Origin of the sequence: Paraburkholderia sp. SG-MS1 (genome assembly GCF_012275575.1) — a bacterium.
Lineage (GTDB): Bacteria > Pseudomonadota > Gammaproteobacteria > Burkholderiales > Burkholderiaceae > Paraburkholderia.
This window is the reverse complement of the sequence record NZ_NPIH01000109.1, coordinates 1-57671: the sequence shown is the minus strand read 5'-3', so window position 1 is coordinate 57671 and position 57671 is coordinate 1. Positions and strand designations below refer to the sequence as shown.

Annotated in this window: 47 protein-coding genes, 1 other RNA gene and 1 pseudogene (1 of these 49 running past the window's edge); 35 read left to right on the top strand and 14 right to left on the bottom strand. The window is 63.7% G+C overall.

Annotated features, from left to right (window positions below):
- From CIC12_RS08220 to CIC12_RS08210, 3 genes are all read left to right on the top strand, one after another.
- A protein-coding gene (locus CIC12_RS08220) for a cation:proton antiporter (RefSeq protein WP_168663647.1) crosses the window boundary here: on the top strand, nt 1–877 show its end. Its footprint begins 884 nt before the window's first position; 877 of the gene's 1761 nt are visible here — the last part of the coding sequence; its start codon lies off the left edge, out of view; its stop codon occupies nt 875–877.
- A gap of 162 nt (nt 878–1039) precedes the next feature.
- Nucleotides 1040–2551 (top strand): gamma-glutamyl-gamma-aminobutyrate hydrolase family protein, encoded by a 1512-nt coding sequence (locus CIC12_RS08215; RefSeq protein WP_168663646.1) that lies wholly within the window; start codon nt 1040–1042, stop codon nt 2549–2551.
- 587 nt (nt 2552–3138) lie between these two features.
- Complete coding sequence (locus tag CIC12_RS08210; protein ID WP_168663645.1) at nt 3139–3918, top strand: DUF2968 domain-containing protein; 780 nt, start codon at nt 3139–3141, stop codon at nt 3916–3918.
- 109 nt (nt 3919–4027) lie between these two features.
- Here CIC12_RS08210 and CIC12_RS08205 read toward each other — a convergent pair whose 3' ends face one another.
- Both CIC12_RS08205 and CIC12_RS08200 read right to left on the bottom strand, forming a co-directional pair.
- Nucleotides 4028–5131 (bottom strand): hypothetical protein, encoded by a 1104-nt coding sequence (locus CIC12_RS08205; protein WP_168663644.1) that lies wholly within the window; start codon nt 5129–5131, stop codon nt 4028–4030.
- Nucleotides 5132–5433: 302 nt separating this feature from the next.
- Nucleotides 5434–5958, bottom strand: coding sequence for a GNAT family N-acetyltransferase (locus CIC12_RS08200; RefSeq protein ID WP_168663643.1), 525 nt, complete (start codon nt 5956–5958; stop codon nt 5434–5436).
- A 307-nt stretch (nt 5959–6265) separates the two neighbouring features.
- Here CIC12_RS08200 and tcuC point away from each other — a divergent pair, with 307 nt between their 5' ends.
- Nucleotides 6266–7567 carry an MFS transporter gene (gene tcuC / locus CIC12_RS08195; RefSeq protein ID WP_168663642.1) on the top strand — a complete coding sequence of 434 codons (1302 nt, stop codon included), beginning with the start codon at nt 6266–6268 and terminating at the stop codon, nt 7565–7567.
- 213 nt (nt 7568–7780) lie between these two features.
- Here the strand turns inward: tcuC and CIC12_RS08190 are convergent, their stop codons facing one another.
- Nucleotides 7781–9628 carry a tetratricopeptide repeat protein gene (locus tag CIC12_RS08190; RefSeq protein ID WP_168663641.1) on the bottom strand — a complete coding sequence of 616 codons (1848 nt, stop codon included), beginning with the start codon at nt 9626–9628 and terminating at the stop codon, nt 7781–7783.
- A gap of 290 nt (nt 9629–9918) precedes the next feature.
- Between CIC12_RS08190 and CIC12_RS08180 the strand changes: the two genes are divergently transcribed.
- Both CIC12_RS08180 and CIC12_RS08175 read left to right on the top strand, forming a co-directional pair.
- On the top strand, nt 9919–11067 hold the full coding sequence (locus CIC12_RS08180) for a cation diffusion facilitator family transporter (RefSeq protein ID WP_174771960.1): 1149 nt from the start codon (nt 9919–9921) through the stop codon (nt 11065–11067).
- Nucleotides 11068–11259: 192 nt separating this feature from the next.
- Nucleotides 11260–12984, top strand: a complete 1725-nt coding sequence (locus CIC12_RS08175) for an FAD-dependent monooxygenase (RefSeq protein WP_168663640.1) — start codon at nt 11260–11262, stop codon at nt 12982–12984.
- Nucleotides 12985–13158: 174 nt separating this feature from the next.
- On the opposite strand, the gene CIC12_RS08170 is transcribed toward CIC12_RS08175, so the two are convergent.
- Genes CIC12_RS08170 through CIC12_RS08155 form a run of 4 tightly spaced genes read right to left on the bottom strand, consistent with a single transcriptional unit; the run spans nt 13159 to nt 18453 of the window.
- Nucleotides 13159–13413: a formate dehydrogenase subunit delta gene (locus CIC12_RS08170; protein WP_168663639.1), complete on the bottom strand. Its 255-nt coding sequence runs from the start codon at nt 13411–13413 to the stop codon at nt 13159–13161.
- An 8-nt stretch (nt 13414–13421) separates the two neighbouring features.
- Complete coding sequence (gene fdhF / locus CIC12_RS08165) at nt 13422–16367, bottom strand: formate dehydrogenase subunit alpha (protein ID WP_168663638.1); 2946 nt, start codon at nt 16365–16367, stop codon at nt 13422–13424.
- A gap of 14 nt (nt 16368–16381) precedes the next feature.
- A complete protein-coding gene (locus CIC12_RS08160; protein WP_168663637.1) occupies nt 16382–17950 on the bottom strand; it encodes a formate dehydrogenase beta subunit in 1569 nt (522 codons plus the stop codon).
- Entirely contained in the window at nt 17947–18453 is a 507-nt protein-coding gene (locus CIC12_RS08155; RefSeq protein WP_446727994.1) for an NAD(P)H-dependent oxidoreductase subunit E, read from the bottom strand. Before CIC12_RS08155 ends, CIC12_RS08160 begins: the two co-directional genes overlap by 4 nt.
- 112 nt (nt 18454–18565) lie before the next feature.
- Between CIC12_RS08155 and CIC12_RS08150 the strand changes: the two genes are divergently transcribed.
- Both CIC12_RS08150 and CIC12_RS08145 read left to right on the top strand, forming a co-directional pair.
- The gene (locus CIC12_RS08150) at nt 18566–19654 is read left to right on the top strand and encodes a substrate-binding domain-containing protein (protein ID WP_168663635.1); all 1089 of its coding nucleotides are present in this window, start codon (nt 18566–18568) and stop codon (nt 19652–19654) included.
- 109 nt (nt 19655–19763) lie between these two features.
- A complete protein-coding gene (locus CIC12_RS08145; protein WP_168663634.1) occupies nt 19764–20030 on the top strand; it encodes a hypothetical protein in 267 nt (88 codons plus the stop codon).
- Between the two features lie 77 nt (nt 20031–20107).
- On the opposite strand, the gene CIC12_RS08140 is transcribed toward CIC12_RS08145, so the two are convergent.
- Complete coding sequence (locus CIC12_RS08140; protein ID WP_168663633.1) at nt 20108–20476, bottom strand: COG4315 family predicted lipoprotein; 369 nt, start codon at nt 20474–20476, stop codon at nt 20108–20110.
- Between the two features lie 867 nt (nt 20477–21343).
- On the opposite strand from CIC12_RS08140, the gene CIC12_RS08135 reads away from it, so the two are divergent.
- From CIC12_RS08135 to CIC12_RS08120, 4 genes are all read left to right on the top strand, one after another.
- A complete protein-coding gene (locus CIC12_RS08135; RefSeq protein WP_238812449.1) occupies nt 21344–22201 on the top strand; it encodes a hypothetical protein in 858 nt (285 codons plus the stop codon).
- Nucleotides 22202–22306: 105 nt separating this feature from the next.
- Entirely contained in the window at nt 22307–23500 is a 1194-nt protein-coding gene (locus CIC12_RS08130) for an HlyD family secretion protein (protein ID WP_168663631.1), read from the top strand.
- A 2-nt stretch (nt 23501–23502) separates the two neighbouring features.
- Nucleotides 23503–25605, top strand: a complete 2103-nt coding sequence (locus CIC12_RS08125; protein ID WP_168663630.1) for a peptidase domain-containing ABC transporter — start codon at nt 23503–23505, stop codon at nt 25603–25605.
- On the top strand, nt 25598–27073 hold the full coding sequence (locus CIC12_RS08120) for a TolC family outer membrane protein (RefSeq protein ID WP_168663629.1): 1476 nt from the start codon (nt 25598–25600) through the stop codon (nt 27071–27073). Before CIC12_RS08125 ends, CIC12_RS08120 begins: the two co-directional genes overlap by 8 nt.
- A 121-nt stretch (nt 27074–27194) precedes the next feature.
- Here the strand turns inward: CIC12_RS08120 and ssrA are convergent.
- From ssrA to ompA, 4 genes are all read right to left on the bottom strand, one after another.
- Nucleotides 27195–27564: a transfer-messenger RNA gene (ssrA, locus tag CIC12_RS08115) on the bottom strand.
- A 96-nt stretch (nt 27565–27660) separates the two neighbouring features.
- Nucleotides 27661–28374 carry a phosphoglycolate phosphatase gene (gene gph / locus CIC12_RS08110; protein WP_168663628.1) on the bottom strand — a complete coding sequence of 238 codons (714 nt, stop codon included), beginning with the start codon at nt 28372–28374 and terminating at the stop codon, nt 27661–27663.
- A 31-nt stretch (nt 28375–28405) separates the two neighbouring features.
- Nucleotides 28406–29104 (bottom strand): bifunctional 2-polyprenyl-6-hydroxyphenol methylase/3-demethylubiquinol 3-O-methyltransferase UbiG, encoded by a 699-nt coding sequence (ubiG, locus tag CIC12_RS08105; RefSeq protein ID WP_168663627.1) that lies wholly within the window; start codon nt 29102–29104, stop codon nt 28406–28408.
- Nucleotides 29105–29344: 240 nt separating this feature from the next.
- Nucleotides 29345–29992 carry an outer membrane protein OmpA gene (gene ompA / locus CIC12_RS08100; RefSeq protein ID WP_168663626.1) on the bottom strand — a complete coding sequence of 216 codons (648 nt, stop codon included), beginning with the start codon at nt 29990–29992 and terminating at the stop codon, nt 29345–29347.
- 478 nt (nt 29993–30470) lie between these two features.
- Between ompA and gyrA the strand changes: the two genes are divergently transcribed.
- The 17 genes from gyrA (at nt 30471) to cysM (ending at nt 50173) form a co-directional block, all read left to right on the top strand.
- Complete coding sequence (gyrA, locus tag CIC12_RS08095; RefSeq protein WP_168663625.1) at nt 30471–33107, top strand: DNA gyrase subunit A; 2637 nt, start codon at nt 30471–30473, stop codon at nt 33105–33107.
- Nucleotides 33108–33235: 128 nt separating this feature from the next.
- Nucleotides 33236–33838, top strand: coding sequence for a DUF2059 domain-containing protein (locus tag CIC12_RS08090; RefSeq protein ID WP_121315390.1), 603 nt, complete (start codon nt 33236–33238; stop codon nt 33836–33838).
- A gap of 318 nt (nt 33839–34156) precedes the next feature.
- Complete coding sequence (gene serC, locus CIC12_RS08085) at nt 34157–35239, top strand: 3-phosphoserine/phosphohydroxythreonine transaminase (protein WP_168663624.1); 1083 nt, start codon at nt 34157–34159, stop codon at nt 35237–35239.
- A gap of 63 nt (nt 35240–35302) precedes the next feature.
- The gene (gene pheA / locus CIC12_RS08080; protein WP_168663623.1) at nt 35303–36385 is read left to right on the top strand and encodes a prephenate dehydratase; all 1083 of its coding nucleotides are present in this window, start codon (nt 35303–35305) and stop codon (nt 36383–36385) included.
- 95 nt (nt 36386–36480) lie between these two features.
- Nucleotides 36481–37593 carry a histidinol-phosphate transaminase gene (gene hisC, locus CIC12_RS08075; RefSeq protein ID WP_168663622.1) on the top strand — a complete coding sequence of 371 codons (1113 nt, stop codon included), beginning with the start codon at nt 36481–36483 and terminating at the stop codon, nt 37591–37593.
- 65 nt (nt 37594–37658) lie between these two features.
- Nucleotides 37659–38600: a prephenate dehydrogenase/arogenate dehydrogenase family protein gene (locus CIC12_RS08070; RefSeq protein ID WP_168663621.1), complete on the top strand. Its 942-nt coding sequence runs from the start codon at nt 37659–37661 to the stop codon at nt 38598–38600.
- Between the two features lie 19 nt (nt 38601–38619).
- On the top strand, nt 38620–39924 hold the full coding sequence (gene aroA / locus CIC12_RS08065; protein ID WP_168663620.1) for a 3-phosphoshikimate 1-carboxyvinyltransferase: 1305 nt from the start codon (nt 38620–38622) through the stop codon (nt 39922–39924).
- Between the two features lie 35 nt (nt 39925–39959).
- Nucleotides 39960–40646, top strand: coding sequence for a (d)CMP kinase (cmk, locus tag CIC12_RS08060; protein ID WP_168663619.1), 687 nt, complete (start codon nt 39960–39962; stop codon nt 40644–40646).
- A 165-nt stretch (nt 40647–40811) separates the two neighbouring features.
- Nucleotides 40812–42545 carry a 30S ribosomal protein S1 gene (gene rpsA / locus CIC12_RS08055; protein WP_168663618.1) on the top strand — a complete coding sequence of 578 codons (1734 nt, stop codon included), beginning with the start codon at nt 40812–40814 and terminating at the stop codon, nt 42543–42545.
- Nucleotides 42546–42566: 21 nt separating this feature from the next.
- Nucleotides 42567–42890 carry an integration host factor subunit beta gene (locus CIC12_RS08050; protein ID WP_007180889.1) on the top strand — a complete coding sequence of 108 codons (324 nt, stop codon included), beginning with the start codon at nt 42567–42569 and terminating at the stop codon, nt 42888–42890.
- 417 nt (nt 42891–43307) lie between these two features.
- Nucleotides 43308–43601 (top strand): LapA family protein, encoded by a 294-nt coding sequence (locus CIC12_RS08045; protein ID WP_168663617.1) that lies wholly within the window; start codon nt 43308–43310, stop codon nt 43599–43601.
- Between the two features lie 70 nt (nt 43602–43671).
- The gene (lapB, locus tag CIC12_RS08040) at nt 43672–44847 is read left to right on the top strand and encodes a lipopolysaccharide assembly protein LapB (protein ID WP_168663616.1); all 1176 of its coding nucleotides are present in this window, start codon (nt 43672–43674) and stop codon (nt 44845–44847) included.
- Between the two features lie 141 nt (nt 44848–44988).
- Entirely contained in the window at nt 44989–46392 is a 1404-nt protein-coding gene (locus CIC12_RS08035) for a UDP-glucose dehydrogenase family protein (protein WP_168663615.1), read from the top strand.
- Nucleotides 46358–47365, top strand: a complete 1008-nt coding sequence (gene rfaE1 / locus CIC12_RS08030; RefSeq protein ID WP_274597546.1) for a D-glycero-beta-D-manno-heptose-7-phosphate kinase — start codon at nt 46358–46360, stop codon at nt 47363–47365. The genes CIC12_RS08035 and rfaE1 overlap by 35 nt, the downstream gene beginning before the upstream one ends.
- Nucleotides 47366–47517: 152 nt before the next feature.
- Nucleotides 47518–48510 (top strand): ADP-glyceromanno-heptose 6-epimerase, encoded by a 993-nt coding sequence (rfaD, locus tag CIC12_RS08025; protein ID WP_168663614.1) that lies wholly within the window; start codon nt 47518–47520, stop codon nt 48508–48510.
- A gap of 77 nt (nt 48511–48587) precedes the next feature.
- Nucleotides 48588–48953, top strand: a complete 366-nt coding sequence (locus tag CIC12_RS08020; protein ID WP_168663613.1) for a ComEA family DNA-binding protein — start codon at nt 48588–48590, stop codon at nt 48951–48953.
- 317 nt (nt 48954–49270) lie between these two features.
- Nucleotides 49271–50173: a cysteine synthase CysM gene (cysM, locus tag CIC12_RS08015; RefSeq protein ID WP_168663612.1), complete on the top strand. Its 903-nt coding sequence runs from the start codon at nt 49271–49273 to the stop codon at nt 50171–50173.
- Between the two features lie 102 nt (nt 50174–50275).
- Here the strand turns inward: cysM and mltB are convergent, their stop codons facing one another.
- Nucleotides 50276–51424 (bottom strand): lytic murein transglycosylase B, encoded by a 1149-nt coding sequence (gene mltB, locus CIC12_RS08010; protein ID WP_174771959.1) that lies wholly within the window; start codon nt 51422–51424, stop codon nt 50276–50278.
- 282 nt (nt 51425–51706) lie between these two features.
- Between mltB and CIC12_RS08005 the strand changes: the two genes are divergently transcribed.
- Together CIC12_RS08005 and CIC12_RS08000 are read left to right on the top strand one after the other, a co-directional pair.
- Nucleotides 51707–52630, top strand: coding sequence for a histone deacetylase family protein (locus CIC12_RS08005; protein WP_168663611.1), 924 nt, complete (start codon nt 51707–51709; stop codon nt 52628–52630).
- 53 nt (nt 52631–52683) lie between these two features.
- Complete coding sequence (locus CIC12_RS08000) at nt 52684–53484, top strand: enoyl-CoA hydratase (RefSeq protein ID WP_168663610.1); 801 nt, start codon at nt 52684–52686, stop codon at nt 53482–53484.
- A gap of 146 nt (nt 53485–53630) precedes the next feature.
- Here the strand turns inward: CIC12_RS08000 and CIC12_RS07995 are convergent, their stop codons facing one another.
- On the bottom strand, nt 53631–54533 hold the full coding sequence (locus CIC12_RS07995; protein ID WP_168663609.1) for an alpha/beta hydrolase: 903 nt from the start codon (nt 54531–54533) through the stop codon (nt 53631–53633).
- A 242-nt stretch (nt 54534–54775) separates the two neighbouring features.
- Between CIC12_RS07995 and CIC12_RS07990 the strand changes: the two genes are divergently transcribed.
- The 4 genes and pseudogenes from CIC12_RS07990 to CIC12_RS07975 all read left to right on the top strand — a co-directional run.
- Nucleotides 54776–55810 (top strand): methionine ABC transporter ATP-binding protein, encoded by a 1035-nt coding sequence (locus CIC12_RS07990; protein WP_168663608.1) that lies wholly within the window; start codon nt 54776–54778, stop codon nt 55808–55810.
- Entirely contained in the window at nt 55800–56453 is a 654-nt protein-coding gene (locus CIC12_RS07985; RefSeq protein WP_121315372.1) for a methionine ABC transporter permease, read from the top strand. Before CIC12_RS07990 ends, CIC12_RS07985 begins: the two co-directional genes overlap by 11 nt.
- A 44-nt stretch (nt 56454–56497) precedes the next feature.
- Nucleotides 56498–57292, top strand: coding sequence for a MetQ/NlpA family ABC transporter substrate-binding protein (locus CIC12_RS07980; RefSeq protein WP_168663607.1), 795 nt, complete (start codon nt 56498–56500; stop codon nt 57290–57292).
- A gap of 239 nt (nt 57293–57531) precedes the next feature.
- Nucleotides 57532–57671, top strand: a pseudogene (locus CIC12_RS07975) (electron transfer flavoprotein subunit beta/FixA family protein); the annotation flags it as partial.

Below are 57671 nucleotides of genomic sequence, written 5' to 3'. Positions count from 1 at the left end.
CGCGTGGCCGATCGCGGTGATCACGGTCGCGGTGATCGTCGGCAAGATCGTGTCGTGCGGGCTGGGCACTTTCCTCTCGGGGCAGGACGCGCGCACCTCGATGCGCGTGGGCATGACCGTGTCGCAGATCGGCGAGTTCTCGTTCATCATCGCGTCGCTCGGCTTGACGCTGAACGTGACGAGCGCGTTTCTCTATCCGATCGCGGTGGCGGTGTCGGCGCTGACTACGCTCTTCACGCCGTATCTGATCCGAGGCGCCGATCCGCTGACCCGGCGCCTCGGCCAGGCGATGCCGGCCACGCTCGCCAACGCGTTCAGCCTCTATGGCCAGTGGCTGCGCAGCCTGAGCACGCAGAGCGGCGAGCCGACGCTCTTCAGCATGACGCGCAGGATCATCGTGCAGATCGCGGTCAACCTCGCGCTGGTCGCCGCGATTTTTCTGACCGTGTCGTACAGCGCGCCTTATACCGGCATGCTGCTCGCGCACTGGCTGAGTTCGGAGCCGATGCAGCGTGTGGTGCAGTGGAGCGTCGCGCTGGTCGTGTCGCTGCCGTTCCTCGTGGCGGTTTATCGCAAGACCAAGTCGCTCGCGCTGCTGCTCGCCGAAGTCAGCGTGCAGCCGGCGACAGCCGGGCGCTTCACGAGCGCGCTCCGCTACGCGATCTCCGACCTGGTGCCGGTGGTGTCGATGGTCGGCGTGTTTCTGCTCGTCGCGGCGCTCTCGGGCAGCATCCTGCCGCCGACCGGCCTGCTCGCCGTGGTACTGGTCTGCGCGGCGGTGCTGCTCGCGCTCGTGTGGCGCTGGTGCGTGAAGATCCACGCGTCGATGCAGATCGCCTTGCGCGAGACTTTCGAGGAACAGCCGGATCATGAGTGATCGGGATGGGCACTGCGCGCTCTGCGGCTACACCAGCCGCGAGTTCCGCCGCAGCCCTCGCAACAATGTGAGCAATTGTGTGTGCGTTTGCGGGGCGTGCTGGGCTGGCGGATAATCAGGGCATATTCATTCGTTCGCGTGGAAGGCGCCTGTCTGACTGTCATGAGCGAAAATAAACCTGACAACGCCGGCACGCCCGGCAGCCCATCGTCGCCTTCGGCGTCGCCAACGCCGGTGTCGCCGGCAGCAACGCCCGGCGTGTCGAAACCCGGCACCACTCCGCCCGAACCGGCGGCTTCGCTACCTCCCTCGCATGAAGACGCGATCCAGTCGCCGATGAAGGACGTGACGCCGGCTGCCGAAGAGGCGGCCGCGCGCTCGTCCACAGACGACCCCGAGAGCGCCTCGACCGTGACGCCCACCGATCCCCAAACGGCCCGCCAGCGCGACGCGGCCGAGGCGCGCAGTTCGGCCGCTGCATCGACGGCGAAGCAGGAAGCCGAAGTGCATGAGCGCGAGGCGCGCCATGCGGGCGCACCCGCTGCACATCCCGGCATCATGAAAGGCACGAAGAGCGCAGCGGGCGCGACAAGCACCAGGAGCGCGCCGACCTTCGCGAGCGGCGAGCCGCTAGCCGGCGGGTTGACCACGCCGGCCTCGACCGACGACAACGCCGCCGAATCAGCCGAGACTTCCACCTCGCGCCCGGCCGGCGCGCCGCCGCCGGGCTTCGGCGCGGCACCCGATTTCAGCGCGACCCATGCGCCGCCGCCCAATGCGTTGCCGCCGTCGCCGCCGCGCTATCTGAAGCAGAACGATTCGGCGTGGACCGTGTTCGGCCGCATCATCGCGGCGCGCGCGCGTCAGCTGTTCGATCGCGCGGGACAGCGGATCACACAGCGCACGCTGCGCATCGGCGTGTCGGCACGCATCTTCCATCCGGAGCCGGGCGCGAAGGGGCTGCGCGGCAAGACGCTGCAATACCTGGAGGAATCGATCGCGCACTGGGTGATGTCGCGTGACGTCCTCGTGTTCATGATTCCGACCGTCGGTCATCAGGGCATGCTGCATCCGAGCAATATCCGGTTGCGTGACTACGCGAAGCATCTCGACGGCTTGCTGTTGCAAGGCGGCGCCGACGTTTCTCCGCAGACGTACGCGGAAGAGGCGACCAGCCACGAGTGGCCCGGCGACCGCGTGCGCGACATGTATGAGCTGGAGTTGCTGCACGAGTTCGTCGAGTCGGGCAAGCCGGTGCTGGGCGTGTGCCGCGGCTGTCAACTGATCAACGTGGCGTTCGGCGGCACCTTGTATCAGGACATTGCGACCGATGTCCCGACCGCGGCGGCGCACGTCAACGAGAACTACGATCAGCATCGGCACGGGATTCATTTTCCGGACGGTTCGACGCTGGTCAACATGTTCCCTGGCCGGCGCGATGCGATCGTCAACTCGATTCACCATCAGGCGGTGAAAACGCTCGGGCGCGATCTGAATATCGAGGCGGTGTCGGCGACGGACGGCATCATCGAAGCCGTGCGCTACCGGCGTGCGCCGTTCGTGATGGGCGTGCAGTGGCATCCGGAGTTTCATCGCGCGGGCGGCCCGGAGTTGCTCGATTGCACGCCGCTGCTCGATACGTTTTTGCGGGTGGCGCGGGAAACGCGGTTTTGAGGCTTTTTGTGTTTCTCAGGCACGCGTTCTGGTGTGTGACTGGGAGGGGAGCGGGTTGCGGTTGAATGCTGTTTCCCGAAGCTAAATTGTTTGACGCGCCGTCGCGTGATGCGGCGGCGCGCTTCGCGCGGCATTCGGCCCGCGCTATTTCCCTCTGTTTCCATCTTGCAGTTTCCTCTGCACTTTCTTGACGGCTGGTGTTGCGCGAGCTCGCGTGACCGATGCCAGCACTCCGTGGTCGAGTTCGTCAGCCTCTCTTTATCAAGAAAATAAGGAATCCGATCGTAGATAAATTTTGAGATAAAGATCCCGCCGTCTATCGCAATATTAAAACCCGCTCGCTGTTGGATTAGTACAAATCCAAATCCAATAACAAGATGGGAAGCTCGTGCGCGAGGTGGTTTGCTATGGTTTGGTCTATCCCGAAACGTTTATTTCCTGATTGTGCGCTTTGCTTTATCCGGATTCGTTCGCCGTCGATGTATCTCAATTTGAAGTCGTGTCAGGCGGCATTTGAGTGCTTCGCTTCACGGCAAATCCGCGCGATAATCTGCGGCTGTCTTGGGATCTGGATGGAGCAAGCAGGTATGAAGTATCACTTAATAATACGGCGTGCCGTGCTGCTCGCGGTTTCATACGCACTGCTGCCGCATGCCGGTTTGGCGCTTGCGACGCAGGGCGAAGAGGCCGCGCAGATTGGCGGTATGCGGCCGGCAATCAGAGCGTTGACGCCGCAACCCAACGGGGCCGCTCTCGCCGATGTGCGGGCGGACACATTGTCCGCATCGGATGCATCGGACGCAGAGAACTCATCGAGCGACGCGCAAGGCAATGTCGCCGAATTGATGCAAATGATTCACGACGCGAAGCTGAGCGAACTGCGCACCACATACAACGGCAGTTACGGCGCAAGTCTGTTCTTCTACCCGCAAGAAATGACGTACTACGTCGCGTTATTTCAGAACAAACATTTCTGGCGCGTGATCAAGTCCGGGAACGTCGATCGCTCGGAAGTGATCTACGCGGATTTTGCGCAGCAGACGGCGCAACTCGCAGATGTCGAAATTCGCCGCGTGCAGCTACAGGCGCAAAAGGCGTACATCGCGGAGATCATCGCGATGTCGCAGGATCGCGCCAAACGCCTGCAGGCCGATCTGGCCGTCGCACATACGCAGCAGGCCAAGGTCGATGACTACCAGCGGCAAACGCAGGGCGAGGCGGTCACGTTGCGCGCAGAAAAAGAACGTGCGCAGGCGCAATTGCGTGCTGTGCAGAACGAAGTGATGCAACTGCAGCAACAGACGGAATTCGGTCTGCCAATGCAGAGTGGACTGCTGCCGCAAAGCGGGTTGCCGAACCGCAAGTAATGGTCAAATAACGGCGTTGTGTTTGGAGACAAGCCCGGCTAGGAATGAACAGCCGGGTTTTCTTTTGCCGCCCACATTCCGCAGGCGGTGATAGCGGCACGTTTGCGCTTCACTTCCCGAATTGATCTGGGACCTCGGTCACGCGACGCTGCGAAATATGGTTCATCCATTCCGTCCCATTGCCGAGCGGCGAATGGTTGGACGCAGCAGGGCGGGGCGGCGGTGCGATATCGCGCAGGCGCGTAGCGGCGGACATCGTCACGTCGGCGTATTCGTCGATGCCGAGTCGCGCCGGCGCGGGAGGCGAGTACTTTCCCGCAGTGGACGGTGCAGGCGACGTTCGTCGCGCGATCGGCGGGACGGTGATGTGCGGCATACCGTCGGCCATGGAGGCAGCGCGCGATAGCGGATTCGCTGTTGTGCTGCGCGCGAGATGATCGCGTGTTTTTTCTCGCCGGCTGCTGGCCGTTGTGCGAAGCGTGTGGCGGCGTGAGCCAGTATCGCTACTGGCGACACGCGGCGGCGCCGCTTGAGTCGCGCTGGACACGGGCGCATAAGTGGAGCGGGCAGATGAAGATGCACGCTCCGCACGTACCGATGCCGCGCTTGAAGCCCGCGCTTTAACTGCGCCACCGCCAACGGCTTCCCGCCCAATAACCACCTCGGGCACGCGACGCTGCGCCGGCGGCACATCGCCGTTGGCGTTGGCCGTGACCACGGTTTTCTCTACGGCGATCGTCTGGCGATGCGCCGAATGATCGAACGCAATCCATGCGAGTATCGCGGCGCCGCTGAGTGCGCATGCGCCACCTGCAAACGCTTTCCAATGTGGCGGAACATCGCGCGACCTGGACACGAGCACAGGTGCCTCGGCCATCGGCAGCGCACCGGCCTCAGCGCCCCCATGCGGAGTTTCTTCTCGCGCAGGGTGAAACACCGTCGTCGCACGCGTCGCTGTTGCTGCCGAAGCAACTGCGGCAGCAGCACGCCGTGCATTCAACGGCACCCATCTGCAAAACGACAAGATGGCCTTGTCGCTCATGCAGAAGGTGCGCAGCACCGCTGCATAGAGCGCCTTGATGTCGGTGCGCCAGCTTTGGCCGGGCGGAAGAAGCGTCCAGTCACGGCCGAAGGGCGTCGGCAGACGATCGAGCGGACGCAGGCGGGGCATTGCGATCGCGCCTTCGATCAGGGTGAACTGAATAGTGGACATCGGTCTGTTCCGGCGCCTCGTATGGGGCCGCCGTGGGCGGCTGCGGGGATCGATTGGGACGCAGGCTTGCGGTGATGCAGATAGATCACCTTGCATGCATACCGCACATCGACGCGAACATCGGCAAGCGTATTCGCCAGGAACACATGACAGGTGCATGCACGCCCACCAGTGAAGCCTCGACTACTCGCGATGATGACGGACCGCTGTCATACCGGAAATCAGACCGCTCCGAAAAATGAGGACACTCGCCCCGGATTCGACCGGTCCGACCACGGCGACCTCTCGCCGCGCTCGCCGCCTTATCGATTCAGCCGGTACACGTAGCGCAGCGCGGTGATATCCACGCCGCCCATATGATCCGGCTCCGCGCCGACGAACTGCCAGCCCTGCCGCTCATAGAATCCGATCGCCGGCATATTGCCTTCGAGCACGTACAGATACAACTGCGCCTCGCCTTGTGCGCGCGCCCAGTCTTCGGCCGCGCGCATCAGCAGCTTGCCGACACCGATGCCCTGATAGCCCGGCAGCGCATGCAGGTTGTCGAGCAGCACGCCCCACGTGGATTCCGGTTGCCGTTCGGCGCAGACGAAGCCGATCGGCGCGCCCGCCAGTTCGGCAATCAGCACGATGCGGCGCTCGCCGCCCGGCGCGCCGAGCCGTGCTTCCCAATACGCGGCGCGCTCGTGCGTGACTTCGCCATCGAGGAACGCATCGGGCAGCAGGCCACGGTACGTGGCTTGCCAACTGGCGCTGTGAATCGACGCGATCAACGCGGCGTCGTCGACGGTGGCGGGGCGCAACGAAAGGGCGGGGAGGGTTCGCATCAGCTGATGATCAACGCAAGTGCCGGGGCAGAACAGTTTACCGCGATGAATGCTCGCGTCGTCCGTAAGCAAACTGTATGCATTTCGCAACAGCGCCATCAACGGTAACATTACCTGGCGCGGCTTTCCGCATGAGTCTCAAGGTTTGCCCTGATTCCGCGTCACTACGCTCGCCAGGATAATGCTGCGCCCTCCGGCGCGGCCTTTCCTTACCGTTTGCCTGCGGCCTCCGTTTGCACTCATGCAGCGGATCGTTTCAATTGCCCGCCGTCATCGCGTCACGGCGGCGGGCCTATCAGAGAATTTCATGTCCACAGCCTCTCCCACCCTTTCCGTTCAGGAAGAATCCAAGGTCAAGACAGTGTTCCGCGTCGTCAGCGGCAACTTTCTTGAGATGTACGACTTCATGGTCTATGGCTACTACGCCTCGGCGATCGCCAAGACCTACTTTCCCAGCGGCAACGAATTTGCGTCGCTGATGCTGTCGCTGTCGGTGTTCGGCGCGGGCTTCCTGATGCGGCCGATCGGCGCGATCGTGCTGGGCGCCTACATCGACCATCACGGCCGCCGCAAAGGGCTGATCCTCACGCTCGGCCTGATGGCGCTCGGCACGCTCACGGTCGCGGCGATCCCGGGCTACGCGACCATCGGCCTCGTCGCACCGGTGCTCGTGCTGCTCGGCCGGCTATTGCAAGGCTTCTCCGCCGGGGTCGAACTGGGTGGCGTGTCCGTGTATCTGTCGGAGATCGCGACGAAAGGCAACAAGGGCTTCTATTGCTCGTGGCAGTCGGGCAGCCAGCAGGTTGCCGTGGTGTTCGCCGCGCTGATCGGCGTGACGCTGAACAAGCTGCTGCCGGCCGACCAGATGACCGCTTGGGGCTGGCGCGTGCCGTTCCTGATCGGCTGCCTGATCGTGCCGTTCCTGTTCATCATCCGCCGTTCGCTGAAGGAAACCGAGGAGTTCAAGGCGCGCAAGCATCGTCCGAGCATGAGCGAGATCATGAAGTCGATGGCTACCAACTGGGGCGTCGTGCTGGGCGGCATGGGGATGGTCATCATGACCACGGTGTCGTTCTACATGATCACCGCCTACACGCCGACCTTCGGCAAGGAAGTGCTGAAGCTGTCCGCCATCGACACGCTCGTCGTCACCGTCTGCGTGGGTCTGTCGAACCTGGTCTGGCTGCCGGTCGCGGGCGCGCTGTCGGATCGCATCGGCCGCCGTCCGGTGCTGCTCGCGTTCACGATCCTGACGATCGCCACCGCGTATCCGGCGCTGCAATGGCTGGTCGCCGAGCCGTCGTTCGCGCGCCTGCTGGCGGTCCAGTTGTGGCTGTCGTTCCTGTACGGCAGCTATAACGGCGCGATGGTGGTGGCGCTGACCGAGGTGATGCCGGTCGAAGTTCGCACTGCGGGCTTCTCGCTCGCTTACAGCCTCGCGACGACGGTCGGCGGTTTCACGCCGGCGATCGCGACGCTGCTGATTCACGTTACGAGCAACAAGGCGGCGCCGGGTCTGGTCCTCGGCGTGGCGGCGATTTGCGGCTTGATCGCGACGCTGTTTCTGTATCGGACGCCGGAGTCGCGCAATCAGTATCGGGCGGCTTGAGCTTTCGCGACCGCGCTGCGGCTGCACGGGTTAAAGAAAAACCCCGCGTTCTCACGGACGCGGGGTTTTTTTATTGTCGAACGTGACGCGAGCCTGCCATGCAGTGCTGTCGTGCGGGTTGCCTGCTGTCGGTGGCTTGCGGTGCCGCGCTTTGCATCGCGCCGGCGTGCCCGGCGTCCCCAAGCGGCCTGCTTCCAACGCCACGCCGCGCAACTAGCTTGTGCGCAACTCGCTCGCCACCCCGTCGACGACTTCGTCCCACACGCCGGGCCGCGGCTGACGCACGAGCGTCGCGCCCGGATACCACGGGCTGCGCGCGTCGCCCTCGAACCAGCGCCAGTCCGCCGCGAACGGCAGCATCAGCCAGAGCGGCTTGCGCAATGCGCCGGCGAGGTGAGCGATGGACGTGTCGATCGACACCACCGCGTCGAGCCGTTCGATGATCGCGGCGGTGTCCGCGAAGTCGCCGATCCGCGCGTCGAACCGATGGATCGATGCAGCGCGCGGATGCGCGTCGAGCGTCGCGCGTTCGGGGGCGCTCAGGTCGGGTTGCAGCACGATCCAGTCGATGCCGTCGAGCGCGAACAGCGGTTCGAGCGCGGCGAGCGGCATCGAACGCGTTTCGTTCTGCTGGATGCGTCCCGACCACGCGAGGCCGATCTTGCGTTTGGCCTGGCCGCCGAGCGAGCCGCGCCATTTGCGGCCATATGCGGGCGGCACGTTGAGATAAGGCGTGCGGGCAGGGATGGTGTCGAAGCTCGTGCCGAGCGCGAGCGGCAGGCTCAGCAGCGGGCATTGCAGATCGGCGGCGGGGCGCGGCGCGCCCTGGGCGATCAGCGTCACGCGCCAGGCGTGGGCGGCGGGCGCGAGCAGGGGCAACAATTGCGGCTGCACTTCGAGCACCACGCTCGCCGCGCGCTGCGCGGCGAGCGGGACGAAGCGCACGAACTGCAGCGTATCGCCGAAACCCTGCTCGGCGTGGATCAGCAGCGTGCGTTGTGCGATCGGCTCGCCGTGCCAGCGCGGCAGCGTCTGGATGACCGGCTGCGCGACAGTCTGCAGCCGCCATTCGTATTCCGGCAGTCCGCGTGCAAAGTCGCGCAGGGTGAGCCACGCGAGCGCGCGGTTCATGTGCGCGGAGGCGAGGTCGGGGCGCAGGCGCAGCGCCTGATCGAAGGCGCGCACGGCTCGCGCGGGCGCGCCGAGCGCCTGATGCGCGGTGCCGAGACTGAGCCAGGCGAGCGCGAATTGCGGATCGAGGCCGACGGAGCGTTCCAGATACGGCAGCGCCTGCGCGTGGTGTCCCAGTGCCGCGAGCGCGTTGCCCATCCCGTAGATGGCGGGCGGCAGGTTCGGCTGGAAGCTCAGCGCGGCCTCGAACGACGCGACCGCTTCGGCATGGCGGCCGGTGGCGTCGAACGTATTGGCGAGGTTGAAGTGTGCGGCGACGAAGCGCGGCTCGGCGGCGAGCGCCGCCTGGAAGCAGGGGATCGCCTCGTCCGCGCGGCCCAGCGCGTTCAGCGCCATGCCCATGTTGTTCAGCGCGCCGGCATGGCCGGGGCGCAGTTCGAGCGCGCGCCGGAACGACGCGATCGCTTCCGGGTGGCGCCCGAGCGCGTGCAGCGCGTTGCCGAGATTGTTGTGCGACGACGCGTCATCGGGTTGCAGGCGCAGCGACCGTTCGAACGCATCGGCGGCGTCTTCGTGACGACCCAGCGACGCGTACGCGTTGCCGAGGTTGTAGTGCGCCATCGGAAAGGAGGGCGCGAGCGTCAACGCGTTGCGGAACTGTTCGATCGCGTCGTCGATCTGGCCGAGCGCCTTTAGCGCGTTGCCGAGATTCAGTTGCAGCGCGGCGTCTTCCGGACGCAGGTTCACCGCGCGCCGCACGAGTGCGGCGGCTTCGGCGTGCTGGCCTTGCTGATGGCGCAGCACGCCCAGCAGGTGCAGCGCGTCGACGTGCGTGGGATTGCCGTCGAGCGTCGCGCGGTAGCCGCGTTCGGCGTCGTCGAGGCGACCGTCACGATGCGCCGCGAAAGCGCGGTCAAATACTGGTTGCATGACGGGGGATGGCATTCGGGTGAGGCAGAGGCCGCATTTTCCCACACTCGCTGGACCGCGCTCCGGTTTGACCGGTTTGCTTCCTCTCTATAGCATCAGGATACCTGTGCATGGTTTTGCTGCGAGCATCGATTCGAGACATTCGCGGCGGAATTTTCGACCGGGTTCCTGCACGGCTTTCATGCCGGGTTTGTGGCTGCGCCGCCGGCGGCGCGGAGCGGGCCGCTCGCGATGGGTGTGCCGTTGGCCGGGTCGCTTCGCCTGCCTGGCTACTATTCTCTGGATGCGTGATGAAGAAGAAGGATGCAGTGGGTCGCGGGGATGAAGGGCTCGGGGATGTCCGAAGCGGCAATCCGCCCAGCGGTCAGGATGGACGTGGTCACGGCGATAGCCGCAGCGCCCATGGCGGTCACGAGCACAGTGGACACGACCATGGCGGTCACGACCACAACCACAACGCCCACGCCCACGCCGACCACGATCACCGCGACCCCAGCCAGCCCAGCAACACCCACGACCACGCCCACGCCGGCCACCACCATCACCACCACATTCCCGCCGCAGGCCATGGCCGCGCTTTCGCCATCGCCGTCGCGCTGAACATCGCGATCGTCGTCGTTCAGGCGATCTACGGCGTGCTCGCGCATTCCACCGCGCTGCTCGCCGACGCGGGCCACAATCTCTCCGATGTCCTCGGCCTGCTGCTCGCATGGGGCGCAGCCTGGCTCGCCACGCGCCGTCCGTCGGCGCGCTATACGTTCGGCTACGGCAGTTCGTCGATCCTCGCCGCGCTCGTCAACGCGGGGTTGCTGTTGTTCGCGTGCGGCGTGATCGTCGCCGAGGCGATCGGGCGTCTGATGAACCCGGCGCCGGTGGCCGGGCTCGCGGTGTTCGTCGTCGCGACCGTGGGCGTGGTGGTGAACGGCATGTCCGCGTGGCTGTTCATGCGCGGCAAGAAGGAAGACCTCAACATTCGCGGCGCCTTCCTGCACATGGCGGCCGATGCCGGCATTTCGGCGGCGGTCGCGGTGAGCGGCCTCGTGATTCTCTATACCCGTTGGCTCTGGCTCGATCCGCTGATGAGCCTCGTCGTGGTCGCGGTCGTCGTGGCGGGCACGTGGGGGCTGTTGCGCGATTCGCTGCGCCTCGCGCTCGACGCCGTGCCGCCCGGCATCGATCTGCAACGCATCCGCGAATATCTGGCCGCGCAACCCGGCGTGGTCGACGTGCACGACCTGCACGTGTGGGCGCTGTCGACCACCGGCAACGCGCTCAGCGTGCATCTGGTGATGCCGGCGGGCCATCCTGGCGACGAGTCGCTCGACCGCATCGTCGGCGCGTTGCGCGAGCGTTTTTCGATGCAGCATGCGACGCTGCAGCTCGACCTCGGCACCACCGAGCATCGTTGCGCGCTGGACCACGCGCCGCATGCGCATTGATTCAGATAGTGCGCAACTGAGGTGATGCGGCTGGACGCACGTCATGCAGAGCGACCGTGCAATAAGCCGCTCCGGGAACGTCATCGACAGAACGCCGTGTGCTTTCCCACGGTCTGCCGAATGACGCGGCGCACTGCCACCCTCATTATCGGCGGCGTACACTAGAGCGCATTGTTGTCTCCGGAGTGCCGCATGGACGCTGCAGCCTACGACGCGTCGCCGGTGCTGATCGTCGGGGCGGGTCCCACCGGACTTGCCGCAGCGATGAGTCTCGCGCGTGCCCATATTCCCGTGCGTCTGATCGACAAAGCGATGCAGCCGAACCCGTATTCGCGGGCCATCGGCATTCAGGCGCGCACGCTCGAACTGCTCGAACAGCATCGGCTGGTCGAACCGTTTCTGGAACTCGGTCATCGCGCGCGCATCGCCAATCTCTTTTCGAACGGCATGCGCCTCGCGCAACTCGATTTCGATCCGCTGCACACGCGCTATCCGTATCTGCTGTTTCTCGACCAGTCCGTGACCGAGCGCCTGCTCACTGAACATCTCGCCACCTTGGGCGTGACGATCGAGCGGGGCGTCGAACTGACGATGTTCTCGCAGGGCTCCGCAGGCCTGCAGGCGACGCTGCGTCGTGCCGACGGCCACACCGAAACGATGCGCCCGTCATACGTGATCGCCGCCGACGGTGCGCACAGCGCGATCCGTCATCGGCTGGGTCTGAGCTTCGAGGGCAAGACCTTCGAGCAGACCTTCCTGCTCGCCGATCTGCACGCCGAAACCGCGTGGCCCGATGACGAGTTTCACATCTTTGCGTCGGGCGAAGGCCTCGTCGCGCTGTTTCCGATGGGACATGGCCGGCATCGGCTGATCGCGGATCATGCGATCGAACCGGCCGCGGTCGCCTCGCCTCCCACAGCCGCGGTACTCGGCGAGCCGCCGCTCGACCGCGTGCCTGCGCCGTCGCTCGAACAATGCAAGGCGCTGATCGCGCGGCGCGTGCGTGAACGCGTCGACGTGTCGGATCTCGCGTGGTCCTCGTATTTCCATCTGAACAACCGGATGGTGGAGCGGCTGCGCGTCGGCCGCATCTTCCTCGCCGGCGACGCCGCGCATGTACACAGCCCGGCCGGCGCGCAAGGCATGAACACCGGCATCCAGGAAGCGTTCAATCTCGGCTGGAAGCTCGCGCGCGTGCTGAAAGGCGCGGCGCCGGACCGGCTGCTCGATACCTACCACCTCGAACGGCATCCGATCGAGCGCGACGTGCTGCGGCAGACCGGCTTCATCACGCAGATGGCCGAGGCCGATCACGGGCCGCTCAAGCTGCTGCGCGAACGTGCGATGCCGGTGCTCGCCGCGCTCGGTCCGCTGCGCGATGCCGCGCGCCTGACCATCAGCGAGTTGTCGATCCAGTACCGGCGCAGTCCGCTCACGCTCGAACGGGTGCTCGACGGCGGTCCGCGCGCCGGCGAACGCGCGCCCGATGCGCTCGTGCATGTGGTCGATGGGCCGCTTGGCCGCGCGCCGGGTGTCGGCTGCATTTTCGATCTGCACGACCCGGCGTTCTTCTCGCTGTTCCTGCTGGTGCCGCCGCTGCCCGTCGACGAGACGCCGCTCGACCCGGCCGCCAAGCATGCGCCGCCGCCGGACCCGGAACTGGAGCGGCTCGCTGCCGAAGTCGAGCGCCTGCTGCCGGGCGCGGTGCGGATCTGGCGCATCACCGATACGACCGGCGACGGCGGGCCGGCGTTGTCCGAATCGTATGGACGCACGCGGCCGTCGTTCTATCTGGTGAGGCCGGATGGTTATATCGGTGCGCGCGGACGCACCGGCTCAGATTTGCACGGCCTGCTGCGGCATTGCGAAGCGTGGTTTGCGGTAGGAGGCGAGATACCGCAGCAGGCGGCGCTGTGAGCTGAGGCGTTGCTGGTTTTCCACTGTCTTGCCAGGAAGAAGAGGGGAAGCGCCGCGCGACCCGCTGTGCGTGAATGGTGAGAGAGCAGAGACCGATTCGTGAATTCGCCGCTGCCTGAAGCGAAAGGCTAGCCGCTGCCCGATCCATCGAGCAGCGGCCACCGTCTGAACCGCCTAAACGGTCGAAGCCGCCGCGGGCGTCAGCTCTTCACGATGCCTGACGAGCGCCTCCCTGACGAAGCCCGACAACACCATGCCGTTCGCATCCGGTGCCTCGTCGAGCGCCGCCAGCAGCGCGCGCCGCATGCGCGGCTCCCAGAAGCGGCGAATATGATCGGCAACCCCGCTGAGCGCTTCCTCGTGATCCGGCATCGACTCGAAGAAGTCGCCGATCCGGTTCGCCATGTCGATCAGGTTCTGAGTGTCCATCGCTCGCCTCACTTACCCGATGTCGTATTGGCCAGCTCGCGCTGTCTGAGCAGATCGAGCTGCTCGCTGTTAAAGCGCGAGTAGTCCTGCTGCCATTGCGACGGCTGTTCGACCGGCGTCACCTGCACCGCGGTCACCTTGTATTCCGGACAGTTGGTCGCCCAGTCCGAGCTATCGGTGGTGATCACGTTCGCGCCCGATTCGGGGAAGTGGAACGTCGTGTAGACCACGCCCGGTTGCATGCGCTCGGTCACCTTCGCGCGCAACACGGTCTGCCCCGCGCGCGATTCGATGCCGACCCAGTCGGCGTTTTTGATGCCGCGATCTTCGGCGTCCTGTGGATGGATTTCGAGCCGGTCCTCGTCGTGCCAGCGCGAGTTCTCGGTGCGGCGCGTTTGCGCGCCCACGTTGTACTGCGACAGGATGCGGCCGGTCGTGAGCAGCAGCGGAAACTTGCGCGTGACTTTTTCCGGCGACGCGATGAACTTCGTGATCACGAAGCGGCCCTTGCCGCGCACGAAGGCATCGACGTGCATGGTCGGCGTGCCGTCCGGCGCGTTCTCGTTGCACGGCCACTGGATGCTGCCGAGCTCGTCGAGCTTCTGATACGACACCCCGTGGAAAGTCGGCGTGAGACGCGCGATCTCGTCCATGATCTGCGACGGGTGCGTGTAGTCCATTTCATAGCCGAGCGCGCGCGAGAGCAGGATCGTGGCTTCCCAGTCGGCGTAACCCGCGAGCGGCGGCATCACCTTGCGCACGCGCGAAATGCGGCGCTCCGCGTTGGTGAAGGTGCCGTCCTTTTCGAGGAACGACGAGCCGGGCAGCAGCACGTGCGCGTACTTGGCGGTCTCGTTGAGGAAGATGTCCTGTACGACGATGCATTCCATCGACGACAGCGCCGCCGACACATGATGCGTGTTCGGGTCCGACTGCACGATGTCTTCGCCCTGGCAGTAGAGGCCCTTGAAGGTGCCATGCACCGCGGCGTCGAACATGTTCGGAATGCGCAGGCCGGGTTCCGGCTGCAGCGTGACGTTCCAGGCGTCTTCGAACAGCGTGCGCGTGACCGTGTCGCTGATATGGCGGTAGCCCGGCAGTTCGTGCGGGAACGAGCCCATGTCGCATGAACCCTGCACGTTGTTCTGGCCGCGCAGCGGATTCACGCCCACGCCTTCGCGGCCGATGTTGCCGGTCGCCATCGCGAGGTTGGCGATGCCCATGACCATCGTCGAACCTTGCGCGTGTTCGGTGACGCCGAGGCCGTAATAGATCGCGGCATTGCCGCCCGTCGCATAGATGCGCGCGGCTTCGCGCATTAGCTGCGCCGGCACGCCCGTGAATGCCTCGGTGGCTTCGGGCGCGTTCTCCGGCAGCGCGACGAAATCGCGCCACTGCCCGAACGCGCGGGCCTCGCAACGCTCGGCGATGAACGCTTCGTTCAGTAGACCTTCGGTGACGATCACATGCGCGAGCGCGTTCACGACGGCCACGTTGGTGCCCGGCCGCAATTGCAGATGATGCGACGCCTTCACGTGCGGCGTATCGACGATATCGATGCGCCGCGGATCGACGACGATCAGCTTCGCGCCTTCGCGCACGCGGCGCTTCAGACGTGAGCCGAACACCGGGTGGCCGTCGGTCGGATTCGCGCCGATCACCATGATGACGTCGGCTTTATCGACCGACGCGAACGTCTGCGTGCCCGCCGATTCGCCGATCGTCGTCTTCAGGCCATAGCCGGTCGGCGAGTGGCACACGCGCGCGCAGGTGTCGACGTTGTTGTTGCCGAACGCGGCGCGCACGAGCTTCTGGACGAGATAGGTTTCCTCGTTGGTGCAGCGCGACGACGTGATGCCGCCGATCGAATCGCGCCCATGCTTTTCCTGGATGCGGCGGAATTCGGACGCGGCGTAACTGATCGCTTCTTCCCAACTGACTTCACGCCACGGGTCCGTGATCTTCGCGCGGATCATCGGCTTCGTGATGCGGTCCTTGTGCGTCGCGTAGCCCCACGCGAATCGGCCCTTCACGCAGGCGTGGCCTTCGTTGGCCTGGCCGTTCTTGTGCGGCACCATCCGCACGACCTGATTGCCCTTCATCTCCGCCTTGAACGAGCAGCCGACGCCGCAATACGCGCAGGTGGTGACGACCGAATGCTCGGACTGGCCGAGCATGATCACGGACTTTTCCTGCAGGGTCGCAGTCGGGCATGCGGCGACGCACGCGCCGCACGACACGCACTCCGAGTCCATGAAAGGCTGGTTCTCACTCGCCGCCACGCGCGATTCGAAGCCGCGTGCTGCAATGGTCAGCGCGAACGTGCCTTGGGTTTCCTCGCATGCGCGCACGCAGCGATTGCAGACGATGCACTTTGACGGGTCGTAGGTGAAGTACGGGTTGGACTCGTCCTTCTTGTCCTTCAGGTGATTCGCGCCGTCGAAGCCATAGCGCACTTCGCGCAGGCCGGTCACGCCCGCCATGTCCTGCAGCTCGCAGTCGCCGTTGGCGGGGCAGGTGAGGCAGTCGAGCGGATGGTCGGAGATGTACAGTTCCATGACATTGCGGCGCAGCGATTGCAGACGCTCCGTTTGCGTGCGGACCTTCATGCCCGCTTCGACCGGCGTCGTGCACGATGCGGGATAGCCGCGCTTGCCTTCGATTTCGACGAGACACAGCCGGCACGAGCCGAACGGTTCGAGCGAATCGGTCGCGCAGAGCTTCGGCACGTTGACGCCGGCTTCGGCGGCGGCGCGCATCACCGAGGTGCCGGCGGGCACCGTGACTGCCTGGCCGTCGATTTCGAGCGTGACGTCGACGTCGGCGTGACGCGCGGGGGTGCCGTAGTCGGTGTCGTCGAGGAAGGAGCGGGTGGCGCGTTGCTGCGCTTGCGACTTGCACGCGCAGTTGCCTGAGCCGCAGCCGCCGGCGGGAGAGTTGAGCATGTCGGACATGGTGAGCTCCTGGGTCAGGCCGCGGCCTTGGGCACGCTGTGAGTTGTATCGGCGAGACCGAAGTCTTCGGGGAAATGGTCGAGCGCGGACAGCACCGGGAACGGCGTCATGCCGCCCATCGCGCAGAGCGAGCCGGACACCATCGTGTCGCACAGATCGCGCAGCAACTGCACCTGGCGCGTGGACGTGTCGCCGTTGCGGATCCGGCCGATCACTTCGACGCCGCGCGTCGAGCCGATCCGGCACGGCGTGCATTTGCCGCACGATTCGATCGCGCAGAAGTGCATCGCGTACTGCGCCAGCTCGGCGAGATTCGACGTGTCGTCGTGCACGACGAGACCGCCGTGGCCGACCACCGCGCCGACCGCCGCATACGCCTCGTAGTCCATCGGAATGTCCCACTGGCTTTCGGGCAGATACGTGCCGAGCGGGCCGCCCACTTGCACGGCGCGCGCTGGCCGGCCGCTGGCCGTGCCGCCGCCGTAGTCGTAGAGCAGCTCGCGCAGCGTCACACCGAACGCGAGTTCGACGAGGCCGCCTTGCTTCACGTTGCCGGCCAGCTGGAACGGCAGCGTGCCGCGCGAGCGGCCCATGCCGAAGTCTTTATAGAACGCCGCGCCGCGCGCGAAGATGATCGGCACGGTGGCAAGCGTGATCACGTTGTTGATGACGCTCGGCTGGCCGAACAGGCCCGAGAGCGCCGGCACCGGCGGCTTCGCGCGTACGATCCCGCGCTTGCCTTCGAGCGATTCGAGCAGCGCGGTTTCCTCGCCGCAGACGTACGACCCGGCGCCTTTCGCGACGAACAGTTCGAAGCGGTGCGCGCTCTCGCCGAGCACGCTGTCGCCGAGCCAGCCGGCGGCGCGCGCACGGGCGATGGCCGCTTCGAGCGTCGCGATCGAATGCGGATATTCGCTGCGCACGTAGATGTAGCCGACCGTCGCGCCGGTCACGACGCCCGCGATGATCATGCCTTCGATCAGCATGTACGGATCGCTTTCCATCACGAGGCGATCGGAGAAGGTGCCCGAGTCGCCTTCGTCGGCATTGCAGACGATGTACTTTTGCGCCGCTTGCGCGCCGCGCACCGTGCGCCATTTGATGCCGGCCGGGAACGCGGCGCCGCCGCGGCCCCGCAGGCCGGATTCGATCAGCGCGGCGCAGGCGGCGTCGCCGTCGGTTTGCAGCGCCTGACGCAGGCCTTCGAGGCCGCCGTGCGCGACGTAGTCGTCGATGGACAGCGGGTCGGTGATGCCGATGCGCGCGAAGGTCAGGCGTTGCTGCTTCCGCAGATACGGAATTTCGTCGACCACGCCGACGCGCCGTGCATGCTCGCCGCCTGCGACGAAGCCGGCGTCGAACAGCGCGGCGACGTCGCCGCCTTCGATGTTGGCATAGCCGATGCGGCCTTCGGCGGTGGCAACTTCCACGAGCGGTTCGAGCCACAGCAGGCCGCGCGAACCGTTGCGCACCAGCTCGACCTCGACGCCGCGGCGCGCGGCTTCGGCTTCAATGGCCTGCGCCACGGCATCGGCGCCGAGCGCGAGCGCCGACGAATCGCGGGGAACATAGATACGTGTCATGCCGGCACCTCCACGCATTTGCTGGCGGCGGCGAAGAGCGCGTCGAATTTCTGCGGCGTGACCCTCGCATGCAATGTGCCGTTGACCATCATTGCCGGCGACAGCGCGCATTGACCGAGGCAATACACCGACTCCAGTTCCACCGTCGCGCCAGGCTGATGGCCGGCGTCGAAGCGGCAACCGGTGTGCGCCTCGATGTGCTGGGCGAGCGCTTCGGTGCCCATGCTGCGGCACGCTTCCGCGCGGCACAGTTGCACGGTGACCGGCGCGGCGGGCTCGCTGCGGAAGTGGTGGTAGTAGGTGATGACGCCGTGCACTTCGGCACGCGACAGGTTCAGCGCACGCGCGAGCGGCGCAACCGCACCGGGCGGCACATAGCCGAGCTCATCCTGAATCGCGTGCAACACCGCAAGCAACGACATACCCGGACGCGCGTGACGCTGCACGAGCTGATCCGGCACGATAGCGAGGGAATCGGTCAAAGGGGCTCCTCCAAAAGTCATATATGCACTTGTTATTCATAAAGCGTGCACTTATGCTTTGTTTATTCAATATGGTATAGCCGAACGATAGGCGGGCAAATCGGCCCGCGCAATAGGAAAGAGTTGAACATATATGATCAGGATCGAATGTCAGGTGCAGCTGGTGGTGAAGGGTGCGGACGGTCGCGAGTCCAGCCTGTCGGACGTGGTGCCGCTGCTCACGCTCGTCGACGAATCCGGCAGCATCGCGCAGGCGGCGACGCTTAAGGGTTTGTCCTACCGGCACGCGTGGGGTTTGCTGCGCAGCATCGAGGAGCGTTTGGGTGGTCCGTTGATCGCGAAGGAGCGTGGCCGCGGTTCGGTACTATCGGAACTCGGGCAGGCGGTGCTGCGCGCGCAGCGTCTGTGCGGCGAGCGGCTCGACGGCAACATGCAGGCGCTCGCGAGCGAGGTCGCGAGCGACCTGAACCGCTGGCTCGCGCCGCTCGCCGACGACGTGCGGATTCACGCGTCGCACGGCTACGCGGTGGCCACGCTGGTGACGGCGCTGGTCGCGAACGATCTGCCGGTCGACATCAAATACCGCGACGGTGCGGACGCCGTCAGCGCGCTCGCGCGCGGCGAGTGCGATCTGGCGGGCTTTCACCTGCCGCTCGGCGAGTTCCGCGCGGCTTGCGCCGACACCTACCGGCGCTGGCTCGACCCGCAGCGTCACGTGCTCGTGCATCTCACACGCCGCAAGCAGGGGTTATTCATCGGCAAGGGCAATCCGAAACGGATCGACGGACTCCGCGATCTCGCACGCGACGACATTCGCTTCGTCAATCGGCAGCCGGGCTCGGGTACGCGCATCCTGCTCGATCTCGCCCTGCGCCAGCTCGGCATCGATCCGGAGCGGGTCAATGGCTATGCGTCAACGGAACTCACGCATTCGGCGATCGCGGCGTTCGTCGCGAGCGGCATGGCGGATGTGGGCTTCGGCGTGGAGCCCGCGGCGCATCACTTCGGGCTCGACTTCATTCCGATCGTCGACGAGGACTATTACTTCGCGAGCGACCGCGCGAATCTCGAACGCACGCCGCTTGCCACGGTGATCGATCTGTTGCGTGGCAGCGCGTTTCGACATAACGTCGAGCGTCTCGACGGCTACGATCCGCGCGGCTGCGGCAAGCTCGTCGATCTTGCCGCCGGTCTCGCCGGATCCCCCGATGCCCTGGCGTAAGACGCTGTAAACTTCGGGCTGCCTGCGCCGCTGCGGATCGCCGCCGTTTCGGCTACTCTCTCAACTTCCGCTTCCGCCTTAACCGCGCGCCACGCCGCGCTGACTCGATATGAACGCTCTTCTCCACGCATGTGCCGCCGCCGCGACGGCGAGTGTGCTGCTCGCTACCGCCTCGGTCGCCTTTGCACAGAATTCACCCGGCGTGCCGGGCGGCATCCTGCAAGACCAGTTCCGTCTTGCCGAACATCCGCAAATGCCGTTTGCCGCGTCGGCGCCGTCGGATAAATACCAGTCCGGCAAAAAATCGGCCATGCGCAAGCGCGGCGACATGGGCGATCCGAACGGCTGCAATCTGCAGTGTCCTAAGGACGAATAACGTTGCGCGCATGGCGGCGCCGGGTTTGCCCCGCGCCGCCGTTTCACGGCCGATCTTCGATCGGCCGCTGCTCATATTCAGGGCTTGGCCGTGTGCCACATGTCCTTGAAACCTTCCCCCTTCGCATCCCCCGCCTGCTTGTCCGCCGCGTAGCGATACAGCGGATGGCCCTTGTACGCCCATTGCTGCTTGCCGTCGGCGCTGGGGATTAGCGTCCAGTCGCCCGACGGTTTGTCCGTTGGTCCTGCCGTGGCCGCGGGCCAGTAGCTCATGCAGCCGCCGGTGCAGGCGCTCACGCCGGGCGTGGTGTCCTTGTCGAACGTATAGAGCGTCATGCCGTCCGCGTTGACGAAGCGGCCGTTGTTCACCTTGGGCGGCTCGGCGAACGCGCTTTGTTGCAGCGCGACCAGCGCGAGCGGGGCGAGGAAAAGGATCGTTTTGCGCATGATGCGGGCTCCTGTGTTGACACCGTGGTTGACTGCGAGTGGTTGGAGTATAGGCAGCGGTTGGAATCGGGCCGGCCGCTGCTGTGCCTGCCAGCAATAAACGGATGAGCGCGGTTGAATATTCCGTGTGGGTCGTTTGTTGCCGGTTTTGTACGGCCGCGATTGCGGCGATCAAGTTTATTTGAATTGCAAATGGGTTGTGAATTTTCCTTATGAAATTGGGAAGGTTCTCAGTAATTTTGATGAAAAATACTTTAGTTTATTGGCGCGATTTTAATGTAATAGGACTGTTGCCATGTCTGGTCAATGAATAGATCAATGAATTTCAGCTGGCTGCAATTAAAATAAGGCGCACACGGACAACATCGTCGAGCCTTGCCAGGCCTTATGTATAGGGCATGAGTAAGAAAATGCGCCTGCCATTTGATAATTGAATGGTGGTTATTGAATACACGCCGGAAGTGTAAAAAAACGCAAAGAGCCACTCATAAAAAATTCCTGATGTTAGGATTTGCATGGCTCGATGAATCGGGGTTTTATCTCGCGAGCTATTTTTTAACCATTAGATAGGTAATCGAAATGCAAAAGATCAATCGCAATGACTTGGCTAAATCCGCTGTCGCAGGCGGCTGCTGCAAGGGAGCTGCCAGTAAGCCGGTTACGCCGGCGCCCGTTGCCAAGGCGTAAGGTTGTGAAGGCGTAAAAGTCTCACGCGCCGGAGTGGTCGCCGTATAACCACTCCGGCCCTTTCGCGTCAACGTGGAGTGAAATATGGGGTGGTGGAGCGCCGCTCCGGTCGGGATGACTTCGCTGCGGAACGAAATCGCGCGCGCAAAGCGCCGGCTGCAAGGATGGTTGATCGCTCGTATGCCGTCTTCGGTAATCGAACCGTTTGCTGCCGCCGTATGGAAAGCGCACAGCCTCGTCGACGCGCGTGCGCGCTGGAACGGCATCTCCCGCTGCGAGATCGGGCGCGACATGCCGGGGCTGGCGCCGTTCAGCGCGACTCAGGTTTCGGCCGGCAGCTTGCGTGAAAGCCTGATCGACAAGCGGATCTATTACGGCCGTCTGCTACGCGGTCGCGAGGACTGGCCCGACCTGCAACAGGTGGCGCAGACGCTTGCCGCCCGAATCCGGCAATTGCAGGCGGAGGTGCCGGGGCGTCCTGTCATCGTGTCGCCGTTTCACTACGTGTCGCAATACGCGAACATTTATGTGATCGACGCATTGCGGGAAATGCTCGGGCTCGAATCGATTTCGGTGGTGTCGGGCGTGCCGCGCGACATGTACGGAGAAGACCAGACTCTCATCCCCAGCGTGACCGTGCTGTACACATACGGCGACGATAACCGTAACGGCCTTGGCCTGCGCGTCGCGAGGACGTTGAGGCGCAACGGTGTCGCAGTACTGTTCGCCGACGTGCCGCCGTTCGCGCTGCACCGCTATCCGATGGAAACGGTTGGCGTGTCGATCTTTGGTCGCAACGCGCGTATTCACAACGGTGTGTTCAGGCTAGGCGCACCGTTCGATGCCATGCTGCTGCCGTTTTATCTGCGTTTCCAGCAAGGGCGGTTCAGCGCCGAACTGTTCGAGCCTTTGCCGCTTGCCGAGCCTGACGCTCCGCAAAGGCTAGCCAGTTATATCGAAAGCGCGGCGCTCGACAACTATCCCGACTGGCTCCTGTCAGGACATCCGTCGATGTACGCGTTCGCGCCGGTTCGCTAGACACCTCAGCCCAGCCCGGCGGCCGCGCGGCTCAACATTCGCCTGGTCGGACCGCTGCGGCGGAACTCATAACAACACTGGCCGGCACCGGGCAGCAATCACGCTATGGAACCTATCAATCTCCCCCAGTTCAGGGACGTCTCATGGCGCTGGATCGCGTATGCGACCTCCGCGCTCGTGAGCGCCGCCATCGTGTTCGCGTTCGTCTACGACGTCGAACTGAAGCAGGACGTGCGCGCGGAAATCGTGTCGCCGTCCGAAATCAAGATTCAGGGGCTGAGCGGCCTCGTGTCGGACATCTATGTGAATCGTTCGACGCGCGTCGCGCAGGGCGCGCCGCTGTTTCGTCTGGACCGCGATTTCTCGCTCGCGAGCAACGGCCTGCAACGCAAAGCGTTCGACGAGAATGACCGCGACGAACAGATCCGCGCGAGCGACGCGCAATACCTTCAGCGCAGGGCCGATCTGGCCGCGCAACTGAATGCCGCGAGGCTCACCGCACAAAGCCGCCGCGCGGAAATCTCCGCGCTCGACGAACAACTGGCGCAGAACCGCGCGCTCGCCGACGAAGCCGGCCACAAGCTGACGCGGCTAGTGTCGGTGGCCGACTACATCACCGCCGACCGGATCGAGCAGGCGAGTGCCGACATCCATCAGGCGAAAGTCGCGCTCGCGCAAAGCGTGGCGCGCCGTCAGCAACTCGACGCGGATCTGGGCGCGGCGGTCGGTACACAAACGGGTCTGGGCGCGCAACTCAATGAACTGGACGCGCGCCACGCACGCGAGTTGCAGGACATTCGCATGCGCTTCGAACAGACCCGCCAGGACGCGACGATCTCCGCGCCGAAAGCCGGCGTGGTGACCTACTCGGGCCTCGTGCCCGGACGCACTCTCGCACCCGACGATGTCGCGCTCGTCATCTCGACCGGCGGGAAGGGCGCGTTGCGTGCCGCGCTGCGCATTCCGTCGCGCCGGCGCGGTTTCGTGCGCGAAGGGCAGATCGTGCGCCTCAAGTTCGACGCGTTTCCGTATGCGAAATTCGGCACCTACCCCGCGCGGATCGATTCGATCTCCCGCACCACCGTGCGCTCGGCGATGTCGCCGGCAGCCGCGTCCGAGCCGGGCAGTCCCGACGGAGACTACATGGCTTGGGCCACGTTGAGCGGCGACACGTTCCACTTCGAGCGGCAACGCTTCGACATTCTGCCAGGCATGGTGGCGACGGCGAGCATCGTGATCGAGCGCCGCACCATCGCCGAATGGGTGCTCGCGCCGCTGTTCCGTGTGCTGCGAGGCTGACGATGCGCGCGATCTATCAGAACGAAGTCGCTGAATGCGGTTATGCCTGTCTGGCCATGGTGTTGTCGCACTTCGGCCGGGCGACCGAAGTGCGCGAGTTGCAGGCGTTCAGGCCGATCTCTGCGAACGGTTTGACCATGATGGACCTGTACGACGTCGCGGTTGAATACGGGCTCGCGGTGCAGGCGTACCGCTTCGGCAGTGGCGATCTGGCGAGCGTGAAGCGCGGCTCGATCATGCATTTCGGCGGCGCTCATTTCGTCGTGTTCGAAAAGTACGGGCGCGGCTACGTGCAGGTGATCGATCCGGCCACCGGCCGGCGCCGTATTTCGATGGACACGTTCGTCGCCAATGTGTCGGGCTTCCTGCTCGAATGTGCGCCAACGCCGGCCATGCCGCGCGTGCGCAACAAGTCGCGGGTGCCGGCGGCGCTCGCGCGGGTGCGCGCGCTCAATCCGCAACTCGGCGCGCAGATCGTCAAGGTGATGTTCATTGCGCTCGGCAGCCAGTTCGCCATTCTCGCGATGCCGTACCTCGGCAATCTCGTGCTCGACGACGTGGTCGCCGCCGACAACCTGAATCTGCTCAACGTGCTGGTGCTGACGTTCTCCGGCATTTTCATCGTCGGCGCGCTGAGCCAGTACATCCAGACCTACCTCGTCGAACTGTTGCACGGCCTCGTGCAGATGAACATGACCGAGGGTTTGCTCGCGAAGCTGTTGAGCAATCCGATTCCGTACTTCGAGAAGCGCCATGTCGGCGATCTGTTCGCGCGCGTGAAGGCGCAGGACGAGATCAGCATCTATGCCACACGCACCGCGATTTCGCTTGGCATCGATCTTGTGGTCGGTTTGCTCGCGCTGCTCCTGATGCTGGTGCAGAGCCCGCAGCTGACCGCGATTGCGCTGCTGATCTTCGTGCTCTACGTGGCGGTCTCGTTTGCGCTGTTCACGCGCATGCGCGATACGCACGCACTGGTGCTCGAAGAATCGGCGCGTTGCGACGACATGCTGATCGAGACGATACGCGGCGCGTCGTTGATCAAGCTGTCGCAGGGCGAGACGCGGCGTACGGCGATCTTCATGGCGAAGTACCGCGCCTATTTTGCGGCGCTCGTGCAGAACAGCCGTCTCGGCAGCGCGCGCGATGCGATCCTGAAGCTCGTCAACTACGCGGATATGATCGCGATCGCGTGGTTCGCCGCGCGCCTGATGCTCGGCGGCGCGATTTCGGCGGGCGTGTTCTATTCGTTTCTGATCTACAAGTCGCTGCTGTCGGAGCGCTTTGCGAACTCGATCAACGCGGCCTTCGCGTACTTCATGCTGAGCGTCCCGGTCGCGCGGGTCGGCGATATCGTGGACGGCGACGCGGAGCGCTACACGCCGCCGGGCGATCTGCACAAGAGTGTCGAAGTGCGTGCTTTCGAGCGCATCGACGTGCGCAACGTCACGTTCCGCTACGGCGCGTCGGATCAGCCCGTGCTGAAGAACGCGAACATCGTGATACGCAAGGGCGACAAGATCGTGATCACCGGTGCGTCCGGCAGCGGCAAATCCACGCTGTTCAAGCTGCTCGCGGCGGCTGAACCGCTTCAGGAAGGCGAGATCAGCCTGAACGGCATCGCCTGGCCGAATCTCGCCGTCGACGAAATCCGCCGTCACGCCGTGCATATGCGGCAGGGCGATCTGATCCTGCATGGCTCGATTGCGGACAACGTGACACTGTTCGCGGGCAACGTGGACGAAGCGCGCGTCCACACGTTGCTCGACGACGTCGGGCTGCTGCGCGACGTGATGCGTTTGCCGATGCGCACACGCACGGTGATCAGCGACACGATCGCGAATATTTCCGCCGGGCAGCGGCAGCGCCTGCTGCTCGCGCGTGCGCTGTACCAGCAGCGCGATCTGCTGCTGCTCGACGAGCCGACGTCGAATCTCGATCCCGCGTCCGTGCGGCAGATCGTGGCGTTGCTGCAGCGTATCGAACGCACGGTCGTCGTGATTACGCACGACATGTCGCTCGCGGCGGCGTTCGACACGCGCTACCGGCTGGTCGAAGGCGAGCTTGTGTCCGAGGCGCGCGCCGAGGCGTTGACCGATGAATAAGCGCACCGTATCGGGCCTGCTGATCGTGCTCGCCTGCGCCGCGCAGACGAGTACCGCGGCAGCAGCCGACCTGCTCACCGTCGCCGCTCAGGCCGCCGACCATGACGCGGACCTGGCCGCCTCGCGCGCGGGTTCCCGGGCCGCCCGCGAGGCGCTGCCCAAAGCCCGCGCGGCGTTGTTGCCGCAACTGTCGGGTGGCTGGGGGCGCGCCTACAACCGCACGGCGATCGAGGGTTTGCCACGCGATAGCTACTGGCAGAACGGCTGGACTGTCGAGCTGTCGCAACCGGTCTTCGACTGGGGCCGTTGGACGGCCTACCGGCAGGCCGATCTGATCGGCGCGCGCGGGGTGGTCGATGCGGCGCGCGCGCAGCAGGCGGCCATTCTGCAGGCAGTACGCGCGTACTTCGACGACCTTGCCGCCGAAGACGAACTGGCGCGCGCCGACGACTACACGGCCGCGCTCGAACAGCACATGGTTCAGCTGCATCGCCGGCGGGCGGCGGGCGAGGCGACCGTGATCGACTTGCAGGAGGCCGAGGCGGCGCGCGAACAGGCGCAGGTGCAGCAACTGGATGCCCGCAGCGATTTGCAACTGCGGCGGCTCTCGCTCGAACAGATCACCGGGCAGCCGTTCGTGGGGTTGTCGCGGCTGCCGGATACCGTGTCCATGCCGCGCCTGAATCCCGACAACCAGGCAAGCTGGATCGCGCAGGCTGAAGCACACGACTATCTGGTGCAGTTGAAGCAGATCGACCGGCGCATCGCGCAATTCGACGTCGAGAAGGCGCGGGCGAGAAACCTGCCGGTCGTGAACCTGACGGCGAGCCATACGCCGGCAGGCGCTGCCTCCGGCTACTCCCGTCCGACTACGACCACGACGGCAATGCTGTCGGTGACGATTCCGATTTTCGAAGGCGGCGAGACGGACGCGATCATCGACGAAACGCTGGCGCTTCAGGACAAGGCGCAGGACGAACTGGTCGGCGCAACCCGGCTGGCTGGCGCGACGGCGCGGGAAAACTGGTCGCGCTTTCACGACGGCGTCACGCGGATCGATGCGCTGACGCGTCTCGCGCAGGCTTCACACGCCGCGTTGCTCGCGACGCAGGTGGGCTACAAGGTGGGCAGCAGGACGAGCACCGACGTGTTGCGCGCGGCGGATTCGTTCTACGCGAATCGCCGGGATCTGATCCGGGCGCGCTACACGGCGCTTGTTGCGTTGCTCCAGCTGAAGGCCGCGACTGCGGCGCTGGACCTGGACGAGGTAGCGCGGGTGAATGGTTTGCTGATTGGCGCGGACGGGGCCAGCGCGATCGGGACGGACCGCGCCGCCGTGGAAAAAACCGATCGAAACGTTGCGTTTGAAAGCATGCCGCCGGCCAGGTCGATCGACAGGCCGTCAGTGATGACGCCGTTCGAAGCCTTGCGCGTCGCGCAGCGCAAGGCGATTGCGGCGGCTCCTTGAAGCGCGCGGCTGGGCCCAGGTCGAAATGCTGCGAATGCTGGTTGCAGTGGCGGAAACAAAAAAACCCCGGGAGCCTGCGGCTAACGGGGTTTTCATACAACGCTATTGCTTGCAAGGTGTTTGGTGGAGGCGGCGGGAATCGAACCCGCGTCCAGAAGCACTCTACGACCAGTTCTACATGTTTAGTTCTGTCATTTGATTTAACCTCAGTGACGCGGACGAACACGCTGCACCAAGGCGATTCACTAGATTTTCGACCCGGACGTCGTGACGCCGCCAAGGCTTAACTGACGTATATGACCTCTGTCGGTATTGCTACCGGTCTTGCGACACTAGCCCGTCAGTGAACTAGGCAGAGGACGGCGGCCCTTAGGCTGCCAGTGCGAACGTATCGTCGTTTGCAGTTACGTTTTTCCCATTGATTAACGAGGTGACGGGTCCTCGACATGCCCTAGCCGCTTTGCAACCCCTGTCGAAACCAGGTCGCCCCCGCGGTTCGTTGCTCAAGATTTCTGAGCCAGACGTATATTTTACAGTAGATCGACGGCCGCGTCCTGACTCATTGGCACACTGGCCACCGAGGTGCTTCAGCCGATATCGCGCAGCAGCTTCTGCAGTTCGCCCGGCGATTGGACGACATGCTGTGCATGCCATTGCGTCGGTGGAATATCGGTGCCGCAGTAGCCGTACGCGGCTGCCACGGTCTTCATGCCCGCCGCGAAACCGGCCTGCACGTCGCGCAGGTCGTCGCCCACATAGACGATGCGCTCCGGCGCCACGTCCAGTTCACGTGCGGCGTGCAGCAAAGGCGCCGGGTGCGGCTTCGAATGCGCAGTCGTGTCGCCGCTCACCACGCAGCCCGCGCGCTCTTCGAGGCCAAGCTGCGCGACCAGCGGCTCGGTCAGCCGCGCCACCTTGTTCGTGACGATGCCCCAGCGCACGCCGCGCGCATCGAGATCGTCGAGCAGTTCGGGGATGCCAGGAAAGAGCGTCGTCTCGATGCACAAGTCCGCTTCGTAGTTGGCGAGAAACTCTTCGCGCATCGACGCGAACTCGTGATTGTCCGGGCCGATGCCGAACGCGCCGCCGATCAGTCCGCGCGCCCCCGCCGATGCCAGCGGACGCAGGTCTTCGAGCGGCACCATCTCAAGGCCCCGATCGTGGCGCATCTTGTTGACGGCGGCCGCGAGATCGGGCGCCGTGTCGGCCATCGTGCCATCGAGGTCGAACAGCACCGCCTGGCAAAGACCGAGCGCGTCGTCGTTGTCTTCGCGTTGCGGCAGGGGAGTAGGGTCGCTCATTGTCGGATTGGGTTGGGCGGATCGGTGCGGGTCAGGCGTCGCGGCGGCAGGCGAGCAGGTAGTTCACGCTCGTGTCGGCGGACAGCGTGAAATGCTTGCTGAGCGGGTTGTAGACGATGCCTTTGATGTCGGCTGTGCGCAGGCCGGCGGCGCGCACGAAGCTCGCCAATTCCGACGGACGGATGAAACGCGCATAGTCGTGCGTGCCCTTGGGCAGCATCCGCGCGATGTATTCGGCGCCGATCACCGCGAACAGATACGACTTCACGTTGCGGTTCAGCGTGGAAAAGAACACCCAGCCGCCGGGCTTCACCAGCGTCTTGCAGGCCTCGACGATCGCACCGGGCTCGGGCACGTGTTCGAGCATTTCCATGCAGGTCACCACGTCGTACGTTGCCGGTTCGCGGGCGGCGAGCGCTTCCGCGGCGATTTCTTCGTAATTAACGGTTACGCCGCTTTCAAGGCTGTGAAGATCGGCGACGCCGAGCGCTTGGGTCGACAGGTCGATGCCCTTCACGTACGCGCCGAGGCCGGCCATCGATTCCGAGAGAATCCCGCCGCCGCAGCCGATATCCAGCACGTTCTTACCCGCGAGATGCGCGTGGGCGTCGATCCAGCTCAGGCGAATGGGGTTGAGTTCGTGCAGCGGCTTGAATTCGGCGTTCGGGTCCCACCACCGATGCGCGAGGTCGCTGAATTTCTGTAGTTCGTGGGGATCGGCGTTGGTCATGGCGAAAGCTGCCTCGATGAGAGCGGTGAGCGAGCGCTCGAGGATAAACCCTGAGTATATAGGTCGAGGGACAGGGCGGCAAAAGGACGGCTTGTGGCGTCGCGTCGACAAGGTGGCCACGCGGCTTGATGGGCGCCGCTCGCCTCTGCCGCAGGGCGACGCGACCCGCATTGCGCGACGTGGCCATGCATAAAAAAAACCCCGCCGAAGCGGGGCTTTGATACTGCGGCAGTCTGAAGCTTACTGCTTCGGCGTGCCCACAACTTCGACTTCCACGCGACGGTCCGGTGCGAGGCAGGCGATGAGTTGCTTGCGGTTCTTCTGGTTGCAACCGGTCGTGACCGGGTTGCGACGGCCCTTGCCTTCCGTATAGATACGGTTGGCTTCGACGCCCTTGCTGACGAGGAATGCCTTCACAGCTTGAGCACGGCGCATCGACAGACGGTCGTTGTACTTGTCCGTACCGATACGGTCCGTGTGACCCGTTGCGACGACGACTTCCAGGTTGATGCCTTGAATCTTTGATGCGAGTTCGCTCAGCTTTTCCTTGCCAGCCGGCTTCAGAATTGCCTTGTCGAAGTCGAACAGCGCGTCAGCTTGATACGTAATCTTTTCGCTAGAGATAGCCGGTGCAGGTGCGACCGGTGCCGGCGGGGTCGGAGCCTGGGCAACCAGGGCGCCGTCGCACTTGGCGTTGGCCGTTGCCGGCGTCCAGAATGCATCGCGCCAGCAAAGCTCGTTCGTGCCGTTCATCCACACGTATTCGCCGGTACCATTCACCCAGTTGTCGTTCGTAGCTTGTCGCGACGCCGGCACCGATTGCGCCACGGCGGATGCAGCCATAACTGCGGTAGCTGCAATGAACGCGAGCTTTGAAAGTTTATTCATATTTCTCCTCTCGAAATTGAGATTACCGCAGGTTTACTGCGAGCCTGTTGACGAAGACAAGTCATACATTGCTCGAAGTATAACATTGGTGCCGAACAAAAAACCTGGTGTGTAGACTTCGAGCAGTGTCTAACTCTTTGTGCGTTGGCATTTTGCCATATCGTTCCCCTCCGACGATAAAAAAATCCGCGCCCGATCAAATCCCCCTGTAATTGTGGTGCATGCGCAACAGAAGCAATCGCCGGGAGGCACCGCCAGTCATGGCTAAGCGGCGGATTGCCCTACGCACGAATCGCGCCCGGCCGGCGCGAAAACGGAGTCCTCGCCAGCGCCTCGCGGAACGCCTGCTAGTAGGTATACGTACCCTCGGCGGAGGCGGATTCACGGCATGTTAGAATCACGTGATGCGTTGCGCCTGCAATGCTTACGCGAAGGCGCGGGGTTGATCCGTTGCCTTGGCATGTAAAAGATACGGATAATGGATCAATTCGCCAAAGAGACTCTGCCAATCTCCCTAGAGGAGGAAATGCGCCGTTCGTATCTCGACTACGCGATGAGCGTGATCGTAGGGCGTGCGCTTCCCGATGTCCGCGATGGCTTGAAGCCGGTGCACCGGCGCGTGCTGTACGCGATGCACGAACTGAACAACGACTGGAACCGCGCGTACAAGAAGTCGGCGCGTATCGTCGGCGACGTCATCGGTAAGTATCACCCGCACGGCGACACGGCTGTATACGACACCATCGTCCGGATGGCGCAGAATTTCTCGCTGCGCTACATGCTGGTGGACGGCCAGGGCAATTTCGGTTCCGTCGACGGCGACAATGCCGCGGCGATGCGCTACACCGAAATTCGCATGGCGAAGATCGGCCACGAACTGCTGGCGGACATCGACAAGGAAACGGTCGACTTCACGCAGAACTACGACGGCAGCGAAAACGAACCGGCCATTCTGCCCGCGCGCATTCCCAATCTGCTGATCAATGGCTCGTCCGGCATTGCGGTCGGCATGGCGACCAACATTCCGCCGCACAATCTCAACGAGGTCGTCGACGCCTGCCAGCATCTGCTGAAGAATCCGCAAGCCACGATCGACGAACTGATCGAGATCATCCCTGCGCCCGACTTCCCCACCGCCGGCATCATTTACGGCGTGGCCGGCGTGCGCGATGGCTATCGCACGGGCCGCGGCCGCGTGGTGATGCGCGCGCTCACGCACTTCGAGGAAATCGATCGCGGCCAGCGCATGGCGATCATCGTTGACGAGCTACCGTACCAGGTCAACAAGCGCTCGCTGCTCGAGCGCATCGCCGAGCTGGTCAACGAGAAGAAGCTCGAAGGCATTTCCGATATCCGCGACGAGTCCGACAAGAGCGGCATGCGCGTCGTGATCGAGCTGAAGCGCGGCGAAGTGCCGGAAGTGGTGCTCAATAATCTGTATAAGGCTACGCAGCTTCAGGACACCTTCGGCATGAACATGGTCGCGCTGGTCGACGGCCAGCCGAAGCTGCTCAACCTGAAGGAAATGCTGTCGTGCTTCCTGTCGCATCGCCGGGAAGTGCTGACGCGGCGCACTGTATACGAACTGCGCAAGGCCCGCGAACGCGGTCACGTGCTTGAAGGCCTCGCGGTCGCGCTCGCCAACATCGACGAGTTCATCGCAATCATCAAGGCCGCGCCGACTCCGCCGATCGCCAAGCAGGAATTGATGGCGCGGCCGTGGGATTCATCGCTGGTGCGCGAGATGTTGTCGCGCGCCGAGGCGGAAAACGCGTCGGCGGGCGGTCGTGAAGCCTACCGTCCGGACGGGTTGAACCCGTCATTCGGTATGCAATCCGACGGACTCTACCGTTTGTCCGACACCCAGGCTCAGGAAATTCTGCAGATGCGTCTGCAGCGCCTGACCGGTCTGGAGCAGGACAAGATCATCGGCGAGTACCGCGAAGTGATGGCGCAGATTGCCGACTTGCTGGACATTCTGGCTCGCCCGGAACGCATTACAGCGATCATCGTCGACGAACTCACGTCGATCAAAGCCGAATTCGGTGACGCGCGCCGCTCGAAGATCGAGCTGAACGCCACCGAGCTGAACACCGAAGATCTGATTACGCCGCAGGAAATGGTCGTGACCATGTCGCATGCGGGCTACGTGAAATCGCAGCCGCTGTCCGAGTACAGCGCGCAGAAGCGGGGCGGTCGCGGCAAACAGGCCACGGCGATGAAGGAAGACGACTGGATCGACACGCTGTTCATCGCGAACACTCACGATCACATTCTGTGTTTCTCGAATCGCGGACGGGTCTACAGCGTAAAGGTCTACGAAGTTCCGCAGGGTTCGCGGAATTCGCGGGGCCGCCCGATCATCAATATCTTCCCGCTTCAGGAAGGCGAAAAGATTACGGTTGTTTTGCCGGTCAAGGAATTTTCCGCGGACAAATTCGTCTTTATGGGCACTGCGTTAGGAACCGTGAAAAAGACGCCGCTGGAAGCCTTCAGCCGCGTGCTGCGCAAGGGTATTATTGCCGTCGGTCTGGATGACGGCGATTATCTGATCGGCGCAGCGATTACGGACGGTCAGCACGACGTGATGCTGTTCTCGGATTCGGGCAAGGCGGTTCGCTTCGACGAGAACGATGTGCGTCCGATGGGGCGCGAGGCGCGCGGCGTGCGCGGCATGCAGCTCGAAGACGGGCAGAACGTGATCGCGTTGCTGGTCGCCGGCGACGAGCAACAGTCGGTGCTTACCGCTACCGAGAACGGCTTCGGCAAGCGCACGCCGATCATCGAGTACACGCGGCACGGGCGCGGCACGAAGGGCATGATCGCGATCCAGACGTCGGAGCGCAACGGCAAGGTCGTCGCCGCAACGCTGGTGGATCAGGAAGCGCAGATCATGCTGATCACCAATACGGGTGTGCTGATTCGCACGCGCGTGTCGGAAATCCGCGAAATGGGACGTGCAACCCAAGGTGTTACACTCATCAGCCTTGACGAAGGGACCAAGCTTTCCGGTCTGCAACAGGTTGCTGAGGCGGAAACGGAGGGTGAAGTGGAAGGCGACGCCGAAGGTCCTGCTGAAGGTGGCAACGGCAGTGAAGACGGTGGCGCAGCCTGATTCGCGTCGGCCGATTTCAGTCTCAGTTAATGGTTGAAAGCTAAGCTGCGCCGGGAATGATGGCGTGTCGGATCGATACGTATCCCGCGCAGCGCGCAGTTCAAGTTAATTTCTCTCAGGGAGTAATGATGCAAAAACGATTCAAACAACTGATGTTGCTGGCTGCCCTCGTGCCGACCTTCGCTATGGCTCAAGCACTGCAAAGCCAGGCGCCGGCGGCCCCGGCTGCTGCCGCAGCACCGGTTGATCCGGCCAAGCAGGCTGCCATCAAGGACCTGCTGGACGCAATCGACGCGCAGAAGCTGGTCGGCGCGATCGGCAACAGCGCGCAGATGCAAGCGAAGCAACTGGTTCCGGCTATCCTGTCGGACGCGCTGAGCGAAAACAAGACGATGTCGGACAAGCAGAAGCAGGCCGCTGTGCCGTCGCTGCAAAAGAATGCCGTGCCGAAGCTGGTTGACGGCGCGGGTCAAGTGTTCGCAACGGACAGCTTCCGTCAGGACGCAATGCAAGCGCAGTACGACGCCTACGCGAAGTACTACAGCACGTCGGAAATCAAGGACCTGACCGCGTTCTACAAGAGCGCGACCGGCCGCAAGTTCATCCAGGTGCAAGACCAGGTTGGCCGCGACGTCGTGAACGGTCTGATGCAGAAGTACATGCCGCAATCGATCAAGGCAACGCGTGACCAAGCTGACAAGGAAGTCGCTTCGGTCAAGCCGGCCAAGTAATTCCAGGTCGAAAGGCTGCGCTGAAGTCGCGTGAGCCGCCGCCTGGTAAGCGCGCCTCGTAGTGCTGGGCGCGCCGGGTTTGGCGGGTTGGCGTTGACAATGCGATAATGGCCGTTTGCGCACACGCGCAGACGGCCATTTTCTTTTTTGTCGCAGAATCTCGGCGGATTCGTAGTATTCGCTTTGGCCAGTTCTCGCCAAGCGAACCGAAGCCGTCGAATTCGCGAGGCCCGCTTCACCGTGGCTGCTTGCCGGTTGCCACCTTCGCCGATTTTTGCGCGATCTTTCTTTCTTCGCGCCCGCTTCCAGGACTTCACGATGCGCGTCTTTAATTTCTCAGCCGGCCCGGCGGCCATGCCCGAAGAAGTGCTACGCCAGGCTGCCGACGAGATGCTCGATTGGCAAGGCAGTGGCATGAGCGTGATGGAAATGAGCCATCGCGGCAAAGAATTCATGTCGATCCACGAGGAAGCACTCACCGACCTGCGCGAATTGCTCGCGGTGCCGGCGAGCCATCGCATCCTGTTCCTGCAGGGCGGCGGTTTGGGCGAGAACGCCATCGTGCCAATGAACCTGATGGGCGCAAAGCCGCGCGCGGATTTCGTCATCACCGGTTCGTGGTCGCAGAAGTCATTCAAGGAAGCCCAGAAGTACGGCACCGTGCATCTGGCCGCTTCCGGTCAGACGGCGGACGGCTTTACACGCGCACCGGCGCGCTCGGAGTGGCAGTTGTCGGACGATCCGGCCTATGTGCATCTGTGCACGAACGAAACCATCCATGGTGTCGAAACTTTCGAGATTCCCGACCTCGGCGATATTCCGCTCGTCGCGGACGCGTCGTCGCACATCCTGTCGCGCCCGATGGACATCGCCAAATACGGCGTGCTGTTTGGCGGCGCGCAGAAGAACATCGGCATGGCCGGCGTGACGGTCGTGATCGTGCGCGAGGACATGCTGGATCGTGCGCAGGCAGTCTGCCCCTCGGCCTTCGAATGGAAGACCGTCGCCGAGAATAATTCGATGTACAACACGCCGCCCACCTACGCGATATACGTCGCCGGACTGGTGTTCAAGTGGTTGAACAAGCAGGGCGGCCTTGCCGCGATGGAAGCGCGCAATCTCGAGAAGTCGAAGCTGCTATACGACGCAATCGACTCGAGCGGCTTCTATCTGAACAAGGTCGAGCGAGGCTCGCGCTCGCGGATGAACGTACCGTTTTTCCTCGCCGACGAGTCGCGCAACGAAGATTTCCTGGCCGGCGCGAAAGCGCGGGGAATGGTGCAGCTAAAGGGCCACAAGTCCGTCGGCGGCATGCGGGCGTCGATTTATAACGCCGTCCCGCTCGAAGGCGTCAAAGCGCTTGTCGAATACATGAAGGAATTCGAACAGCGTAACGCCTGAGCCATTGACTCGCAGGCGCGCGCATCCTTTCCAGCAGTTACCCGGCAGGACCATTTTCACGCAATGGACGACGAACTCAATACCCGACTCAAACCCCTCCGCGATCGCATCGACGCGCTCGACGCGCAGTTGATCGCACTGCTCAACCAGCGCGCCGCGGTGGCGCTCGAAGTGGGCGAGGTCAAGAAGCATTTCAACGCGCCGGTGTTCCGCCCCGAACGCGAGCAGCAGGTGATCGCGCGTTTGCAGAATATGAGCGAAGGGCCGCTCGCGAGCGAGCATATCGGCGCGATCTGGCGGGAAATCATGGCGGCAAGCCGCGCGCTCGAAAAGACCATCAAGGCCGCTTACCTCGGGCCGGTCGGCACCTATAGCGAACAGGCGATGCACGAGTACTTCGGTCAGTCGATCGAAGGGCTGGCGTGCCCTTCGATCGACGAAGTGTTCCGCTCCGTCGAAGCGGGCGCGGCGGAATTCGGCGTCGTGCCGGTCGAGAATTCGACCGAAGGCGCGGTGTCGCGCACGCTCGACCTGCTGCTGCAAACGCAACTCACGATCGGTGGCGAACTGGCCTTGCCGATTCACCACAACCTGTTGACGCTGAACGGCGGCCTCACGGGCGTGAAACGCGTCTGCGCGCATGCGCAGGCGCTCGCCCAGTGCCAGCGCTGGTTGTCGACGAACGTGCCGCATCTGGAGCGCCAGGCGGTGTCGAGCAATGCGGAGGCCGCGCGGATGGCGGCGGACGACCCGAGCGTCGCGGCCATTGCCGGCGACCGGGCCGCGACCCATTACGGTCTGCTCGTGGTGAACGCGCTGATCCAGGACGATCCGCACAATCGCACGCGCTTCGTCATGATTGGCAAGCAGCCGGCTGGCCCGAGCGGTTACGACCAGACTTCGTTGATCGTGTCGGTGGTCAACGAGCCCGGCGCGATGGTCAAGCTGCTGGAGCCGCTCGCGCGCCATAGCGTGTCGATGACCCGTTTCGAATCGCGTCCGGCTCGTGTCGGCACGTGGGAGTACTACTTCTACATCGACGTCGAAGGCCATCGCGACGATCCGGCGGTTGCCGCCGCGCTGACCGAACTCGGCGAAAAAGCCGCGTTTCTGAAGATACTCGGTTCGTATCCGCGCGCCCGCTGACGGTAAACCGGCAACGGAACGCAAGCAATGAGACTCGGGCGGCGGCAGGCCGCCCAGCCGCATATTCAATTACACATAGTCGTTCGGAGATATTCATGACAGCGTCTTTCGGCCCCTCCTACGTGCGCGCGATCGCGCCTTACATCGCTGGCAAGCCGATTTCGGAAGTGGCCCGCGAGTTCGGTCTGGACGAAGCGACCATCGTGAAGCTGGCATCGAACGAGAATCCGCTCGGCATGCCGGAGTCGGCCCAACGCGCGATGGTGCAGGCCGCGAGCGAACTCGGCCGCTATCCGGACGCGAACGGTTTCGAGCTGAAGGCCGCGCTGAGCGAGCGCTATGACGTGCCGGCCGACTGGATCACGCTTGGCAACGGCAGCAACGACATCCTCGAAATCGCCGCGCACGCGTTCGTCGAGAAGGGGCAGTCGATCGTCTTCGCGCAGTATTCGTTTGCGGTCTACGCGCTGGCCACGCAAGGCGTGGGCGCGCGCGCGATCGTCGTGCCGGCCGTCAAGTACGGCCACGACCTTGACGCGATGCTTGCCGCGATCACCGACGATACGCGCCTCGTCTTCGTCGCCAATCCGAACAATCCGACCGGCACCTTCATCGAAGGTCCGAAGCTCGAGGCGTTTCTCGACAAGGTGCCGCGCCACGTGGCCGTGGTGCTCGACGAGGCGTACACCGAGTATCTGCCGCAGGAGAAGCGTTACGACTCGATCGCATGGGTGCGCCGTTATCCGAATCTGCTGGTGTCGCGCACGTTCTCGAAGGCGTTCGGCCTTGCCGGGCTGCGCGTCGGCTTTGCGATCGCTCAGCCTGAATTGACCGATTTGCTGAACCGTCTGCGTCAGCCGTTCAATGTGAATACGCTGGCGCAAGCCGCGGCCATCGCCGCATTGAACGACAAGGCGTTTCTCGATAAGAGCGCGGCGCTGAACGCGCAAGGCTATCGCCGTTTGACCGAGGCGTTCGACAAGCTCGGTCTCGAGTACGTGCCGTCGGACGGCAACTTCGTGCTGGTGCGCGTCGGCAACGACGATGCGGCCGGCAACCGCGTCAACCTCGAATTGCTGAAGCAGGGCGTGATCGTGCGTCCGGTCGGCAACTATGGTTTGCCGCAATGGCTGCGCATTACGGTCGGCCTGCCGGAAGAAAACGAAGCATTCCTCGCGGCGCTCGAAAAGACGCTCGCCACCGCGTAAGCGGTACTTCCTGACCCGCGCGCCTGATCGGCGAACTTGATCGGCATGACTGGCGCGCTTTTCCTGTGACCGACGTGGCCGCGTTTTCTTTTAACAAGCTGGTGATTTTCGGTGTCGGATTGATCGGCGGATCGCTCGCGCGCGCGCTGCGCGAACGCGGCGAGACCGAGGGAGCACGCAAGGTGATCGGCGTCGGGCGTTCGTCCGCGTCGAGCGAGCGCGCTTTGGCCTTGGGCGTGATCGACGGCGCCGCGGCGTTGAGCGACGACGCTGCGCTGCGTGAGGCGCTGTCCGGTGCCGACTTCGTGCTGCTGGCGGCGCCCGTTGCGCAAACGCAGCCGTTGCTCGAACGCATCGCGCCGTATCTCGACGCGAGCACGATTGTCACCGATGCCGGCAGCACCAAGTCGGACGTGGTTGGCGCCGCTCGCGCGGCGCTCGGCGCGCGGATCGGCCAGTTCGTGCCGGGGCATCCGATTGCGGGCCGCGAATCGAGCGGTGTCGATGCCGCCTTGCCCGATCTGTATGTGAATCGCAACGTCGTACTGTGCCCGCTGCCGGAGAACGCGCCGCAGGCGGTCGAGCGGGTCGCGGCGATGTGGCGCGCCACCGGCGCCCTCGTGCGCGAAATGATGCCCGTGCAGCACGACCGTGTGTTCGCGTCGGTCAGCCATTTGCCGCACGTGCTGTCGTTCGCGCTGGTCGAGCAGATTCTCAATTCACCCGACGCCGCGTTGAAATTCTCGTTCGCGGCGGGCGGCTTCCGTGACTTCACGCGGATCGCCGCGTCGAGCCCGGAAATGTGGCGCGACGTGTGCGTCGCCAATCGCGTCGCGCTGCTCGACGAACTCGACGCGTACACGGCAGTGCTCGCGCGCCTGCGCGCGGCGATCGACGCCGCCGACGGCGCCGCGCTGGAAGCCGTATTCTCCCGCTCGCGGGTGGCCCGCACCGAATGGCAGGAACAGCGCGCGGCGGGCACGGCCCAAGGCGACGCGTCGAAATAACCGGAAACTGGACTCAATCATGGAATTCCTCGATCTCGGACCGTTTTCTCGTGCGTCCGGCACGGTTCGTCTGCCCGGCTCGAAGAGCATTTCGAACCGGGTGTTGCTGCTCTCGGCGCTCGCCGAAGGAGAAACGACGATCACGAACCTGCTCGACTCCGACGACACCCGCGTGATGCTCGACGCGCTCGACAAGCTCGGCGTGCGTCTGAAGCGCGAGGGCGACGCCTGCGTCGTGACCGGCACGCGCGGCGCCTTCACCGCGCGCCAGGCCGAGCTGTTCCTCGGCAATGCAGGCACGGCGGTGCGTCCGTTGACCGCGGCGCTGGCCGTGAATGGCGGCGATTACCGGATTCATGGCGTGCCGCGTATGCACGAGCGGCCGATCGGCGATCTGGTCGACGGCTTACGCCAGATCGGCGCGAAGATCGACTACGAAGAGAACGAAGGCTATCCGCCGTTGCGGATTCGCCCGGCGCATATCACCGCCGACGCGCCGATCCGCGTGCGCGGCGACGTGTCGAGCCAGTTCCTGACCTCGCTGCTGATGACACTGCCGCTGTTGCGCACCGAGAGCGGCGTGACCACCGTGCAGGTGGACGGCGAACTGATCTCGAAACCGTATATCGAGATCACGATCAAGTTGATGGCGCGCTTTGGCATCGAGGTCGAGCGCCACGGCTGGCACCAGTTCGTCGTGCCGTCGGGGCAGCGCTATCAGTCTCCGGGGACGATCATGGTCGAGGGCGACGCATCGTCCGCTTCGTATTTCCTCGCGGCCGGCGCGCTCGGCGGCGGGCCGCTGAAAGTGGAAGGCGTGGGCCGCGCGAGCATCCAGGGCGATGTCGGCTTTGCCGATGCGCTCATCAAGATGGGCGCAAACCTGCAGATGGGCGACGATTGGATCGAAGTGCGCGGCGTCGGCAACGACCACGGCAAGCTCGATCCGATCGACATGGACTTCAACCTGATCCCCGACGCGGCCATGACGATTGCCGTCGCCGCGCTGTTCGCGGACGGCACGACCACGCTGCGCAACATTGCCAGCTGGCGCGTCAAGGAAACCGACCGGATCGCCGCGATGGCGACCGAGTTGCGCAAGGTCGGCGCGAAGGTGCAGGAGGGCGAGGATTTTCTCGTCGTCACGCCGCCTGAAAAGCTGATTCCGAACGCTTCCATCGACACCTACGACGACCACCGGATGGCAATGTGCTTCTCGCTGGTAAGCCTCGGCGGCGTGCCGATCCGCATCAACGATCCGAAGTGCGTCGGCAAGACGTTTCCCGATTATTTCGAGCGCTTCACCGCGCTCGCTCAACCCTGATTCGACCCCGAATCGACTGACGTGCGACTTTTTCGATGAAACCGACCCGTCCCTTTCACCAGACGCCCGTCATTACGATCGACGGCCCGAGTGCCTCCGGCAAAGGCACCGTGGCCGCGCTGGTTGCCGCGAGTCTAGGCTTTCACCTGCTGGATAGCGGTGCGTTGTACCGGCTTGCCGCGCTGGCCAGCCTGCGCTATGGCATTGCGCCTGACGACGCTGACGCCCTTGTCAAACTGATCGACGACCTGCATATCACTTTTCGCGAGGGGCTGGCGCAGCTCGACGGCGTCGACGTGTCCGCCGAAATTCGCGCCGAGGAAGTCGGCAGCCGCGCGTCGGCGATTGCCGTGCACGTGCCCGTACGAGCCGCGCTAGTGGCGCGTCAGCGGGCTTTTCGCAAGGAGCCGGGGCTGGTTGCCGACGGCCGCGACATGGGCACGGTGATCTTCCAGGACGCCGTGCTGAAGGTGTTTATGACCGCCAGTGTCGAGGCCCGCGCGGCGCGGCGGCATAAGCAATTGATCCAAAAAGGATTTTCTGCTAATATGGATGACTTGCTTCGGGATTTGCGTGAGCGCGACGAGCGTGACAGTCAGCGCGCAGCCGCGCCACTCAAGCCCGCAGCGGATGCAAAGCTGCTTGATACCTCCGCATTGTCGGTCGACCAGGCGGTCGAACAGGTGGTGCAATGGTATGAAGCTCTAGTCCCGCGTGGCTGATCCACGAGCAGTGTTTTGCGTCAGCGCGTGGCCGCAGTAGAAGTCCGTTGTCAGTAGGTGCTTTGCGATTGTCGTGAAGCGTTGTATTAACCCTTTAACCCCGCGTGGCATTCGCTTTCTTGCCGAAGTTGCTGACCGTCCGGCCAGCCGGGCACCGCGAGAACCATGCAAATTTTGATTTTTATGTCCGACCTGCAAACCTCTACCCCGAATACCGAATCTTTTGCGGCTCTGTTCGAAGAGTCGCTGACCAAGCAAGACATGCGCGCCGGCGAAGTGATTTCCGCTGAAGTCGTGCGTGTTGACCACAACTTCGTGGTCGTCAACGCTGGTCTCAAGTCCGAAGCCTACATCCCGCTCGAAGAGTTCCTGAACGACGCGGGCGAGGTAGAAGTGCAGGCGGGCGACTTTGTTTCCGTCGCAATCGACGCGCTGGAAAACGGCTATGGCGACACGATCCTGTCGCGCGACAAGGCGAAGCGTCTGGCTTCGTGGCTGTCGCTGGAAAAAGCGCTCGACAACAACGAACTCGTGACCGGCACGATCACGGGCAAGGTCAAGGGCGGCATGACCGTGATGGTCAACGGCATCCGCGCGTTCCTGCCGGGTTCGCTGGTCGACACGCGTCCGGTCAAGGACACGACCCCGTACGAAGGCAAGACGCTGGAATTCCGCGTCATCAAGCTCGACCGTAAGCGTAACAACGTCGTGCTGTCGCGTCGTGCCGTGATCGAAGCAACCCAGGGCGAAGAGCGCGCAAAGCTGCTCGAAACGCTGAAGGAAGGCGCGATCGTGGAAGGCGTGGTCAAGAACATCACCGACTACGGCGCGTTCGTGGACCTCGGCGGTATCGACGGCCTTCTGCACATCACCGACATCGCATGGCGTCGTGTGCGTCACCCGAGTGAAGTGCTGTCGGTTGGCCAGGAAGTCACCGCGAAGATCCTCAAGTTCGATCAAGAGAAGAATCGCGTTTCGCTGGGCATCAAGCAACTGGGCGACGATCCGTGGGAAGGCATCTCGCGCCGTTACCCGTCGGGCACGCGCCTGTTCGGTAAGGTCACCAACATCACCGACTACGGCGCATTCGTCGAAGTGGAATCGGGCATCGAAGGCCTCGTCCACGTGTCGGAAATGGACTGGACGAACAAGAACGTTGCACCGTCGAAGGTTGTGCAGTTGGGCGACGAAGTCGAAGTCATGGTTCTGGAAATCGACGAAGACCGCCGCCGTATCAGCCTCGGCATGAAGCAGTGCAAGCCGAACCCGTGGGACGACTTCAGCCGCAACTTCAAGAAGGGCGACAAGCTGCAAGGGGCAATCAAGTCGATCACCGACTTCGGCGTCTTCATCGGTCTGCCGGGCGGCATCGACGGTCTCGTTCACCTGTCGGACCTGTCGTGGAGCGAAACGGGCGAGGAAGCAGTTCGCAAGTACAAGAAGGGCGACGAAGTGGAAGCGATCGTTCTCGGCATCGACGTCGAGAAGGAACGTATTTCGCTGGGCATCAAGCAGCTCGAAGGCGACCCGTTCAGCAACTTCGTTGCCATGAACGACAAGGGCGCGATCGTTGACGGCGTGGTCAAGACGGTGGACGCGAAGGGTGCAGTGGTTCAGCTGTCGGCTGAAGTCGAAGGCTACCTGCGCGCTTCGGAAATCGCACAAGACCGCGTGGAAGACGCTCGCAACGTGCTGAAGGAAGGCGACAAGGTCAACGCGATGATCATCAACATTGATCGCAAGTCGCGTGGCATCAACCTGTCGATCAAGGCTAAGGATTCGGCTGAGCAACAGGAAGCCATCCGTGGTTTGGCTTCGTCGGATTCGAGCGCGGCTGCTACGGGCACGACGAACCTCGGCGCGCTGCTGAAGGCCAAGCTCGACGGCCAGAACCAGTAAGCCTGAGAGGTCTGCTGCAGTATGACCAAATCGGAATTGGTCGCCCAGCTGGCTACGCGATTTCCGCAGCTTGTACTTAAAGATGCGGATTTCGCGGTGAAGACGATGCTCGATGCGATGTCGGAGGCGCTTGCCAACGGTCATCGCATCGAAATTCGCGGCTTCGGCAGCTTCGGCCTCAACCGCCGTCCCTCCCGCGTCGGACGCAATCCGAAGTCAGGCGAGAAGGTGCTGGTACCTGAGAAGTACGTACCGCACTTCAAGCCGGGCAAGGAACTGCGTGAGCGGGTAGATCGTCGCGCGGGCGAGCCGTTGAAGGCCGAAGAGCCGGATGACGACCTGTAAATGCTTCGCTGCGCGTTTTGCAGCGTGGCATTGGTAGCGTCAGCGGCCAAAGCCAGTTGGCAAAAGACCAGAAAAAGCGCCTTTGGGCGCTTTTTTTTCGCCCATAGATTTTCTAGCCGCGTTGTCGTAGCTGCTTGACCGCACCGCACCGCACCGCACCGCACCAAGCCAAGCCAAGCCAAGCCAAGCCAAGCTCACGCGTGCCCGTCCCCGCGTGACTCTGCCAGGCCCAGCCACGCCTCCAAATCCTATTTGCGGCGAGAGCGCGATAAACCCCACGTAAGCCGCAATCCGCCACTTCCTGCCCAGCCACGAGGGCTTCAATTACAATACGGGTCACTTCGGCGCGGGCAATACATTGGCGCGACGCGTCATCGAGCCGGCGTCACCCCGCAACTGCCGTCAAGAGACAAATTTATGAAATTTATCGTCTGGTTGATCCGTGTGCTGGTGTTCGTGCTGCTGCTGGTGCTGGCGCTCTCCAACACACAACCTGCTACGTTGAATTTCCTCGCCGGCTATATGTGGTCGGCGCCCTTGATCCTGATCGGTCTCGCGTTCTTCGTGGTGGGACTGGCGGCCGGCCTGGTGTCGGCGATGCCGACTACTGTGCGCCTGCGCATGGAAAATGGCAGACTCAAGCGCGAGTTGCGCGTGGCGCGCGAAACGCCGGTGGTGGTCGAACAGCCACCCATGCCGCCACTGATCTGAATTTCCATCCGCCGCGCAAGATTGAGCGCGGCTTTCCGTTCCCGCTTTCCCGCACATTTGCATTAATCGCATGGATCTAGACTTCTGGTGGCTGCTCGTCATACCCGTCGCTTTCGCGTTCGGCTGGATGGCTGCGCGCTACGACCTCAAGACGCTGCTGTCCGAAAGCGCTAACCTGCCGCGCTCGTATTTCCGCGGCCTGAACTTCCTGCTCAACGAGCAGCCTGACCAGGCGATCGATGCGTTCATCGAAGTGGTCAAGCTCGACCCTGAAACGATCGAGCTGCATTTCGCGCTCGGGAATCTGTTCCGGCGCCGCGGCGAGACGGACCGCGCGATTCGCGTGCATCAGAATCTGTTGAGCCGCGCCGACCTGCCGGTCAGCGAGCGCGACCACGCGCTTTACGAACTGGGCCAGGACTTCCTGAAAGCGGGCCTGCTCGATCGCGCGGAAGAAACTTTCCGGTCGCTCGAAACCGGCGACTACGCGCTAGGGGCGCAACGAGCGCTCCTCACCATCTACGAGATCGAGAAGGACTGGGTCAAGTCGATCGACACCGCGCGCCATCTGGAAACGATGGGCGCCGAATCGCTCGGCAAGGAAATCGCGCAGTTCCATTGCGAGCTTGCGCAGGAAGCGCTGCAGCAGAAGAATCCGGACGAGGCCCGCCGCCAGCTCGGCTTCGCGCTGAAGGCGAACCCGACTAACGTGCGCGCCACTATCCTGTTCGGCGACGTCGACGCGGCTGGCGGCGAGCAGGCCGCGGCCATCGAGCAATGGCGGCGCGTCGAGGAGCAGAACCCGGCCTATCTGCCGCTGGTCGCGGAGAAAGTGATGAAGGCGTACGAGGCGCTTGGCCGTCCGCAGGAAGGCGCCGATCTGCTTACCGCCTGGGTCGACCGGCATCCGACCAACGATCTGCTCGATGTCGCGTATCAGCACGTCGCGTCTCTGCGCGGTCCCGATGCGGCGCACGCGCTGGCACGTTCGCAAATGCAGAAGTCACCGAACCTGGCCGGCATGACGCGTCTACTGGAGGCGCAGCAGGCCGTCGCGGAAGAACCGCGGCGCAGCGAACTCGAACTGATGCGTACGCTGATCCGTCAGCGCACGAAGAATCTGCCGCGCTATACGTGCCAGAATTGCGGCTTCAGGGCGCGGCTCTTCTATTGGCAGTGCCCGGGGTGCAGCGGGTGGGAAACGTATGCGCCGCGTCGTGTCGAACCGATTGTCGCGTCGAGTTGACGCCACTGCGGCCGTCGCGGCGTTAATCGCGCGGCCGTCGCGCCCCGCATGGCGGCAGCACCGACGCGGGCAGATTTTGCAGTGAGTTCGTCCCGGCCTCATGACCGGCAATCATCACCGGAACCCTCTACCGGAAAGCGTATGAAAATCACCATTATCGGCACAGGCTATGTCGGCCTCGTCACTGGCGCGTGTCTCGCTGAGATCGGTCACGACGTTTTCTGTCTTGACGTCGACCCGCGCAAGATCGAAATCCTCAATAACGGCGGCGTACCGATTCATGAGCCGGGTTTGCAGGAGATGATCGCCCGCACGCGTGCGGCGCGCCGCATCACGTTCTCCACGGATGTCGAGGCCAGCGTGGTGCACGGTGACGTGCAGTTCATCGCGGTCGGTACGCCGCCTGACGAAGACGGCTCGGCCGATTTGCAGTACGTGCTCGAGGCGGCTCGCAACATCGGCCGCACGATGAACGGCTTCAAGGTGGTCGTCGATAAATCGACGGTGCCGGTCGGCACCGCGCAGCGGGTGCGCGCGGTGATCGCGGAAGAGCTTGCCAAACGCGGATTCGCGGACAGCGAACAGCATCGCTTTTCGGTGGTCTCCAACCCCGAGTTCCTGAAGGAAGGCGCGGCGGTCGACGACTTCATGCGGCCCGATCGCATCGTGATCGGCAGCGACGAAGATGAAGCCGGCCAGCGCGCGCGTGAGCTGATGAAGCGGCTGTACGCGCCGTTCAACCGCAATCACGAACGCACGCTGCACATGGACGTGCGCTCGGCCGAGTTCACCAAATACGCGGCCAACGCGATGCTTGCCACGCGCATTTCGTTCATGAACGAAATGTCGAATCTGGCGGACCGCGTCGGCGCGGATATCGAAGCGGTGCGCCGCGGCATCGGCTCGGACCCGCGCATCGGCTATCACTTCCTGTATGCCGGTTGCGGCTATGGCGGCTCGTGCTTTCCGAAGGACGTGCAGGCGCTGATTCGCACCGCCAGCGAGAGCGGCCACAATCTGCGCATTCTCGAAGCGGTCGAAGAAGTGAACGACAAGCAGAAGGACGTGCTGGTTCAAAAGATCACCGCCAAGCTCGGCGACGATCTGAGCGGCCGTACGTTCGCTGTCTGGGGCCTCGCATTCAAGCCGAATACCGACGACATGCGCGAAGCGCCGAGCCGTCGCGTGGTCGCCGAATTGCTGGCGCGCGGTGCACAGGTGCGCGCGTACGATCCGGTCGCGGTGACCGAAGCGCGCCGCGTATTCGAGCTCGATCTGCACGACGCGCCCGAGCAGCTCGCGCGTCTGACCTTTACGAGCACGCAGGACGAAACGCTCACGGGCGCCGATGCGCTCGTGATCGTGACCGAATGGAAAGAATTCAAGAGTCCGGATTTCGTGTACCTCAAATCGGTACTGAAGTCGCCGCAGATTTTCGACGGCCGCAACCTGTACGAGCCGGACGCGATGACCGAACTCGGCATCGACTATCACTCGATTGGACGCCCTTATGCCCAACCCTCTGAACTTCCGGCCGATACCTGAGGCCATGCCGGGAGCCCTCGCGTCCACGCCGGCGGCGCCGCTCACGGTCGTGCCGCGCGCGCGGCTCGGCGCGGCGCGCGTGCTGGTGGTCGGCGACGTGATGCTCGACCGCTACTGGTTCGGCGACGTGAACCGTATCTCGCCCGAAGCGCCGGTGCCGGTGGTGCACGTGCAGCGTCAGGAAGACCGTCTGGGCGGCGCGGCGAACGTCGCGCGCAATGCGGTCGCGCTTGGCGCGCAGGCCGGCTTGCTGTGCGTGGTCGGCCATGACGAACCCGGCGAGCGCATCGTGCAGTTGCTCGGCGAAAGCGGCGTGACGCCGCATCTCGAACGCGATCCGGCGCTGCTCACCACGATCAAGCTGCGCGTGCTGTCGCGGCAGCAGCAGTTGCTGCGCGTCGACTTCGAAAACTCGCCGGCGCATGAAGTGCTGCTCGCGGGCCTCGCGCGTTTCGACGAATTGCTGCCGTCGCATGATGTGATCCTGATGTCGGATTACGCGAAGGGCGGGCTGACCCACGTCACGCAGATGATCGCGAAGGCGCACGCGGCGGGCAAGCCGGTGCTGGTCGATCCGAAGGGCGATGACTGGGAGCGTTATCGCGGCGCGACGCTGATCACACCGAATCGCGCCGAGTTGCGCGAAGTCGTCGGTCAGTGGAAGTCCGAGGAGGATCTGCTCGCGCGCGTGACGAAGCTGCGTGCTGAACTGGCGTTCAAGGCGCTGTTGCTGACGCGCTCGGAAGAAGGCATGACGCTCTTCTCCGACGACGGCGTCCTGCACGCTTCGGCCGTCGCACGCGAAGTGTATGATGTCTCGGGTGCGGGCGACACCGTGATCGCCACGCTCGCCGCCATGCTGGGCGCGGGCCTCACGCTGGTCGACGCGGTCGGCCTCGCGAATCGCGCGGCGGGTATCGTGGTCGGCAAACTCGGTACCGCCACCGTCGACTACGACGAACTCTTTCATTGATGCGGCCCGCCGGGTCTTTCGTCACGCGCCATCGCGCAGCGTGAAAAGAACCCGCGGGGCGTCACCGAAGTTCCACGCAAAGCTGTCGGTTGGAACTGGCGCTTTAGCGCTCGACCCCAGTCCCACGCAAGGCTCATTACCGCAGGATCATCATGACACTCATCGTCACTGGCGCGGCCGGTTTCATCGGCAGCAATCTCGTGAAGGCGCTCAACGAGCGCGGCGAACAACGGGTCATCGCTGTCGACAATCTGACGCGCGCCGACAAGTTCAAGAATCTGGTCGACTGCGAAATCGACGACTATCTCGATAAGACCGAATTCGTCGAGCGCTTCAAGCGCGGCGACTTCGGCAAGGTGCGGGCGATTTTCCACGAAGGCGCCTGCTCGGACACGATGGAGACCGACGGCCGCTACATGATGGACAACAACTTCCGCTACAGCCGCGACGTGCTCGATGTCTGCCTTGCGCAGAACATCCAGTTTCTGTATGCGTCGTCCGCGGCGACGTACGGCGGGTCGAGCCGCTTCGTCGAAGAGCGTGAAGTCGAGCAGCCGCTGAACGTGTACGGCTATTCGAAATTCCTGTTCGACCAGGTGATCCGTCGCGTGCTGCCCACTGCGAAGAGCCAGATTGCGGGCTTCCGTTACTTCAACGTGTACGGCCCGCGCGAAACGCATAAGGCACGCATGGCGTCAGTCGCGTTTCACAACTTCAACCAGTTCCGCGCCGAAGGCAAGGTCAAGTTGTTCGGCGAATATAACGGCTATGCGGCGGGCGAGCAGACGCGCGATTTCGTTTCCGTCGAAGACGTGGTGAAGGTCAACCTGTTCTTCTTCGACAATCCGGACAAATCGGGCATCTTCAATCTAGGCAGCGGCCGTGCGCAACCGTTCAACGACATCGCGAGCACCGTGGTCAACGCGCTGCGTGCGCTGAACAACGAGCCGGCGCTGTCGCTCGCGGATCAGGTGCAGCGCGGCCTGATCGAGTACATTCCGTTTCCCGACGCGCTGCGCGGCAAGTACCAGTGTTTCACGCAGGCCGACCAGTCGAAGCTGCGCGCGGCCGGCTACGATGCGCCGTTCCTGAGCGTACAGGAAGGGGTCGATCGTTACGTACGTTGGCTGTTCGGCCAGGTGTAAATAATTCGGATCCCTCTTTAAACTGGAATCTCCCGGTTGGTGATGGTCGCCAACCGGTTGTACGAGGGAGGTTCCACATGTTTCGAAAAATTCTGGTTACCGCGGCCATGCTCGCCGCATTCGGCCATGCGTATGCGGCGGTCGACGTCAACACGGCTAACGAGGATGCGCTGCGCGGCATCAAAGGCATCGGTGCTGCCAAAGCGAAGGCCATTCTCGACGAGCGTGCAGCGCATGGTCCGTTCAAGGACCCGGCCGATCTCGGCAAGCGCGTCAAAGGCATGGGCGGGCATACCGTCGAGCGCCTGCAGGCGGAGGGTCTCGCTGTCGGTCCGGCTGGCGCGGCTGCTAGCACGCAGGTTGCGGCGGCTGCACAGAGCAAAGGCGCGGCCGCTCCGGCGGACGCGTCCAAAAGCAATCCTGCAGTGGCGGTGAAGAAATAAGCCGACGCGGGCCGTGCGCGCGGTTGCTTCACTGCGCGCACGGCCCGCGGCCGGTATCCCCTTCATGGTCGGAGTAGAACGAACACTCCTTCAGCTGTCATGCAGATGACTGGCTCCCGCGGTTCTCAGTCGCGGGTTTTTTGCGTGGCGGGGCGCACGGCTCAGGTCGGTTTTTTCCCGCGTCGCAGTAGCAGGGCGGACGCCCGCGACGACCGTATTGCATCCATGCCGCCAGAAGGGCCGCACGGCAGCGGCGAGCACGGTGGTTTAGAATCGATGGATTGAAGACTCCGCGCAGCGACAGCACCTGAACCGATATGGCTTACAAAACGATTGAAGATACGATCGGCAATACGCCGCTCGTGCAACTCGTCCGGCTTCCCGACGACGAAATCCGCAGCCGCAATAACGTCGTGCTTGCGAAACTCGAGGGCAACAATCCCGCGGGATCGGTGAAGGATCGCCCGGCGCTGTCGATGATCAAGAAAGCGGAAGCCCGCGGGCGCATCAAGCCGGGCGACACGCTGATCGAATCGACGAGCGGCAACACTGGCATCGCGCTCGCGATGGCGGCGGCGATCCGTGGCTACAAGATGGTGCTGATCATGCCGGAAGACCTGTCGGTGGAACGCCGTCAGAGCATGGCGGCCTATGGTGCGCAGATCGTTCTGACGCCCGTGACCGGCGGCATGGAGTACGCGCGCGATCTGGCCGAGCAGATGCAGCGCGAAGGCAAAGGCATCATCCTCGACCAGTTCGCGAATCCGGACAATCCGGCTTCGCACATCGAGGGCACGGGCCCTGAAATCTGGCGCGACACCGAAGGGCGCATCACGCACTTCGTCTCGTCGATGGGGACGACCGGCACGATCATGGGCGTCTCCACTTATCTGAAGACGCAGAATCAGGCGATCGAGATCATCGGCGCGCAGCCCGAGGAAGGCTCGCGCATTCCGGGTATTCGCAAATGGCCGGAAGCTTATCTGCCGAAAATTTTCGACCGTAGCCGCGTGGATCGCGTCGAGAACGTGAGCCAGGCCGCCGCGGAAGCGATGGCGCGCCGGATGGCATCGGTCGAAGGCATCTTCGCCGGCATTTCGTCGGGCGGCGCATGCGAGGTCGCGCTGCGTATCGCGCGCCAGGTCGAGAATGCGACGATCGTGTTCATCGTCTGCGATCGCGGCGACCGGTATCTGTCCACCGGAGTCTTTCCCGCTTGAGCGTGCATCGCCACGCCCGCCTATGAAAAAGCGCCGGTCGAACCGGCGCTTTTTTTATGTTCGCTGGTGTGAGGCGCACAGAGCACGCGCGTCACCATCGCTCTATTGCGGATCGCCGTTCGGGGCCGCCGCGCCATTGGCGCCGTTCACCGCGTTGCCTGCCTCCATCTGCGCTTTGACCTTCTGGCCCAGCTGGTACACCGCCAGCGCATAAAAGAAGCTGCGGTTATAGCGCGTCAGCACGTAGAAATTCTTCAGCCCCAGCTTGAACTCGGTGCCGCGTCCCGGCGACGGCAGGTCGACCACCGTCACCGGCGTGCCGGCCTCCGACGCGACGTCCACGCCCGGTTCGTTCAGCAGCAGTCCGGCGCGCAGCAACTGTTCGAGCGGCCAGTGCGGCTCAGGCTGGCCGTCGGCGGCCGCTTGCGCGACGCCAAGGCTGCCGGCGTCGGAGCCGATCCGCCACACCACAGGCCGGCCGCTTTCCCAGCCGTTCTGACGAAGATAGTTCGCCACGCTGCCGATCGCGTCCGCCGGGCTCGTGCGCAGGTCGATGTGCTTGTTGCCGTCGTAGTCCACCGCGTATTGCGTGATGCTGCTCGGCAGGAACTGCGGAATGCCGATCGCGCCGGTGTACGAGCCGAGCACCGTGGTCGGGTCGATCTGCGCGTCGCGCGTCCACACCAGATAGTCTTCGAGATTCTTGCGGAAGGTGGCCTGACGGTCGCCGCGATTGGCGGTGTTCGGGTAGTCGAAGCTGAGTGTGGTCAGTGCGTCGAGCACGCGGAAGTTGCCCATGTAGCGGCCGTAGATCGTTTCCACGCCGATGATGCCGACGATCACTTCCGGCGGCACGCCGAATTCTTCGTACGCGCGTTGCAGCGTGGCCTGGTTCTCGCGCCAGAAGCGCACACCGGCGTTGATGCGAACCGGGTCAAGAAAGCGCGACTGATACACGCGCCAGTTCTTCACTGCCGGCGACGGCGAGGGCGTGACGAGCTTGACCGCGGTCGCTGAATAGCTGACGCCAGCGAACAGGGTGTGCAGCGCGGACTCGTCGAAGTCGTAGCGCGCGACCATGTCGTTGATGAACGCGTCGACATTCGCATTGTTCGCGTAGCGCTGCGGGATGATCTCTTCTTCAAACGTTTGCCCTTGCGGCACGGACGGTTGCGGCTGGCCTTGCGCGAGCAGTACCGGCTGTTTCTTGCCGACGCCTTGCGCGAGCGCCGGACTGGTTGCCATGACCAAGCACGATGCGACGGACAATGAGGCGGCCAGCGCGCCGAGATGAAGCCGGTTTCGTGCAGACAGAGCAAGCTTGACGGTCATAGTGAGCAAGGGGTGCAGTGTGCGGGAGACGGGGAAAAAGATTCGGGGCAGTATACCCGACGCCTTCTGCAAAACCGTGTCGAACTCGTCACAGCGGCATCGTGTGGTAACTTGACGAATGTCGGCGCGCCGCGAGGGTGCGCCTCTGGAAGGAGACACGCTACGCGCGCTGCGAAGGCGTTCGCGTGGCAGAACAAAATCATGGCAACAGGCTTTTATTCTCACGCCGATTGTCTGCTGCACGACATGGGGCAATGGCATCCTGAATGTCCCGCGCGCCTGCAGGCCATCGAAGATCAATTGATCGCGAGTCGCATCGACTCGCTGATCGAGCGCGAGTCCGCGCCGCTCGTCGACGAAGCCGCGCTGCTGCGCGTGCATACGCAAGCGCACGTCGACTACATCCGCAGCCGTTCGCCCGCCGAAGGCATCGCCGAGATCGATCCCGATACGACGATGAACTCCCACACGTTGCAAGCCGCGTTACGTGCGGCGGGCGCCGCGGTGGCCGCGACCGACGCGGTGATCGAAGGCCGTTACAACAACGCCTTCTGCAGCGTGCGTCCGCCCGGCCATCACGCGGAGCCGGCGCGCGCGATGGGCTTCTGCTTCTTCAACAACGTCGCGATCGCCGCGCGTCATGCGCTCGACGTGCACGGGCTGCAGCGCGTGGCGATCATCGACTTCGACGTGCATCACGGCAACGGCACTGAAGCGGCCTTCTCGGGCGACCCGCGCGTGCTGATGTGCAGCATCTTCCAGCATCCGTTCTATCCGTTCACCGGCGCCGACAATCAGGCGTCCAACATGTGCAACGTGCCGATGCCCGCGCGTTCGAAGGGCATGGAGGTGCGCGAGGCGGTGGACATGCTGTGGCTGCCGCGCCTGCATGAATTCAAGCCGGAAATGCTGTTTATCTCGGCGGGCTTCGACGCGCATCGCGAGGACGACCTCGGCAACATGGGCCTCGTCGAAGACGACTACGCATGGATCACCGATCAGATGTGCGAGATCGCGAAACGCCATGCGCGCGGACGCATCGTCAGTTGTCTCGAGGGCGGCTACAACCTGTCGGCGCTTGGACGCAGCGTGGTCGCGCACATGCGCTCGCTGGCCGGCATCTGAGCGGCTTGCCGTACCACTGGCGGCAACTACGCAACGCGAATGAGGAGCGAGCCATGAACACGGAGGCGAGCAGCGCTTCACTGATCGAGATCGAACACGATGCGTATCGGGTGCCGGGTGTCGTGCTGTTGACGATGAACCGGCCTGACGCGTTCAACGCGCTCTCCGAGGGTTTGCTCGACGAGATGCAGAGTGCGTTGGCGCAGATTGCGGCGTCGGATGCGCGCGTGGTCGTCATCGCGGGCGCGGGGCGGGCGTTCTGCGCGGGGCACGATCTGAAGGAAATGCGCGCGGCGCCATCGCTCGCTTATTACCAGCGGCTGTTCGCCCGCTGCACGAAGCTGATGATGACGATCCAGCGTATGCCGCAACCGGTGATCGCGCGCGTGCAGGGCATTGCCACGGCGGCCGGCTGTCAACTGGTGGCGATGTGCGATCTGGCGGTCGCGGCGGACTGCGCGCGTTTCGCCGTGTCCGGCGTGAACCTGGGGCTGTTCTGCGCGACGCCTTCGGTGCCGCTCTCGCGCAACCTGTCGCGCAAGGCGGCGCTCGACATGCTGCTCACCGGCGAGTTCATCGATGCCGCCGAAGCGAAGCAGCAGGGCCTCGTGAACCGCGTGGTTCCCGCCGACGCCCTCGACGCGGAACTCGCGCGGCTTGCCGCGACGATCTGCGCGAAACCGGTCGAAGCGGTGAGCGCTGGAAAGGGGCTTTTCTATCGCCAGCTCGAAATGGGCATCGAGGCGGCTTACCAGCTGGCCGGCCAGACGATGGCCTGCAACATGATGGATGACGCCGCGCTCGAAGGCGTGCAGGCATTCATCGACAAGCGCGCGCCGGACTGGAAGCGTTAGGCGGGCGCAACGGATGGCTGTGACTGTTGTGGCCGGCGGCGCGCCGCAGATTGGCGGCGCATCACAGCGAGCCGTCTGCGAGCGGCAACAGGCAATCGGTGGCCGGCGCGAGCAAGCCCCACGCTTTGCCCCCTCGCATCAAACGCTCAACGCCCCACCGCCCGCTTCTCGATCCAATCGATCAGCGCCTCGATCACGCGGTCGCGGTCGAGATCATTCATCGTCTCGTGATAGCTGCCTTCGTGCAGCGTGAGCGTCTTGTCCGGCGAGCCCGCGTGCTGGCCGAAGGCGCGGCTGCCTTCGGGCTCGGTGAGTTTGTCCGCGGTGCCGTGGTACACCAGCAACGGCATGCGCAAACCCGCACGGCCACGTTCGATCCGCGCCATCGCCAGCAACAGCTCCGCGCCGGTGCGCGCCGGAATTGCGCCATGATGCACGAGCGGATCGTTGAGATTGGCGTTCACGACCGGCTGAAGGCGCGATAGCAGCGCGGCGTCGATTTTCATCGCCGGGAAACCTGGGTAGATACGGCTGATCACCTGACTCAGTGCAAGCATCCAGCGTGGCACGTCGCGTCCCGGCGCGAGCGCGGGACTCGACAGGATCAGACCGCCCAGCCGCCGGCCGCTCGCGTCGAGCCGCTCGATCGCGTACAGCGCGGCGATCGCGCCACCCATGCTGTGGCCCATCAGAAAGAGCGGCGCGCAGCTTTGCGCGGCGGCGTCGAGCAGCGCCTGCGCGTCGAGCAGATAGTCGTCGAAACGCTTCACGGAGACCCGCTTGCCGGGCGCGTGTCCGTGGCCGCGCAGGTCGATCGCGACTAGTTCGATGCCCGCCGCGTTCAGCCGCCCGGCCAGCGCGGCGTAACGGCCCGCATGCTCGGCTAGGCCGTGCAACAGTGCGACGGTGGCGCGCAGCGGCCCGCTGGCCGGCCAGCGGTACAAGGGCAATGCGACACCATCGGCTGTCGTGACCGACGAGCGCTGCGGCCCGTCGACGTTCTGCTTGCCGCCGCTCGCGCGCACGTTGTTGTTTCCGGATATTTCCATGGCTGCGGCTCGTCCTGATTTTCGTTCGCCCGAATCATAGCCGCAGCGATGCCCGCCCCGCGAGCATTGCATGTCTCGCCACCCTCTAATGCTCGGAGGTTATGAAAAGATCGTAATTGATTATTAAAGGAAATGTCGGCCCTGCGGTAGAATTACGGCCTCCAAATCCCAATAAAAGCAACGGCGGCTGCTTGTCGGGAGCGCACAACGCTCGGTGACAGAGTCCGCCGTTTCGTTTTTCCATGATCGAAATACGCAACATTTCCCAGCGGTTCGCCGGGCCCCGGGGCTGGGTCGAGGCGCTGCACAACGTCAATCTGTCGATTCCGGCCGGTGAGGTGTTCGGCATCATCGGCCGCAGCGGCGCAGGCAAGAGTACGCTCGTGCGCACCATCAACCTGCTGACGCGGCCGTCCGAAGGCAATATCGTCGTCGACGGGCGCGATCTGACCACGCTGCCTGCCGCGCAGTTGCGCGAGGCGCGCCGCGAGATCGGCATGATCTTCCAGCACTTCAACCTGCTGTCGTCGCGCACCGTGTACGAAAACGTCGCGCTGCCGCTCGAACTCGCCGGCATGAAGCGCGACGAGATCGAAGCGAATGTGCTGCCGCTGCTCGATCTGGTCGGTCTGTCGGCGCAGAAGGACCGCTATCCGGCGCAGATCAGCGGCGGGCAGAAGCAGCGCGTGGGCATCGCGCGCGCACTGGCGAGCAAGCCGAAAGTGCTGCTCTCGGACGAGGCCACCTCCGCGCTCGACCCCGAAACCACGCGGGCGATTCTCGACCTGCTCAAGCGCATCAATCGCGAACTGAACCTGACGATCGTGCTGATCACGCACCAGATGGACGTGATCAAGCAGGTCTGCGACCGCGTCGCGGTGCTGGATGCGGGCCGCGTGGTCGAAGAGGGCAAGGTGATCGACGTGTTCCTGCAGCCGCGTCATGAAGTGACGCGCGCGCTGATCGGCGACGTGATCGCGCAAGATTTGCCGCCGGCGATGAAGGCGCGTGTCAGAGAGCGCCTGAAGACCGGCAGCGGCCACTTGCTGCGGCTCGCGTTCACGGGCTCGGGTGTCGACCAGCCGATCCTGTCGGAAACGATTCGCCGCTACGAGCTCGACTTCAACATCCTGCACGGCCAGATCGACGAGATCCAGGGGCAGGCGTTCGGCTCGCTCGCGGTGCTCGCGGGCGGCGAACCGACGAAGGTGGCGCAGGCGCTGACGTATTTGCGCGAACAGGGTGTGGTGGTGGAGGAACTCTCGCATGTTGAGTGAAATGTTCGATATGTTCGTTCAGTCGTTCTGGGAAACGCTCGTGATGGTGGGCATTTCCGGACTGGTCGGCGCATTGGTGGGGTTGCCGCTCGGCGTGCTGCTGTATCTGACGGACCGTCAGGGCGTGCTGGAAAACGTGGCGGTGAATCGTGTAATGGGCGTGATCGTCAATGCGGTCCGCTCGACGCCGTTCATCATCCTGCTGGTCGCGGTGATTCCGTTCACGCGCCTCGTCGTGGGTTCGTCGATCGGGACGGCGGCAGCGGTCGTGCCGCTGACGATCGCCGCCGCGCCGTTCATCGCGCGGCTGGTCGAGACCGCGCTGCGCGAGGTCGATCGCGGGCTGATCGAAGCGGCCCAGGCGATGGGCGCGACCACCGGCCAGATCGTCTTCAAGGTGTTGCTGCCGGAATCGCTGCCGGGCGTGGTCGCCGGCTTGACGATCACGTTCGTGTCGCTGGTCGGTTATTCGGCGATGGCCGGCGCGATCGGCGGCGGCGGGCTCGGCGACCTCGGTATTCGCTACGGTTATCAGCGTTTCCTGCCAGAGGTGATGCTGACGGTCGTGGTGATCCTGATCGTGTTCGTACAGCTGGTGCAGTCATTCGGGGATTGGCTCGTGCGTCGTTTGAGCCATAAATAAACACGGGTCATCGGCACCCGCTAACAGAGTTGGAAAGGTCCATCATGCAACGTCGCTTCATTCTCAAGCTCGCGGGGGTGTTCGCCGCCGCGTCGCTGTTCGCCGCGGCGGCCCACGCCGAAGACAGCATCAAGGTCGGTGTCACCGGCGGTCCGCATGCGCAGATCATGGAAGTCGTGAAGACGGTCGCGGCGAAGAACGGTCTGAACATCAAGGTCATCGAATTCTCCGATTACGTGCAGCCCAACGCTGCGCTCGCCGGCGGCGATCTGGACGCGAACAGCTACCAGCACGACCCGTACTTGCAGGCGCAGGTGAAGGATCGTGGCTATAAGCTCATCCGCATCGCGGACACGGTCACCTATCCGATGGGGATTTATTCGAAGAAGGTGAAAACGCTCGCCGAACTGCAACCGGGCGCGAAGATTGCAGTGCCGAACGATCCGACCAACGGCGGCCGGGCACTGTTGCTGCTGCAGAAGCAGGGTCTGCTGAAGCTGCGCGCCGACGCAGGTCTGAAGGCGACGCCGCTCGATATCGTCGAGAATCCGAAAAAGTTGAAGATCGTCGAACTTGACGCCGCGCAAATCCCGCGCTCGTTGAACGACGTCGACGCGGCCGCCATCAACACGAACTTCGCGATGGAAGCCGGCCTGAAGCCGAAGCAGGACGCGATCGCCGTCGAGGATCCGAAGGGCCCGTACGTGAATATCATCGCCATTCGCGAAGCCGACCGGAACAAGCCGTGGGTCGCCAGGCTGGTCGCGGCGTACCATTCGCCGGAAGTGAAGCAGTTTGTCGACAGCAAGTTCGGTGGGTCGGTGATCACCGCCTGGTGAGCGAGCGGCCTGCATATCGGGCAAGAGACGACGGCCATGACGAGTTAGAGGCGTAAGTTGAAACCCGGGGTTGCCGCCCGGGTTTTTTCGAGATTAAAATAGAACGATCGTTCGTTATTGCCGTCACGCCACTGAGGAGCGATATCCTTGTGCTAAAGCGCCCGCGACAAAAGGCTGTCCGGAGGGCAGTCGCTATAATGTCCGTTGGGTTGACGTATTCGTAACTTTGGAGCGTGTGCATGAAAATCCTGGTGCCAGTCAAGAGAGTGGTCGATTACAACGTGAAAGTCCGGGTCAAGTCGGACGGCACGGGCGTCGACATCGCGAACGTGAAGATGTCGATGAATCCGTTCGATGAAATCGCGGTGGAAGAAGCGGT

What these genes read in the sequence shown, in the direction of transcription:
- CIC12_RS08215 (WP_168663646.1), top strand. Translation starts at nt 1,040, where the DNA reads ATGAGCGAAAATAAACCTGACAACGCCGGCACGCCCGGCAGCCCATCG.
- CIC12_RS08210 (WP_168663645.1), top strand. Translation starts at nt 3,139, where the DNA reads ATGAAGTATCACTTAATAATACGGCGTGCCGTGCTGCTCGCGGTTTCA.
- CIC12_RS08205 (WP_168663644.1), bottom strand. Translation starts at nt 5,131, where the DNA reads ATGTCCACTATTCAGTTCACCCTGATCGAAGGCGCGATCGCAATGCCC.
- CIC12_RS08200 (WP_168663643.1), bottom strand. Translation starts at nt 5,958, where the DNA reads ATGCGAACCCTCCCCGCCCTTTCGTTGCGCCCCGCCACCGTCGACGAC.
- tcuC (WP_168663642.1), top strand. Translation starts at nt 6,266, where the DNA reads ATGTCCACAGCCTCTCCCACCCTTTCCGTTCAGGAAGAATCCAAGGTC.
- CIC12_RS08190 (WP_168663641.1), bottom strand. Translation starts at nt 9,628, where the DNA reads ATGCAACCAGTATTTGACCGCGCTTTCGCGGCGCATCGTGACGGTCGC.
- CIC12_RS08180 (WP_174771960.1), top strand. Translation starts at nt 9,919, where the DNA reads ATGAAGAAGAAGGATGCAGTGGGTCGCGGGGATGAAGGGCTCGGGGAT.
- CIC12_RS08175 (WP_168663640.1), top strand. Translation starts at nt 11,260, where the DNA reads ATGGACGCTGCAGCCTACGACGCGTCGCCGGTGCTGATCGTCGGGGCG.
- CIC12_RS08170 (WP_168663639.1), bottom strand. Translation starts at nt 13,413, where the DNA reads ATGGACACTCAGAACCTGATCGACATGGCGAACCGGATCGGCGACTTC.
- fdhF (WP_168663638.1), bottom strand. Translation starts at nt 16,367, where the DNA reads ATGTCCGACATGCTCAACTCTCCCGCCGGCGGCTGCGGCTCAGGCAAC.
- CIC12_RS08160 (WP_168663637.1), bottom strand. Translation starts at nt 17,950, where the DNA reads ATGACACGTATCTATGTTCCCCGCGATTCGTCGGCGCTCGCGCTCGGC.
- CIC12_RS08155 (WP_446727994.1), bottom strand. Translation starts at nt 18,453, where the DNA reads ATGACTTTTGGAGGAGCCCCTTTGACCGATTCCCTCGCTATCGTGCCG.
- CIC12_RS08150 (WP_168663635.1), top strand. Translation starts at nt 18,566, where the DNA reads ATGATCAGGATCGAATGTCAGGTGCAGCTGGTGGTGAAGGGTGCGGAC.
- CIC12_RS08145 (WP_168663634.1), top strand. Translation starts at nt 19,764, where the DNA reads ATGAACGCTCTTCTCCACGCATGTGCCGCCGCCGCGACGGCGAGTGTG.
- CIC12_RS08140 (WP_168663633.1), bottom strand. Translation starts at nt 20,476, where the DNA reads ATGCGCAAAACGATCCTTTTCCTCGCCCCGCTCGCGCTGGTCGCGCTG.
- CIC12_RS08135 (WP_238812449.1), top strand. Translation starts at nt 21,344, where the DNA reads ATGCCGTCTTCGGTAATCGAACCGTTTGCTGCCGCCGTATGGAAAGCG.
- CIC12_RS08130 (WP_168663631.1), top strand. Translation starts at nt 22,307, where the DNA reads ATGGAACCTATCAATCTCCCCCAGTTCAGGGACGTCTCATGGCGCTGG.
- CIC12_RS08125 (WP_168663630.1), top strand. Translation starts at nt 23,503, where the DNA reads ATGCGCGCGATCTATCAGAACGAAGTCGCTGAATGCGGTTATGCCTGT.
- CIC12_RS08120 (WP_168663629.1), top strand. Translation starts at nt 25,598, where the DNA reads ATGAATAAGCGCACCGTATCGGGCCTGCTGATCGTGCTCGCCTGCGCC.
- gph (WP_168663628.1), bottom strand. Translation starts at nt 28,374, where the DNA reads ATGAGCGACCCTACTCCCCTGCCGCAACGCGAAGACAACGACGACGCG.
- ubiG (WP_168663627.1), bottom strand. Translation starts at nt 29,104, where the DNA reads ATGACCAACGCCGATCCCCACGAACTACAGAAATTCAGCGACCTCGCG.
- ompA (WP_168663626.1), bottom strand. Translation starts at nt 29,992, where the DNA reads ATGAATAAACTTTCAAAGCTCGCGTTCATTGCAGCTACCGCAGTTATG.
- gyrA (WP_168663625.1), top strand. Translation starts at nt 30,471, where the DNA reads ATGGATCAATTCGCCAAAGAGACTCTGCCAATCTCCCTAGAGGAGGAA.
- CIC12_RS08090 (WP_121315390.1), top strand. Translation starts at nt 33,236, where the DNA reads ATGCAAAAACGATTCAAACAACTGATGTTGCTGGCTGCCCTCGTGCCG.
- serC (WP_168663624.1), top strand. Translation starts at nt 34,157, where the DNA reads ATGCGCGTCTTTAATTTCTCAGCCGGCCCGGCGGCCATGCCCGAAGAA.
- pheA (WP_168663623.1), top strand. Translation starts at nt 35,303, where the DNA reads ATGGACGACGAACTCAATACCCGACTCAAACCCCTCCGCGATCGCATC.
- hisC (WP_168663622.1), top strand. Translation starts at nt 36,481, where the DNA reads ATGACAGCGTCTTTCGGCCCCTCCTACGTGCGCGCGATCGCGCCTTAC.
- aroA (WP_168663620.1), top strand. Translation starts at nt 38,620, where the DNA reads ATGGAATTCCTCGATCTCGGACCGTTTTCTCGTGCGTCCGGCACGGTT.
- cmk (WP_168663619.1), top strand. Translation starts at nt 39,960, where the DNA reads ATGAAACCGACCCGTCCCTTTCACCAGACGCCCGTCATTACGATCGAC.
- rpsA (WP_168663618.1), top strand. Translation starts at nt 40,812, where the DNA reads ATGCAAATTTTGATTTTTATGTCCGACCTGCAAACCTCTACCCCGAAT.
- CIC12_RS08050 (WP_007180889.1), top strand. Translation starts at nt 42,567, where the DNA reads ATGACCAAATCGGAATTGGTCGCCCAGCTGGCTACGCGATTTCCGCAG.
- CIC12_RS08045 (WP_168663617.1), top strand. Translation starts at nt 43,308, where the DNA reads ATGAAATTTATCGTCTGGTTGATCCGTGTGCTGGTGTTCGTGCTGCTG.
- lapB (WP_168663616.1), top strand. Translation starts at nt 43,672, where the DNA reads ATGGATCTAGACTTCTGGTGGCTGCTCGTCATACCCGTCGCTTTCGCG.
- CIC12_RS08035 (WP_168663615.1), top strand. Translation starts at nt 44,989, where the DNA reads ATGAAAATCACCATTATCGGCACAGGCTATGTCGGCCTCGTCACTGGC.
- rfaE1 (WP_274597546.1), top strand. Translation starts at nt 46,358, where the DNA reads ATGCCCAACCCTCTGAACTTCCGGCCGATACCTGAGGCCATGCCGGGA.
- rfaD (WP_168663614.1), top strand. Translation starts at nt 47,518, where the DNA reads ATGACACTCATCGTCACTGGCGCGGCCGGTTTCATCGGCAGCAATCTC.
- CIC12_RS08020 (WP_168663613.1), top strand. Translation starts at nt 48,588, where the DNA reads ATGTTTCGAAAAATTCTGGTTACCGCGGCCATGCTCGCCGCATTCGGC.
- cysM (WP_168663612.1), top strand. Translation starts at nt 49,271, where the DNA reads ATGGCTTACAAAACGATTGAAGATACGATCGGCAATACGCCGCTCGTG.
- CIC12_RS08005 (WP_168663611.1), top strand. Translation starts at nt 51,707, where the DNA reads ATGGCAACAGGCTTTTATTCTCACGCCGATTGTCTGCTGCACGACATG.
- CIC12_RS08000 (WP_168663610.1), top strand. Translation starts at nt 52,684, where the DNA reads ATGAACACGGAGGCGAGCAGCGCTTCACTGATCGAGATCGAACACGAT.
- CIC12_RS07995 (WP_168663609.1), bottom strand. Translation starts at nt 54,533, where the DNA reads ATGGAAATATCCGGAAACAACAACGTGCGCGCGAGCGGCGGCAAGCAG.
- CIC12_RS07990 (WP_168663608.1), top strand. Translation starts at nt 54,776, where the DNA reads ATGATCGAAATACGCAACATTTCCCAGCGGTTCGCCGGGCCCCGGGGC.
- CIC12_RS07985 (WP_121315372.1), top strand. Translation starts at nt 55,800, where the DNA reads ATGTTGAGTGAAATGTTCGATATGTTCGTTCAGTCGTTCTGGGAAACG.
- CIC12_RS07980 (WP_168663607.1), top strand. Translation starts at nt 56,498, where the DNA reads ATGCAACGTCGCTTCATTCTCAAGCTCGCGGGGGTGTTCGCCGCCGCG.